Raw genomic sequence first — 57,671 nt, 5'->3', positions numbered from 1 at the left:
TTCTACGGCAACGGTAAGCAAGCTGAAGTAGTACAACTTGAGTCGGAGTGAAAGCCAGCATTTTGGTTGCCAAGAGCAACCAGCCCGCTTGAGCAGTTCAACTATATCCGCCTAATCGTCCCATCCTACCTCAACCAAACACGCTATGTTAGCAATGGAGTATCGGGGCCCCCGCCGGGTCCGTGCCGTGCAGAAACCCATGCCGGAAATCAAGCATCCACAGGATGCCATTGTGAAGGTGCTGCGCGCCTGCATCTGTGGTTCCGACCTACACCTCTATAATGGTAACGTGCCCGACACCCGCGTCGGCTCCACTTTCGGCCACGAATTTGTGGGCGAAGTCGTGGAAATAGGTAATGACGTCACCAAAGTAAAAGTAGGTGACCGGGTGATTGTGCCCTTCAATATTGCCTGTGGCGAGTGTCACTTCTGCCGTCAAGGTATGTTTGGCAACTGCCACGAGTCCAACACGGAAGCCACGGCTGTAGGTGCCATTTTCGGCTATTCGCACACCGCTGGCGGCTTTGATGGCGGCCAGGCCGAATACGCCCGCGTCCCTTACGCCAACGTAGGTCCTACCATCATTCCGGAAGGCATGGACCTCGACGACGCGGTACTGCTTACCGACGTGGTACCGACCGGCTACCAGGCAGCCGAAATGGCGGGTATTCAGAAAGATGATACCGTTGTAGTATTCGGAGCCGGTCCCATTGGCATCATGGCTGCTCGGTGCGCCTGGCTGTTTGGAGCAGGCCGCGTAATCATCATCGACCAGGAGGATTACCGCTTGGAATTTGCGCGCAACTACTCGTATTGCGAAGCTTACAACTTCCGCGAAATCGGTGACCCTGTGCTGTTTATCAAGAAGATTACCGACTGGTTAGGAGCTGACTGCGTGATTGACGCCGTGGGCGCTGAAGCGCAAGGCAATGCGCTGCAAACCATTACGGGCCGCAAGCTGCTGTTGCAGGCGGGATCAGCTACGGCACTGCATTGGGCTATTAACGCCGCGAAAAAGGGCGGTGTAATATCCGTAGTAGGCGTGTATGGCCCGACCGACAACCTGGTGCCGGTTGGCAACCTGATGAACAAAGGCTTAACGATGCGCGGCAACCAAACGTCGGTGAAGCGTCTGCTGCCGCGGCTGATTGAGCACGTACAGAATGGTACGCTCAACCCGAAAGGCCTCATCACGCACCGCTTGCCGCTAGAAGAAGTGGCCGACGGCTACCGCATGTTCTCCGGCAAAATGGATAACTGCATCAAAACCGTGCTGCTCCCCCCTACCGTTTCTCTCTAACGCCTCCTGCTCCATGGAAAACTCGAAAGTAAATACTCCCATCGACCCACGGCAGATCAAAGGCTGGGGTGTGGATGCCGACCCCGAAAACGACCCGACGTACCCCATGCGCAACCGCATGAACGCTACTCAGGATCCTATCCCCAAAAACCGTCCTGACAACCTTCAACCCGTAGATACGGAAGTACTGCGCTCAGTTGAGCGGCCGAACATATCGGCGGTGTATGGTACCCCGGAACCTCCAAAGGGCCTGAGCGGCATGATCCGGCGCTTTGCTTTCCGGTACACTGAAAACGAATACTTGCACTGGCTCCCACTAATCCTGGCTGACCGAGTGAACATGGTGGAAGGCTTGGTGGAAGATTTGGCCAAAGGCAAAGTCCCGAATATCTGGGCTGAGAAAGGCTACGATATGGACTGGAAATACAAGCGCGGCAGCTTGATCCTGAAGCTTTCCGTTTTGACTGCCATAACCGCTGGCGCTACTATCTGGCTGAGCTCAGGCTCCAAGAAGAGCAAGACTTACAAGCCAAAGTACAAGAACTAAGCTAGCTTCATCTAAACCTCAATGCTTCGACCAACTTAGCATGACGGTTTATTTTGCAGTTGATAGTATCACAAATCAACAAAAACGCCCACCCTATTGCAGGGCGGGCGTTTTTGTTAACTAAAAAACTCTACTACTTCTTGCCGCTGATGATTTCATTCACAATCTGCGGGTCGAGGAGCGTGGTCGTGTCGCCGAGGTTGGCGGTGTCGCCTTCCGCCACTTTACGCAGGATGCGGCGCATGATTTTGCCGGAGCGGGTTTTCGGCAGCCCCGATACCAACTGAATCTTGTCGGGCTTGGCAATGCGGCCGATTTCTGCCACAATGGTTTCGATGATGCTTTCTTCGATGCGCTTACGCTCGAAATCCCCTTCGGGCACGCCCTCTTTGAGAATTACGTAGGCATAAATGCCTTGCCCTTTCACGTCGTGCGGGTAGCCGACCACAGCGCTTTCCACTACGTAGTCGTTTTCGTTGATGGCGTTTTCGATTTCAGCCGTGCCGAAGCGGTGGCCGCTCACGTTTATCACGTCATCCACGCGGCCCATAATGCGGTAGAGGCCCTGCTCGTCGCGGCGGGCACCGTCACCGGTGAAGTAGTAGCCGGGGTACGGCGCGAAGTAGGTTTGGCGGGCGCGCTCATGGTCGCCGTAGGTGGTGCGGATAATGCCGGGCCAGCTTTGCTTGATGGCCAAGTAGCCTTCCTGGCCGTTGCCTTCCGCTTCGGAGCCGTCCTGGTTGAGCAGCACGGGTAGCACACCTGGCATGGGCAATCCGGCCCGCGCCGGTACGCTAGGCGTGATACCCGCCATTGCCGAAATCATAACGCCTGCTGTTTCAGTCTGCCACCAGGTATCTACAATGGGGCAGCGGCGCTTCCCGATGTGGTCGTTGTACCAGTGCCAGGCTTCCTCGTTAATCGGTTCGCCTACCGAGCCCAGCACCCGCAACGAATCCAGGGAGTACGCCCATACGTGGTCGAGCGGTGAGGCCATGAGGCTGCGGATGGCCGTGGGTGCCGTGTAGAATATGCTCACTGAGTGCTTGTCAATCACCTCCCAGAAACGGCCCGGCGATGGGAACGTGGGCACGCCTTCAAACATGAGGGTAGTAGCCCCGGCCAACAGCGGCCCGTACAGCAAGTAGGTGTGGCCCGTTACCCAACCGATGTCGGCGGTGCACCAGTACACGTCGTTTTCTTCGATTTGGAACACGTTGCGGAACGTGTAGTCGGTCCAGACCATGTAACCGGCCGTGCTGTGCACCACGCCTTTGGGCTTGCCCGTGCTGCCCGAGGTGTAGAGGATGAACAGCGGATCTTCGGCCTCCATTTCTTCGGCGGGGCAGGTTTTCTCCACGTCTGCCGCCTCTTCATGGTACCACACGTCGCGGCCTTCCTTCATGTTCACGGGCCAGCCCAGGTGCTCGGTTACGATTACGCGGCGCACCGATGGGCAGCTTTCCAAGGCCTCATCCACCACGCGCTTCACCGGAATCTGCTTAGCGCCGCGGTTCAGGCCGTCGGCGGTGAGCACCACGGAAGCCTGGGCATCGTTCACCCGGTCGGCAATGGCGTTGGCGGAGAAGCCGGCAAAAATAACGGAGTGTACCGCTCCAATTCGGGCGCAGGCCAGCACCGCAATGGCCAGCTGCGGAATCATGGGCATGTAGAGGCACACCCGGTCGCCTTTTTCCACGCCGTTGTTGTGCAGCACGTTAGCAAATTTGCATACCTCCTGGTGCAGTTCCCGGTAGGTCAGGCGGACGTGGCGGGTTTTGGGGTCGTTGGGCTCCCAGATGATGGCCAGCTTGTTGCCGCGGTTGGCCAGGTGGCGGTCCAGGCAGTTTTCGGTGATGTTGAGGCGGGCGCCCCCGAACCACTCGTTTGTACCGGCGGCCATGTCGGAGTTGACCACCCTATCCCACTTGCGGCGCCACGTAAACGGCTCAGCCACCTCGGCCCAGAATTGCTCGGGGTTTTCAAGGCTGCGGCGGTAGGCGTCGTGGTACTCTTCCAGCGTGCGGATACGGGCGTGTTTCGTGGGTGCGTCGGGCATTTTGTACGTGGTGAAATGGTGAGTAGTAAGTTGATGAGTGTCGTATTCAGGGGGTGAAGCACCCGCTACAGCCGGCGCCGCTTGAGGCCCGGTATCAAGGAGAAAACCCGAAGGAAATTAGCTGACGGATGGTTTTACGAGCAGTTCCTGCACTTTGGCCATGAGTTGGCGGGTGCTGAACGGCTTGGGAATATAGAGGTCGGCGCCGGCTTCGTAACCTTTCTGAATATCGGCCTCCTTGGTTTTGGCTGACAGAAACACGATGCGCGTACCGGCCCTATCGGGACGGGCCCGAATGTACCGGCATACTTGGTAGCCGTCAACGTCGGGCATCATAATATCAAGCAGCACCACATCCACCGGCGCACGGTCTACGGCTTCGATGGCCTCGGTGCCGTTGCGGGCAATGCTCACCGCGTAGCCGTTTTTGCGCATCAGGAATTCGAGCGACATCACGATATTAGGCTCATCATCAACGATTAGTATGTGTGCCATTTTTCAATTAGTAATTAAGAAGTAGAAATTAATAATTGATTCGACGCCGTTCTGATTGAGTGATTAAGGAGGCTTTGAAGGGCTGGGACATGCCATTATTCATTACTAATTATCAATTACTAATTAACCAACGGGTAGCTCCACCGAGAACCGGGCGCCTTGGTAGGGCTCACTTTCCACCCAGATGCGGCCGGCGTGCAGTTCCACTATTTTCTTGGTGATGGCCAAACCCAGACCCGAGCCTTCGGGCTTGCGCATGGTTTGGTTTTTGGCTTGGAAAAACTTGTCGAAAATGAGCGTGTGGAACGCCGCTTCGATGCCCTTGCCGTTGTCCTGCACCACAAGGCGCAACGTGGCCGGGGCACCAGCGGCGGGTTCGGGCAGTTCAGCGGCTACTCGAATCTGGCCGCTCCCATCGGCCCTACACGACTTGATGGCGTTGCTGAGCAGGTTCACTAGCACTTGCATCAGTCGGTCCCGGTCGGCGGAGAGCTGGGGCAAACCAGGCGGCACGGCCACATCCAGCTGAATCTGCTTGTCACGCAGCAACTGCCCCACCGATTCGATGGCGTCGTTGACAATTTCCACCGGGTCGAGGGGGCTCCGGTCGAGGGTAGCCTTGCCCGATTCGTACTTCTCCAGGTCCAGCACCAGCGTAATTAGCCGGCCCAACCGCTCGGACTCCTTGGTGATGGTGAGCAGGAACCGGTGCCGCTCCTCTTCGTCGAGGTCGGGATTATCGGTCAGGATTTCCGACAGCGCCCGGATGCTGGTCAGCGGGGTACGCAGTTCGTGGGTTACAGTGGCCAGAAATTCGTCTTTGTCGTGGTCGAGAACTTGGAGCTGGTCGTAGGCCACGCGTAACTCGTCGGTGAGGCGCTGGAGCTGCCGCTGCTGCTTTTGGAGCTGGCGGTTCACTTCCAGCAACTGCTGGCTTTCGCGCAGAATGCCCACCACGTTGTCGAAGCTGATGTCCTCCACCCCCACCGACGACGCCAGCAGCAACCGCGCCGACGCCGGTCCAATGCTACCGGCCAGCAGCTTCTCGGAATAGGCCAGCAGGCGCGGGTCGGCTTGGGGCGGGGTTACGTCGTCGGCGGGGTGCGCATCAGGAAACCGCTCAGAAAATGCCTTAAGGGCCTGTGCTGCCCGCTTTTTACCGAGGAAGCCAGTGAGTAGTTCGCGCACGTCGGGCAGCGGTGCGGCGCCTTGCCAGCCAGCCGGCCCCTCGAACACATTGCGGTAGTGAAACACGCCTACGAAGCTGTCGGCCTGCCGCTGTTCCAGCGCCGACGGGCCGCGCAATAGGGAGATGCCCACGTAGAAGCCGATGTTGAAAAACCAGCTCCAAAACAGGCCGTGCGACAGATAGTCCAGCCCTTCGAGCCCAAACAGCGCAAACGGCCGCAACCCGTGCAGTCCAAACAATCCATCAGACAGCAGCGTGATATCCAGCATACCCGGCCCCACCATAGTAGGCACCACCAGCGTGAAAAACCACACCACAAACCCCGCCAGAATACCCGCCGTGGCTCCCTGCCGGTTCCCGCCGCGCCAGTACAAGCCGCCCAGCACCACCGGCACAAATTGCGCCACCGCCGCAAACGACACCAGCCCGATATTCACCAGCGGCAGCAGATGCCCCACCGCCGTGTAGTAGCCGTAAGCTAGCAGCAGCACCAACACCACGGCCAGCCGGCGGCTATTCAGGGCCACTTGCCCTAGATAAGCAAACCAGCGCGGTCCTTCGGCGCGGGCTGTAGGAATACGCACCAGCAGCGGCATCAGCAGATGATTGCTCATCATTACGCTCAGGGCAATGGTTTCCACGATAATCATGGACGAAGCCGCCGACAGCCCCCCGATGTAGATAAACAACGCCAGCCACGGGTGCCCGGCCTGCAAGGGCAAGGCTAGCACAAACGTATCGGCATCGAAGCTAGCCCCAGTGAGCAGCCGGCCGCCGAAAGCCAGCGGCAGCACAAATAGGTTGATGATGATGAGATACAGTGGAAACAGCCACATGGCTTTGCGCAGGTGGTCTTCGTTCACGTTTTCCACCACCGACACCTGAAACTGCCGCGGCAGCAGCAGAATAGCGGCCATACTCAATATCAGCAACGTAAACCACTGTCCGCTGCTGGTGCCCGCGCCGTCCAGTGTAAACAGCCGGCTTAGGTCGGGCACGGCCGCGGCTTGGGTGAAGATGTCCTCGATGCCATCAAACAACCCGTAGGCCACGAACAGGCCGGCAGCCAGAAAGGCTACTAGCTTCACCAGGCTTTCCAAGGCCACAGCCAGCACCATGCCTTCGTGCCGCTCGGTGGCCTCAATGGAGCGTACTCCGAAGATGATGGTGAAAAACGCCAACGCCACGGTGGTGTACAGAGCCGTACTGGCCGCCGCACCTTCTAGCGGCAGTTCCAGGGCCGTGGTACCGCGGGTCATGATGTCGAAGGAGGCCGCAATAGCCTTGATTTGCAGTGAGATATACGGCACTACCCCCAGCACGCACACCACCGTAGCCAGAGCCCCCAGCGCAGCGCTTTTGCCATAACGGGCCGAAATGAAGTCGGCAATGGAGGTGAGGCGCTGCAATCGGCACACCCGAATCAGCTTGCGCAATACCAGCCACGCGGCCGGGGCCATCAGCGTGGGCCCCAGGTATATACCCACGAACTCCAGCCCGAAATGCGCCGCCCGCCCCACAGAACCGTAGTACGTCCAGGCGGTGCAGTACACGGCCATGCTCAGGGCGTACACGTACGGGTTGTTCACTAGGCTGCTCCGGCCCGAGTTTGCCCTGCGCTCCGCCGCGTACGCCACCCAAAAGAGCAGCGCCAGATAGCCGAACGAAAAGCAAACAACCAGCAGCTTGGACATGAAATGTGAAATTGTGAGGTGGTGAAATTGTGAGATAGTGAGTTTAACGTTTTAGCCGCGCAGTCTGCGCAAATGGGGCCAACGGAACGTAAAACTCACCATTTCACAATCTCACAATTTCACCAATCAGCTACTCTTCTGAACCAGCCGGGTGGTGAGTAGCACCAGGGCCACCCAAGTGAGCAGCACGTAGAGGTAGAGCACCGGGATACCCCCTACCCGGCCGTTGTGGTTGAAAACGGCTAGCAGCGGGAAATTCAGCAGTACTCCGAACAGCAGGGTCACAAACAAGAGCCGCTGCCCGCGGCGTTGCTCGGCCTGTTCCTGTGGCGACATGGGTAGCATGAGGTGGGGATTTTAAGGGTGGGAATTGGTTGTTGTAGGCTTGTCATTCCGACCCAGCACGAATCTGAGTGGAATCGTTAAATTATGGATAACTCAGATTCCTCCTGCGTCGGAATGACAACTGGGTTACCAACAGAAAAGTCCGCTGAGCCGGGGCCCAACGGACTTTTCTTGGTTGATGCAACTAGAAAAGTTGGCGGACGGCAAGCCTTTCCTTCGGTGCCAGCAACCGGTTAATGGGTGTCGCCGGAACCGTCTTCCAGCAGGCGCACGTTGCGCACGTCTTTCACGTAGATCATGCCGATAACGAAGCAGACAAAGGCGACAACTATCGGGTAAACCAGGCCAATAAGGCTGCTGTGCTCCTTCGAGAATGTACCTTCCGGCTGCGCAGCGGCCCATACCCCAATAGAGGTGGCTACCAGCGGCACGAAGCCCCCGAAAATGCCGTTGCCGATGTGGTATGGCACTGAGAGAGACGTGTAGCGCACTTTGGTTGGGAACAGTTCCACCAAGTAAGCTGCAATGGGGCCGTACACCATCGTCACGAATAACACTAGGCAGAACGTGAGGGCAATCATGGCGGGCAAGTTGGGTGTCAGGGCCTTCATAACGGCCGGTACGGCTTTGCCAGCGGCATCAATGGTGGCGGGGGTTATTTCGGTGAGCGGACCGGCAAACGCCTTGATGCCATAGAAAAGCGGCGCAGTGAACAAAGCCCCGCAAATCATGCCGGTCATGATGATGCGCTTGCGGCCAATCCGGTCCGAAAGCGAGCCGAAGTACACGAACAGCGGCGTAGCCAGTAGCATGGAAACCACCATAATCACGCTGGAATCAACGATGTCAAGCTTGAGCGTGGCGTTCATAAAGGTGAACACCTGAAACTGGCTGGTGTAGAAGATAACGCCCTGGCCCATGGTCACGCCGAACAGCGCAATCAGTACCAAGCGGCGGTTCACGGGGTTCACGAACGAGTCGCGCAGGGGGCTTTTGCTGGTGGTGCCTGTGGCTTTGGCCTTAGCAAACAGCGGCGACTCGTGCAGCTTGCGCCGGATGTAGTAGGAAGCAATAACCAAAAGGCCCGACAGCAAGAACGGAATGCGCCAGCCCCACTCTTTGAAGGCATCTTCGCCGAGGGCTTTGCGGGTAATCAGAATCACCGAAATGCTGAGGATGAGGCCGCCGGTGGCGGTAATCTGGATGAAGCTGGTGAAGTAGCCGCGCTTTTTATCGGGGGCATATTCGGCTACGTAAGTGGCTGCACCGCCGTATTCGCCGCCCAGGGCTAGGCCTTGCAACAGCCGTAGCACCACCACAATAAGCGGTGCGGCAATGCCAATGGAATCATAGCTCGGAATCAGGCCCGTCACGAACGTAGCGCCGCCCATAATCAGCAGCGTTACGAGAAACGTGTACTTGCGCCCAATCATGTCGCCGATGCGGCCGAAGAATACGGCCCCAAACGGGCGTACCACGAAACCAGCCCCGAAAATGGCCAGCGCACCCAACAGCGACTTGGTCAAATCCCCTTGTTGCCCGAACAGCACCGGCCCAATGATGGCCGCCAACGAACCGAAGATGTAGAAGTCATACCACTCGATAACGGTACCCACCGACGAGGCGGTGATTACCTGCCATATGGTGCTGGACGAAACGGCGTTGTTGTCGTGCTCCAGCGAGGCATCGGTAGCGCCAGCTAGAGGAGCCGCCCCGGAGTAGGCCCCGGAGTCACGGTTGGGGAGGTTTTGGTTCATGATAAGGAAGGGAGTTTTTGAAGGTGAGACGAGTTGGTGAAATAGCGAAGTGGTGAAATAGTGAGTTTGACGTTTTGCTGGCATCATTTGCGCAAGTGGTGCGGTTCAAGCGCCAAACTCATCATCTCACTAGTTCACATCTCACTTCTTAGAGGAATACCTGCGTTTGCAAGGTGATTTCGGGACGGTACTTCACGTCGTTGGGGACGGTGAAATCGGGGCGGGCACGGTAGTTGAGCGTTACTTTGGCATTGTGGCCATCGAGCAGCACGTTCACGCCGGCATCGTACACGTTCACGCCGGCCCGTTCGCCGTTGTCTTTGCGCAAGCCCTCATAGCTGCTGTGCAGGTAGGCGATGTAAGGTTGCAGCCGGGCTTTGGGGCCGAGGGTGTTCTGGGGTAGCAGAAACCCGGCATTCAGGTATTGGGAATTGCCCGTTCCCGACTGTGGTACGGCGTTGCCGCGAGTAGCCAGGGTGCCGTAGCCGGGGTTTTCGGCCCCTACGTAGCGCACGTAGTTCGGCCCGAAATTGTAGTTGTAGTACACGCCGTACACGGTCAGAGCTGTGCGCGAGGCCGTATCAATTGGCATGTCGAGGAACACATCGGCCCCGAACAGCTTGATATCGTGCTTCCGGGTTGGCACAGCGGTGTACAAATCGGAGCCGGGCGTTAGGCTGCTCAAGGGTACGCTGCTACTGGTCGGCCGCGAGTACATACCATCCTTGTTGTACATGAAGCCAGTTCCGAGACTCAGCACTTTCTTGGTTCCTAGATAAGTACCCTGGTAGTAAGGCAACAGGTTGGCTTCCGGCTCCCAGAGATTATAGCTGAAATACCCCTGATACACATGGCTGGTGTTCTGCGGGTTATACTGCGCCGTGTTAGTACCGACGTTGGTGGTAATAAGGGGTGGGTCCAGCGTAGTCCGGTTCACACCCAGGCCCAGCGGGTTGCCGGTTTGCACGCCGCCCACCACGTAATTGGCGTTGGTAGGCAGGTTGGTCAGGTACGGGTCGCTCATCGATACGCGGTAGTCGAACTTTCCGACGCGGCCCTTGGCAAACACGCCCAGCCACCGTGCAAACTGATCGAGGGCATCGATGGTGGGGAAGTTGGTGAGCGGGAAGTCCATGGCCAGCATGCTGGTAGTACTGGCGCTGCTCAGGCGCGAGATGCCATTGTAGTAATGCAGCCCCCCCCCTAGGTTGAGGTATTTGTTAACTTTGTACTCCGTTACGGCCTCATGAATGAACAGCTGCGGCTTCTTGCCGTCGGTAGCCGCATTCAGACCCCCACTTAAATTGTTCTGGTTGTTGATACCCAGGTGCGTGTAGATCAGGAAGCGCGGGTTGAGCTGCGCCAGAATCACCATCCGAGAGCGGCGAATACCGAAATCCACCTGGCTTTCCTTGGGCTTATTGGGCGCCCGCAGGGTGCCCGTGTTGTTTTCGTTGTAGCGGGTGTATATCTGCGACCAAAGCAGAAACCGCAGGTATTTAGAGCCGTCGGGCGAGATATTGACTTTCATGCCCGGCCCATACGGCACTGGCTTGGTGGGGGCCGGCGTGGCGGGCGGCGGGGCCGGAGCGGCAGGCGGCGGGGCCTGGCCAGCTGGCGGCGTAACTACCTGAGCCGAAGCGCCGGTAGCTGCTACCAATGCGCTCAGCGCAAGTGCGTAACGAGTGTTTCGCATGGGGATGGGGAAGTGATGCGTGGGAATTGGTAAATGCCCGAAGAAAAAGACAGCGCTATTACAGCCACCCTCCCCTTTCAGGCCAACCAAATAGCAAAACCTTCCTATAGAACCAGCACGCTGGCTATATTTTCGCTAAGTGCTATAGGCTTACGCCTGCCGGAACCGCTCCCACCGAATCATCATGTACTTATCTCCGAGCTCAGTTACCACCAAACCGGCATCTTTCAGGTTCTCAGGGTGCTGAAAATATTCGGCTAATTCCTTCTGATTGAGAATTTTATAGGTTGGGTGATACTCAGTCTGGCGAGGTGCCTTCATACCGTATTTCTTCACCCAGTTCATTACGCTCACGTGACTCACCCCTAGCAGCCGTTCAATCTCCCGGTAGCTCAATCCCTCCACATACAGCTGCAATGCCTTGATAACATAGTAGGAGTTAATTTCTTTACCCACCTTCGCTACCGAGAAGTGGTAGCCGCAGTTTCTGCACTTATAGCGCTGCCGCCCGCCTACAATGCCACTTTTAGTAGCCTCCTTTGATTCGCACTTCGGGCAAACAACCTGTTCCATACACCAGTGAGTAAACACTTACTTACAAACTATACCAAGTTAGTAAAGATATAGTATTTTAGCAAAAACAACATCGTATTTAATTATACACCTGACATCAGCTATATGAAACCTCGCCGCCGTAGCACTCACTACCGAACCGACAAGCGCAAAATTCGCGGCGGCAAGCGACATCTGAAACGGTTGCAGCGGGAAAGCCATTTGGCACCACTACTGCCCATTGCTACTCTTCAGAAAAACCACTATTACTACGAGAAGCTAGGGCTACATCTATGGCATTGGCACCACCGGCAGCCGCCACAACAAGTCCAACAGTTAGCCGTTCAGCATCTACTTACCACCTTTCTGGCGTGGCAACCGTCCCTCACGTCCTTACCAGAGCCTTACTATGCCGCCATCTGGCTGGTGGGGCCAGAGTTTGCGCACAGCTCACAAGTAGCAGTAAGCACTGGGAAACACTTGAATAACTACCAAGAAAGGTTTGGTGACTCCGACCCCACTGGCCCGGCCCTGCCTTTAGAATACCGGCAGTTGCCCGGCATTAATCAATTAGCGTGGCATACCTACCCTTGGGAAATTTTTGTGGATGCCTATGACTATCCGGACGGCTGGCCGGCTTGGACGCTACAGCGGCCAAACTACCTTTGGCAGTCTGAGGACGGCAGCCAATACTTGGTTGTGCAGACAGGTTGGGTATGGGTAGGACAGTTGAAAAAATCGTACTAGCTGATTAGTGGGCAGCGTCAGTGAAGTCCAGGTCATAGAGGATATTGAGCCGGACGCCGTTGTTAATTTCGAACACCGGGCGGCCGGAAACCGGGTCGGGGTCGGCGTGCTGGGTTACTTGGTTGAGGTAGTTCAGCTCGACCTTCGCGTGGTCAGTGAATCGGTAGCCTAGGCCGCCTGAAATTCGGTTTTGGTTGAACACGTTGTTGCCCACGTTGCGCCCGAAACCGATGAAGAGTTCGTCGAAAGCATTCAGGTACCACTCGCCGTTGTCGATGGTAGGGCCTTGCAGCGGAAAGCTGCCGCTGAGCTGGTACCGGATGCGGTGCTGATAATCCCAGTCTTGGACGGAACCAGCGCCTTCGTCGGACCGCGTACCGAGCCAGCGCTGCTCCAGCCGTAGACGTTGCGCGAGTTGCAGGCGGCCTAGCTCGTCGCTTAAGGTCACATCTTCATAGAGCCGGTGCTCCGGCTGGGGTCGGCCCATCACAGTGGGGTAGCGCCCGTACTCGTGGGTTTGAAAGTAGGTATAGCCACCGCTTACCGTTACGCGGTTGGTGAGCTGATGCCCCACTCCTAGCCGGGCCAAGTGCTGTTGCTGCGTCCCTAACAGCTGCACGCGCCGTAGTTGGTATTCGGTGTGCAAAAACCACTTCTCGCTCACTTGCAAGTCGCCGGAATACACCACCCATCCTAGCGTGTTGTGGTCGAGCAGGCGGGGAAGCGCTTGCCCGAAACCCGCCTTACTCAGCGCTAGTACTCCTACTACAACCAATAATCTTTTCATGGACCTTGCCAACGGCACCAGAAAAAGTTGGTGAGCGTGCGGCTCCCCTTACGTTACTTGGGGCGCACAGTTCAGGGATAGGCAGGTTTAGAGGTGCAGCACCGTGGCCAGCACGGCATCTACGGCCAAACCCAGGCGGTGCATGTCCAGCCGGTTGAGGGTGTCGGTGGGCTGGTGATAGTGCTGGTTGCGGTAGAAGGCGGTATCGGTGAGTAGCACCGCCGAAAACCCGAACTGCCAGTAATTGAGGTGGTCGGAGAAGTCGATGCCAGGCAGCCAGGCCGGCGCCTTAAACCGCTTTACGGGTAAGGCGGCGGTGGCCTTGTATTGCCGCGCAAACTGCCGCCCGAAGCGACCATTCCCGAATTTCTGCGCCACCGTTACGTAGTTGCCCCGGCTCCCGAAGATGAATTTCAACGGGCCAAACGGGTAGCGTTGGCTGTGCTTTCGGTCATCGTAGTAGCCCAGCATTTCCAGCGCCACCATACCGCGCACCGGCACGCCAGCCGTGTGCAAGGCCTGCGCATGCACATAGCTACCCATCTGTTGGGTCCGGAAGAATGGCGGCTCTTCCAGCGTGTAGGCCACCAAATCAATACGGTACGGCAGGCTAGGTTGCTGCCCGAGCAGTCGGGCCAGTTCCAGCAGCGCCGCCACGCCCGTTCCGTTGTCGTCGGCGCCGGGCTGCTCGCCGCACACATCATAGTGCGCCCCAATAATAAGGCGCGGACCGGTTTCGGGGCCGAAGCTGCCAATCAGGTTGCGGTAGGTTTGGCCCTGCACTGCGTAGGGCTGGTCGGTGCTGCGGGCGCCGGCTGCTTGCAATTCACGCCGAATGTAGTCGGCGGCTTGCGCTAGGCTAGCGGGGTGCTGGTAGTTGCGGGGTTGCGGCGTACCAATAAGGGCCAGCAAATGCTGGCGCAACCGGCTGGAGTCGGCCGTATTTGGTTTTTCAACACGCTGAGCATACGCCGGCTGAACGAGCAGCACAAGCAACAGAACGCAACTGAAACGGCAAAACATAGCAGGAGCTTGAACAGAGAGTTGGCAATATATAAGCAAGCTAAACACGGTTAGTGAGAACTTGTGCCGGATTTTCTCGATCAAACCAGTTGCATCCTACCAGGCAAGCCAGATTTTTACGACCAGGGTTTACCGGAAACTGTTCAGCTTTGAAAGCCGGTAATGCATAGCGTATTTCCTATTCGTACCTTTTCACATGATTTCACGATTACTCGCCGGGATTCTGCTTGTTTTACTGCTGCCCTTCAGTTGGGCAACGGCCCAGAGCCCGCAAACGGCAACCGTGCGGCAAGCCTTGGCGCAGGCCACTTCCGACACCAGCCGGGTGCTGCTGCTGGCCAACCTAAGTGCCACGTACCGCTATTCTCATTTCGATTCGGTGCGGTGGTACGCCAAGCAGGGCTTGCAGCTGGCTCGCCGCATCAGCTACGGCAAAGGCGAAGGCCGTTGCCTGTCCCGCTTGGCCATTCTGCTGTCGGAGCGGGGCAACCTGCCGGCCGCGTTACGGCTCAACCTCCGGGCTTTGCAGCTGTGTAAAGCCGCCCAGGATTACGAAGGCACCGCCCGCATCCTCAACCAAACCGGGCTGCTGTACTTCGCCCTCGACGATTTTCGTCCTTCACTAAGCTACTATTTCCGGGCTCAGGAAAACTACCGGCTAGGGCACATCACCGATGTTTCGCAGTTGACCAGTGTTCTGACTAACATCGGAGCCAGCTATGAAGGTTTGGGCAAACTCGATTCGGCAGCCTTTTATTTACATAAAGCCTTTGTTCTTACTCAGCCCCCGCCGGCCGCCGGCTGGAGTTGCTGGGGCAACCCCAGGCCTTATGTTCTGCGGGAACTAGGGCTGCTGCAAGCTGCCCTGGGCTACCAGGGCCAGGCATTACGCTACTATCACCGCAGCGCCCAGGCTGCCATGCCCGAAAACGACTTGCGCAGCCGCTGCCGGGCCTTTCAATACATGGCCGAGCTCTACCACAAGCGCCAGCAACCCGATTCCAGCATTCTCTACGCGCGGAAGGCCCTGACAGTGGGCCAGAGTCTGCCCTTTGTGGTGGCAGTACTGCGCACGAGCCGGCTGTTGGCCGATGCTTTCCAAGCCCGACAGCAAAACGACAGCACCCTCAAATACCTGCGCATCATGCTCACGGCCCAGGACAGCTTGCAAAACCCCAAACGTATCAAGCAACTCGATGCTATTGGCTTTGCCGAGCAGCAGCGTTTAGGACAGTTGGAAGAGGAAAGTGCTCAGTTTGCCGAAAAGGCCCGTACCTACGCACTATGGGCCGGGCTGGGAGCTTCGCTGCTAGTGGCCTTGGCCTTGTGGCGCTACACGTATCAGCAACGCAAAGCCAACCAGCGCCTACTCCTGCTCAACGACCGGGTGAACCAGCAGAAAATGGAGCTAACGCAGCAGCGCGACACCCTAGCCCGCATGGTGCAGGAGCTGCGTACCACCCAGAGCCAACTGGTACTCCGCGAAAAAATGGCCTCGTTGGGTGAACTGATGGCTGGCGTAGCGCACGAAATCAAGAACCCGATAAGCAGCGTGAAGAACTTTGCGGCCATCAGCGTGGGTCTGTGCCAAGAGCTGCGCGAAGAGCTAGCCAAGGTATTATTACCCATTGATGATCAACAGATTATCGATGAGATGTTTCAGAATTTGAGTCAGTATCAGTCGGATATTGTAAAGCACTGCCAGCGGGCCGAGGGTTACGTCAACAGCATGCTCGACTACTCCAGCACCGGCCCAGCCCAGCGCCAGCCCACCGACCTCAACCTGCTGACCAACGAGTACATGCGCCTCACTTACCACGACCTGCGCCTGAAAAACCGCCACTTTAACTCTGCTCTCTTCTCCCACCTTGATGATACGCTGCCGATGATGCCGGTGGTCCGGCAGGAACTCGGCCGAGTGATGGTGAGCTTGTTTACCAACGCCTTTTACGCCGTGCACAAGCGCCAGCAGCAAACCACCGAAGACGACTACGTACCGCAGATTACGCTGCAAACCCGCAACCTCGGCGAGCAGGTGGAAATCCGGGTGCGCGACAATGGCCTTGGCATCAACGAAGAAACGCAGTCGGCTATTTTTCAGCGCTTTTTCACCACCAAGCCCGATGGCGAAGGCGTAGGCCTGGGCTTGTGGGTGAGTTACGACATCATCACGCGCAGCCACGGCGGCACCATAGCAGTGGAGAGCCAGCCCGGCCAGTACAGCGAATTCATCATTACGCTCCCCCTGCAAGGCAAACCCACCGTGCCCACCGCCTGGACGAATTGATTTTTCGATTTGCTAATTGATGACGTGTTGATTGTTACTTGATCAACCGGAAGTAGCCGTGATTTACGGTTTATAATCCCTCCTATAACCTGGCAATTCTCCATTAGCATCAGGACATCACATACATGAGCACATCAGCACATCTACCTTCTTTTCGTACGATTACGCCAGGCACGTTGCCGGGGCCGGAGTGGCACCAGTTTCTGTTGAGTGCCGTAGCGCCGCGGCCGGTGGCCTTTGTCAGTACCATTTCGGCGGCGGGTGAAGTGAATCTGAGCCCGTACTCGTTTTTCAACGTGTTCAGTTCCAACCCGTCCACGCTTATCTTCTCGCCGGCCAACCGCGTCCGCGACAACACCCAGAAACACACGCTCTTCAACGTGCGCGAGGTGCCCGAGTGCGTGGTCAACATCTGCGACTACGCCGTGGTGGAGCAGATGTCGTTGGCCAGCACGGAGTATGGGCGGGGCGTGAATGAGTTCGTGAAAGCCGGCCTCACCGAGCTAGCCTCCGACAGAGTGCGCCCGCCGCGCGTGGCCGAGTGCCCGGTGTCGTTGGAGTGCGTGGTGGAACAGATTATTGCCATTGGAGATTCTAACGGCGGCGGCAACCTCGTAATTTGCCGCGTCGTGCAGGCCCATTTCCGCGAGAGTATCCTACTAGACTCCGGCCCTGGCATCGACCCGCATAAGTTCGATGCCGTCGCCCGCCTCGCCGGCGACTGGTACAGCCGCGTTACGCCCGAAAGTTTGTTCACGGTGCCCAAACCCAACCGCAACCTGGGCATCGGCATCGACCAGCTACCCGAACACATCCGGACCTCCGACATCCTCACCGGCAACAACCTGGGCCGCCTCGCCAACATCGAGCAAACCGCCATTCCCACCCCCGAGCAAGTTCAGGAGTTCAAGCACGACCCGTTGGTAAGCGTCCTACTCCAACAGCATTTCGGCAACCCCACCGAGCAGCGGCAGCAACTCATGCTACTCGGCAAGCAGTTGCTAGAGGAAGGGAAGTTGCTGGAAGCGTGGAAGGTGTTGCTGCTAGCGGCCAAATAGGCCATTAATTAGAATTACGAAGGCAGCAGTCGAAAGAACTTCGTCTTGAGCCGGCGCGAGAGGTACTGGGGCAGCGGGCCACCTTGGGCGTAAACATCCATCACGCGTTGATATTGTTGCGGCCCGAAACGACTGAGGCGGAAAATCCCGTAACCTGCCAGCAAACTACCAACCACTAAATCCTCGTTGGCTTCCTGCTGGAGGCCCCGGTAGTATTCCTTTTCTTCTCTCTTCAAACCGGAAGCGGCCAGTACTGTCTTTTTCACTACCCCCGAAGCCAGTATGCCCACGCCCGTTTCCAGCCAGTCGCGGGTAGCTTTGGAGCGCTGCATGAAAAGGTGCTGCACGGCCCGCAGCGTGTCCGCACGGTCGTAGCGGATAGCACTCAAGTCATTGCGGATTGAGGTAGTTTGGGCGCGAGCGGTAATTATGGTGGCTAGTAGACCAGTAGACAACAAGAGTATGTATCTAGGCATAAGCAGAACAGGTAAGTCGACCCGCGTTTGGGCACAATATTCGCGCCGGTTCTCTCAGCCTTAGGCGTATTATTCAACAATCTACGTTCTAATTCCGCACGGCAATCATCAGGCTTAGTTCCTTATAGCGCATATTGAAGCGCTTGGCGATGGTAGCGTTGGTGAGCGAGCCTTTATAGATATACACGCCGCTGCGGAAATGCTCGTTCGAGAACAGCACCTCGTTGATGCCGCCGTGCTGGCTGATTTCCTGCAAAATGGGCGTGAAGATGTTGCTCAGGGCGTTGGTAGCGGTGCGCGGCACGCGGCTGGCAATGTTGGGCACGCAGTAGTGAATAACGTCGTACTTGCGGAAGACCGGCTTGTTGTGGGTGGTCATTTCGCTGGTTTCGAAGCAGCCACCTTGGTCAATACTCACGTCGATTATCACCGAGCCGGGCGCCATGCTGGCCACCATGCTTTCGGGCACCATAAACGGCACGCGGCCCTCTTCGGAGTTCAGGGCCCCGATTACCACGTCGGCACGGCGGATTTGCTGGCTTAACGCGAAGGTGTCGAGAGTGCTGGTGTAGAGCTGGGTGCCCAGGTTTTGCTTGAGCCGGCGCAGCTTATAAATGTGATTGTCAAACACCTTCACTTCGGCGCCGAGGCCAGTAGCGGCGCGGGCGGCGTATTCGGCCACGGTGCCCGCCCCCAGAATCACCACCTGGGAAGGCGGCACACCGGTAATACCACCCAGGATAATACCCTTGCCTTCGTTGGAGCGGGCCAGGTATTCGGCAGCAATCAGCATGACGGTCGAGCCGGCAATTTCGCTCATGGCCCGCACCACCGGCCGCGCGCCGCTGGGGTCCTTAATCAGCTCGAAGCTGATGGCATTCACCTTCTTACGGGTGAGAGCCATAACGTACTCGGCGGTGAGCGTACCGAATTGCAGCGCTGAAATCAGGGTCTGGTTGGCTTTCAGAAACTCGATTTCGTCCTGAGTGGGCGGGGCCACTTTCAGGATGAGGTCGGCTTCGTACACTTCCTTCTGCGAATAGGCAATGGTGGCGCCGGCTTCGGAGTAGTCGTGGTCGGAGTACTTGCTGGGCTCCCCTGCCCCGCTTTCCATCACCACTTCGTGGCCTTCCTCTACCAAGTGCTTTACCGCCTCCGGCGTCAGGCAGATGCGGTTTTCCTGGAGCGACGTTTCCCGCGGCAGCCCGATAAACAGCTTACGCTTGCGCACCTCCACGGCCAGCATGGATTCTTGGGTGAAATAGGCGCGGCTAGCCGCCAACGACTCGAATCCGGGAGGTACTGCTTCGGGCATTTTTCAATTGAAAATTGAGAATCAAAAACTAAAAATTGGGAGGGCTGTCCGATGAACACCTTGGAAAGGGCGGTGGCACGAACAATCCTGATTTTTAATTCGTAATTTTTAATTCCCTCGACTCGTCGCCAGTAACGGTGAGCCGGATAAGTAGTCGGTTGGAAGGTAAGAGCGGCTCAATACGGCTGGGCCACTCTATCAGGCAAAGATAGCCAGAATCGAAGTACTCCAACGCGCCAATCCGTTCGGCTTCATCCGGACTGTCGAGGCGGTAGAAGTCGAAGTGGTAGATGGGATGGTTGCGGACGTCGCGGTACTCATTGACAAGGGCGAAGGTGGGGCTGCTGACGTCGGCGGCCAGCACGCCCATAGTTTCGCACAGCGCCTTGATAAACGTGGTTTTGCCCGCGCCCATCTCCCCCTCAAAGCACACGATAGTAGCCGATTGCCCCTCAATAACGTCGCGCACTCGGGAAGCGACGGCGGGCAAGGCGGCCAGGTTGGGCAGTTGAATCTCAAGCAACGGAGCAGACATATTGCGGCAGTTTTAGGGATACAAGTTTACGAAATGACGCAACAGCACGAGCTGTCATTCCGACGCCGGAAGAATCTGAGTGAAGAAGTTAAAGTAAATAATACCAGATTTTTCCTGCTTCGAAATGACAGTTTCGTATGAGCCTTAGGCTCTATATTTGGCCGACCAAAACACCTTTCCTCATGCAAGTTTCGCGAATGGCGGGTAGCCTGATTGGCTCCGAAATCATCAAAATAGGCAATGAAGTAAACGAGATGATCCGGAAGGGGGAGCAGATTTGCAACCTGACCATCGGCGACTTCGACCCGACCATCTTCCCCATTCCAACCGAGTTACAAACTGAAATCACTGCCGCCTACCAGGCCGGCAACACCAACTACCCACCCGCCAATGGTATGGCTGCACTGCGCGAAGCCGCTACCGCCTTCACCAAGCAGCGGCTGGGGTTGGAGTACTCCCCCAACGACGTGCTGGTAGCCGGCGGCTCCCGGCCGCTCATCTACGCTACCTACTTGGCCCTTATCGACCCCGGCGACCGGGTGGTGTTTCCGGTACCAAGTTGGAACAACAACCACTACTGCCACCTCTCTGGTGCCGAGGCGGTGATGGTGGAAACGCTGCCCGAAAACAACTTCATGCCTACCGCCGCCGAGCTAGCCCCGCACCTACCCGGCGCGACGCTGCTGGCGTTATGCTCCCCGCTCAACCCCACCGGCACCGTGTTTTCGCGGCAGAACCTGCTGGAAATCTGCGATTTGGTAGTAGCCGAAAACCTGCGCCGCCAGCCCGATGAGAAGCCACTGTATCTGCTTTACGACCAGATTTACTGGATGCTAACCTTCGGCGAAACCCAGCACTTCGACCCCGTAAACCTGCGCCCCGAACTGCGCGACTATACTATTTATATTGATGGCATCTCAAAGTGCTTGGCCGCTACCGGGGTGCGCGTGGGCTACGCATTTGGTCCGGCCACGGTCATCGACAAGATGAAGTCGATTCTGGGCCACGTGGGGGCCTGGGCGCCCAAGGCCGAGCAAGTAGCCACCGCCAAGTACCTACCACAGACCGAGGCGGTTGACCAGTTTACAACCGATTTTAAAGCCAACATCCAACGCAGCCTCGACACACTGCACAAGGGCTTGCAAGATCTGCAGCGCCAGGGCCTGCCTGTCGATTCGATGGTGCCAATGGGGGCTATTTACCTCACGGCTAAGCTGGACGTACTAGGCCGCACTACTCCGGCTGGCGAGGTGCTAGCTACCACTAAAGACCTTACGTTCTACCTGATTAAGGAAGCCCGGCTGGCCCTGGTACCTTTCAGTGCGTTTGGCACCTCCGATACGGCACCGTGGTTCCGTATGTCAGTAGGCGGCGCTTCCTTGGCGTCTATTGAGGCCGCTTTGCCCCGCTTGAAAGCTGCTTTGGAAGCATTACGCTAATAAGTGGGGCTATACTTGTAGCCCCACTTAATGCACATTACTCTTGGTTGCAGTAAAACCCTGACTAGTTGAGGTTTCCTGAATAATTCAGCACCTCTATGGTCGGGTTTTTTGCATTTTACTGTGCACCTTGCTTTTCGTAGAATGCTCTTTTTGTTAGTATTATTATCTGTCCCTACATTATTTAGCTCAATTATATAGTATCTTTCCTACGCGTATTCGACAGTTTATTCTTTGAATTCTACTAGTTGAGTGCGTAAACTGCTCTGCTATACTTTACCACGAAGCACTCCTTACAATATTATTTGCTTCGCTGGTCACACCTCTTGCACGCTCCGGTTTCTCACTCACGGATGGTGCCCATGTTTTTTGCCTTTGCCCAGCCTTCGGGTTGGTTTGTATGCTTGCTGGCCACACTGTTGCTGCCAGTTTTTCCGCTGGCGGCCCAAAACCTGGCGCCTGTCAGCGGCGTGGTGAATGTTCGGGATGGAGCAGCCGTAGAGGCGGCTACAGTCACGCTACATCGTGCCACCGACTCACTGACAGTCAAAACGGAATTCAGCGCCACTGATGGTCGCTTTACACTTGCTGCTCCCGAGCCAGGAAACTATCTGGTGTCGGTGGTGCAGTTGGGTTATGTGCGCGTCTGGGTGGGCCCGGTGGAAGTTTCAGCTGCGGCCTCGGCGCCGCTTGTTGTAGCGTTGGTGCCTACTACGGTGCAGCTTAAAGAAGTGACCGTAACGGGCCAGAAAACAGTATTCGAGCGTTTGCCAGACCGCACCATCATCAACGTGGAAAACAGCACCCTCGCCAGTGGTAACACGGCGCTTGATGTGCTAAGCCGAGCTCCTGGCGTAACCGTTGCCGGCAACGATAACTTAGCGCTACGGGGTAAACAGGGCTTGCTGGTACTCCTCGATGGCAAGCGGGTACCCGTCACGGGCACTGAGTTGGCGACGCTGCTTCGCTCGTTGCCAGCCGAGCAAGTCAGCACCATAGAGTTGATAACCAATCCACCCGCCAAGTACGACGCACAGGGCGGAGCCGGTATCATTGCCATAAACCTCAAGAGAGACCAGCGCCTGGGCACCAACGGCAGCGCCAACATCAGCTACGGCCGTGGGCGGTATGGCAAACTGAACACTGGCTTGTCGTTGAATCACCGCAACCGGACCTTCAACCTCTATGGATCCTACTCCTACACCGACCGTAACGGCTTTCAAAATTTAGCCTTCGACCGGAGCTACTTCCGGAACAAGCAGCTGACCTCCAGCAGTTCACAGTACAACGCGCGGCGCGTTGATGTGGAGTCGCACACCTGGAAAACTGGTCTTGATTACACCCTCAATCCTCGTACTACGCTGGGCGCGGTGGTAAGCGGCCTGGGTAGCAGTACCCCCGTGGATGGCAGCAACAGCTCAGCGTTTTACGACGGTACCGGGCAGCCTACGCTTGGGTATACTGCCCGCAACCTGAGCGTGGTCCACACGCCCAACGTAGCCGGTAACCTCACCTTACGCCACCTATTCCCTGCCGACTCAGTAGGCACGCCAGAACTAACCGCCGACGCCGATATAGCCCGCTACGGTACCAACCGAAATTTGTCGTTGGCTACCACCTACTTCTTCCCGTCGCGCGCGCCACGCCTACTCACCAGTGCGCAAGACGGCACGCTCACCATCCAGTCGGTTAAGGCTGATTACGTGCGCCCCCTGCGGGGCGGGCTGCGGCTGGAAGCAGGCCTAAAAGCCAGCTGGGTGCATTCCGACAACGATGTGGTGTTTTATACCACTGCCGGCGGTATAACCTTGCTAGACCCCAACCAGTCCAGCCGCTTTCAATACAGAGAGAACATCAACGCAGGCTACGTAAGTGTCGGCCATAGCACGCCGGAGCTTACTCTAACAGCTGGGCTACGCGCCGAGCAAACCAACGCCACCGGCCGGCAAACCCAGGCCAGTGGCAATTTCGACCGGCACTACTTCCAGCTGTTTCCTAACCTGAGCGTGCGCCATACGATTTCCAAAACCCACGAAATCGGCTTTTCACTTAGCCGCCGCCTCGACCGACCGACCTACAGCCAGCTCAATCCCCTGCGCTTTTACGTAGACCCCACCACGTACCGGGCCGGTAATCCGGCTTTGCAAGCTCAGCCAAGCTACAAAGCCGAGCTAACCTACACGCTGAACAAGCTCACCAGCAGTTTGAGCTACGCTTATACCACCCGGCCTATCGTGTCGGTGTATGGCCTCGAAAACGACACCTTGGTTCGCTCAACGTATGCGAATCTGGCGAATGAGCACTACTACGCTTTCACACTGACGGCCCCACTCAGCCCCGCCAAGTGGTGGCAGCTGTACGCCGACGCCGAGCTGTTTTACATTTATTTCAATGGCACCTTCGCTGGCTCGGCCACGCTGCCCGGTCAAATAGGCGCTATTCTGAGCGTTAATAACTCGTTTGAGTTGGGCAAAGGCTGGACCGCCGACGTGAATGGTAGCTACCACTCGCGCGAGCAGTATGCCTTTGAGTTGATTCGCTCGTTCGGGCAGCTGTCGGTGGGGATGCAGAAGAGCCTGCTGGCCGGGCGAGGCACTCTGCGCCTGAATGCCACCGACCTGCTTTACACCGCGCCAGTCCGCTCATCGGCGCGTTATGAGGTTATTAGGGCCAATCAGCGCAGCAGCCAGGATACCCGCGTGGTAACCGTTGCGTTTAGCTATAATTTTGGCAGCAAGGAAGTAGCCCCTACCCGCAAGCGTGCTACCGGCGCCGAAGATGAAAAGCGCCGCGCCGCCGGACAATAGGCAGGCAGCAAAACCGGGGCTTCAACGAATTTGCACTGACTTGTCGGGCCGGTGCAGCAGACAATCCTCCCCTATCTTCCCACAGTCCGGTGGCTAACTCGTATTTTCAGTTCAAGCAGTTTCGCATCGAGCAGAGCGAGTGCGCCATGAAGGTGAGCACCGATGCCTGTGTACTGGGTGCCGCAGCTGATATAGCCATGGCCCAGCGCATACTGGATATAGGTACGGGCACCGGCTTACTGGCTTTAATGGCTGCCCAACGCAACAAGGCCGCCACCATCGAAGCCGTGGAGCTAGACCCAGCCGCGGCAAGCCAAGCCACCGAAAACTTCCGAGCTAGTCCGTGGGCGCCGCGCCTCCGCCTGCATGCCCAGGCCCTAGCAGAATTTGCGGCTACTAGCCCAGATCCGTTCGACCACATCCTGTGCAACCCGCCGTTCTTCCGCCACTCCTTACGCCCCCCCGATGCCCAGCGCGCCACCGCCCGCCACACCGCTCCAGATACGCTGTCTTTTCTGGAGCTGGCGCAGTTTGCAGCTGATTTCCTTACCATGCAGGGCCTGCTGACCGTATTACTCCCGCCACCAGAAATGCAGCATTTCGAGCGGGACGCCACTCACGCCGGCTTGTTCCCACTCACGCGCCTGGTACTGCGGCACCGAATTGGCAGCAAGCCGCTACGCCACATTACAGCTTTCGGCAAACAGCCACAGCCTGTGCAGACGCAGGAGTTGTTGGTCACGGCAAACGACGAATATTCACCGGACTTTCAGGCGTTATTGGGGCCGTTTTACTTGGCCCTGTGATGAGCTAACAGTGCAACACGCACTGTGGCAATCAGCTTTCTGGTAGGAGTTTTCGCACCTGAGCTAGCTTGTCTTGGTAGAAACCGTCGAGCAAATCGGGTTGGACCTGGCTGAACTCGTGGGCCAGATAACGGCGGCGCACGGTGTGGTCGGCTAGTACCGTGAGTTCGTCGCACAGTTCAGTGAGGGAGCCCAGTAGGTGCGAGGTCAGCAGGATACCGGTGCCTTGTTGGCGCAGCCGCCGCAGAATTTCCATCAGCAACAGGTTGGTAGTAAGGTCGAGGCCGTTGAAGGGCTCGTCGAGAATAAGGTAGCGGAAAGGCTGCACTAGCAGGGCCAGCAACGCCAGTTTCTTCTTCATGCCCGCCGAATATTCTTCGGCGTACTGGTCGAGAGGTAGCTCTAGCAGCTGATTCCATGGTGCAAAATCAACCACGGACCGGCCGCGGGCTTGCAACGTAAATTCCAAATACTCACGGCCGGTAAGCCGGGGATAGAAGTACGGCTCATAAGGCAAAAGGCCCGTATTGGGCCGGATGGGCAGGCCTGTGGTTTCGCGCACTGTACCTTGGTAGTCGGCGTGCAGACCGTAGAGGCAGTGCAACAGCGTGGTTTTGCCAGCGCCGTTGGCTCCTACTAGGCCGTGCAGCGTACCGGGCCGCAACGTCAGGCCCACATCGTGCAGCACTTGCTGCGACCCGAATTGCTTGGAAAGCGCTACTATTTCAATCATGACGAAATGCGGATAATTGCCGGTTACTTTTCCAGATCAGCCCGAAAAAAGTTACCAGCAGCAATACCGGATACACTGGATGCCCGAACAGCAGGCACGCAACGGACACTACCGCCCCCTGCGTTAGGCGCACCAGCAAGGCATGCGGGTAGAAAGCATAGCGAACCAACACTACCATCACGAGTACAGCCACTCCCCACAGCAGCAACGCGGCAGCGCTACCCCACCCGGCAGAGGCTGTGCCCATCAGCCAAGTAAATGGCGCGGCCGTTAGCACGAAATACAGCAGCGCCAGTGCTACACGCCGTCGGAGCCAGTGGCTGGGTTGACGAAGCGCCGGCAGCAGCATCGAAGAAGGTTCGGGAGTGGCGTATAATGCGCTCAAAGTCAGAACCCACGCGCCTATGGCTAAGGCTGGGGCCAGCGGGTACTGATGCCACCAGCTAGCCGCCAGCACCAACCCACCCCACACCCAACCTGCTCTGGTTTGCCGGAAGCCACTCACCCACTCAAATGCTTCGCTACGGAACACACTGCGCCGGTGTTGGGTGCTGGTTTGGGGGCGGGCGGGCGGCACCCAGGCAGCCAACGGCACTAAGGCTACAGTCAGGGCCGCTACTTCAAGCCGCCCGAACGCCAATAGCACCAGTACTACCGGCACACTCCACAGAACATATTCAGCAGCTAGCCACTGCCGAAAATTAGGCGCGGCAAGGTGTAGAAAACCTAGGTCGGCGCGGCGGCGGTGCTGGCTTATCGTCAAGAAAAATAGAAGCAATGGCAGCAGCCACTGAGCTGTTTGGTGCTTAGACAGCACGACCAAGGCATTGCCAATTGCTGCTATCAGTACCGGGGCCAGTAGCAACGGCCGCCACCAGCCCATCTCAATTAGTTGCCGGCTGAGCACGCGCCATCGAAGCAGGAAGTAGGCTTTCACTTGAAACTAGTTAGCATAGGACATGCAACGCCGCCGTACCCGTAAACTTGTCTTTCCAGTGAGAAAAGCTCAACCCAGTTATCCTACTACTTCCTCTTCCACGAACCGGATACCGTAATCCGCCTCTAGTTCGGCCAGAATCGGTGCGTACAAATCAGCTTGGGTGGGAATGATTACGCCGCACTGCTTGATTTCGCCCCGCGCCAGCCGCCGCACTGCCATGGCTACGGGCAAGCCCACAGTTTTGGCCATAGCCGTATGCGTGGCATCATCGCCGAGTACTACCAGCGAAGACGTGCGGCGGTGATGCTGCCCACCCAGCTCGAACCCGAAAAGGTGCTGCATCACAATCATGTCGTGGTCGTGGGGTTGCAGCTGCCATTTCTCCGTTAGCAGGTACTCCAGCAACTGTGCGGGAGTGGCATCGGCGAGGACCACGGCTTTATCGGTAAACAAGCCTAGCCATTGCAGCCGCTGCATTTCGGGGCCCGTGAAAGGCAAGTCCAGGTAATCGGCAAACTGCATGGCCAAGTCTGTTTCCGTGGCTTTGCGCGGCACCGAAACCGGCAGGTAGGCTTCCAGCAATTCCCGCCATGTGAAAGTAGCGGCGTTGCCCAGCCGGCCGGAATCGTCGGTGAGGCCGAGGCGCACCAGTGCGTGCCAGGCGGCGCAATAGCCGGGCCGGCGCAGGGTGCCCCGCAGAATAGTAGGAATATTCTGCAGGCCATAAGGCGCACGGTAGCTGAGCGAGTCTCGGTTGGCGTAGCCTTCAAATGCGCCGTAGCCGGGCACTTCCAGCGGAGTAGCCGCAGCAAACAAACGCTGGTAGGGTATTAGGCGAGGGTGGCCGTTTTCCAGGTATTTGGCCGTACCCTGGCCCGCCAGCACTACGTTGCGAGGGTTCCAGGTGAACTTGTACTGCCACGGATTGTCACCTTCGGAGCCGGGTGCCAGCAAGCCGCCGCAGTACGAATGGAAAGATGTAATGTGCCCACCCCGCGTCCGAATGTCTTCAATTACCGCCATGGCCGACATATGGTCGAGGCCGGGGTCCAAGCCACATTCCATGAGAATCAGGCTGCCGGCCGCCTGTGCCTCTTCGTGCAAGCTTCTTATTTCCTCGCTCACGTAGCTGGCCGTCACCAAGTGCCGCCGATGCTGCACGCAGGTGCGTGCCACCACCCCATGAAACAGGGCCGGCAGCATCGATACTACAATGTCTGCATTGCGTACTAGCTCATCGAGTCGCGCCTCATCCTGAATGTCGAAAGGCACCGCACGGGCGTACTCGGTGTGGGCCGCCAGCACGGGCACCAGATGAGCCGGAGCCATGTCGGCCACAGTTAGAAACCAACTTTCGGTAGCCGCATGACGCAGCAAATACTGAATGAGGGAAGAAGAGGACCGGCCCGCACCGAGCAGCAACAAACGCGTCATTAGGAAAGGGTGAGTGGGTGAAGGGGTGAATGTAAGACAACAAATGTTGTCTGACTACGCAATCCACGAGCTATGCGCGTAAAGTTTTTCATTCGACGGTGCCCACAGCCGGCCATTCGCCTATTCCCTCATTGATAATTGTAGTACATTCACCGCCCCTTACGCTACCGGGGCCGCCAGTCGGAACCGGCACTTCTTTTATTCCCGCTCTTTCCATGGCCCAACCGCTCCGCCTCACTATTGATGTTGAGGTTCTCACCGAAGCTGACCTAACTCCCGCCGAAGCTACCACCTGGCAAGCGGCCCGCGCCGCCACCGACCACGCCTACGCTCCTTATTCGCACTTTCACGTAGGGTCGGCGCTGTTACTAGACGATGGCACCGTCTTTCGGGGTACCAACCAGGAAAACGCCGCCTTTCCTTCGGGCCTCTGCGCCGAGCGCACTGCACTGTTTGGCCTGGCCGCCACCCAACCCGACCGGCGCATTGTAGGCATGGCCGTAGCTGCCCGCCCCGCCAACGGCGACTTTGTAGCCGTAACCAGCTGCGGCGCATGCCGCCAGGTCATGGCCGAATATGAACACCGCCAACGCCAGGCTATTCCGCTGCTGCTACCTGGCCCTAACGGCACCATCTACCGGTTCCGTAGCCTCTCCGACCTGCTGCCGTTCGGCTTTACGCCCGATGATTTGCCGCGGCCAACGTCGAAGCAGTAAGGCCTAGGCACCGCACCAGTATTTCTCTACCATGCTTGCACACGAGCATCATCTGGTCGTTAGTCGTACGGCCCGGTACTTTCAACTAGGCGAGTTATCAAAACACACTCAGCAGGTGTGGGTAGTGTGCCACGGCTACGGGCAGCTGGCTGAGTACTTCATCCGTCACTTTGCAGCTCTTGTTGCCCCCGACCCAACGCTGGTGGTAGTGGCACCGGAAGGACTCTCCCGCTTCTACCTGGAAAATAATACCAACGGCCGGGGCCGAATCGGGGCTACCTGGATGACACGCGAAGACCGCCATGCTGAAATCGAGGACTATACAAATTACCTCAACCAACTGGCCAGCCATATTTTCGCTACTACTACCACTAACGTAGGCGTTACCGTGTTGGGCTTCTCGCAAGGAGCTGCCACGGTCAGCCGCTGGCTTACTCGCGCCCAATTCAAGCCGCGGCGGTTGGTGCTATGGGCCGGCGTTTTCCCACCCGATATGGAGCTACCTGTTGCGGCACATCTGTTACAGAACCTACCCGTTACGCTGGTAGCAGGCACCGAAGATCCATTTGTCGGTCCTGAGAAACTTGCCGCGCAACAGGAGTATCTTACGAGTCTAGGCGTTGGGTTGGACGTTTTGCGCTTCAATGGTAAGCACGCATTGCACGCAGATACACTTCGGCAGATTTATACTAACGATACTCGTACCGATAGCCTCGCCTAGCGAAGTACCCGCTTGGCGCTACAAGGCTAGTTGAAGCATCATGAAAAAGCCCCTTTGAATGGGGCTTTTTCTCTTTACCGTAGTTGGTTTCTATTCCTTATGAATAGTAGCGGCAGCACCTTGGGCAGCGGGAAATAAGAGTACCTCCGCAATATTCACGTGCGACGGACGGGTTACCATGAATTGTATAACGTCGGCTACATCCTCGGCCCGCAACGGCTCGAAACCTTTGTATACGGTTGCAGCGCGGTCAGTGTCGCCCTTGAAGCGCACCTGCGAAAACTCGGTTTCCACCGCGCCGGGATTCACCTCAGCCACTCGGATATGATGCGGCAGCAAATCCAGCCGCATTCCTTTAGTCAGGGCTGCTACGGCAGCTTTTGAGGCACAGTACACGTTGCCGTTGGCGTACGTCTCATGCCCAGCCACCGACCCGATGTTGATAATATGCCCACTTTGGCGGCGCATCATGGTTGGCAACAAGGCTTTGCTCACGTACAGCAAACCCTTCACGTTGCCGTCCAGCATGGCATCCCAGTCTGCAGGGTCACCATTCTGGATGGGGGCCAGTCCGTGGGCGTTACCGGCATTGTTAATCAACACATCCACTTCGGCAAATTCGGCGGGCAGGCTGGCAATAGCGGCTTCTGTGGCAGCTCGGTCGCGCACATCAAACGTGAGAATATGCACGGGCACCGTGGCTAGCACTTTCGCCAGCTCATCCAGCCGCTCCCGCCGCCGGCCAGTTACTACCAACCGAAAGCCCACCTTGCCCAATGCTACGGCTGTAGCCCGGCCAATACCCGACGAAGCGCCGGTAATAAACGCAGTTTTCATAGGTTGTTGAGTTGTTTAATTGCGAATAGCTGCATTGTTGTATGGGTGGCTACTCTGACATTCAGGGCAGAACGGCCAACCATACAACAATGCAGCTATCCGCAATTCATGTTCTATTCGAATGTGAGGTATAGCGTTACGGTATTGCTACGCAGGCTTTGCAAGCTGTTGCTATACACATTGTTGCTAGGCTCATAGAGGTTTTTTAGGCCGTGCGAGAAGCGCAATTCAGGCGCGAATTTGAAGTACGGATAAAACAAATCCAGCCCGATACCATATTCAATGGCCATGTCGGTATTGGCGGCCGTAATCTGATTACGGTCCGGGTCTTTGCGGCGGTTGCCTACGTTCACGCTAGGCTTCACCCCTCCCACCACGTACACTCTGGTGTTGCGGCGCCGCTCTGAATGAAACTTAAGCAGCAATGGAAAATCGGCTTGGGTAGCTCCTACTTCCTGCGTGATAATCTCAGTTGGGTCATTCATTCTCGCTGGGTCGGGCGTGTAGCCCAGCGGCTTAAACTCAATCTGGCGAGTAACGAAGCTCACGCCCGGCGCAAAACGCAAGTTGAAATAGTCCCCCAATCGTGCATCTCCCACAAACCCCACCGAAAAGCCTGCGCTACTGATGGCATTGGCTGTTACCCCACGGTTGGTGTTCAGGTTCTGAATATAAGCAGTTGACTGCTCAATTACGAATCGGGAACTGTGCGGCGCAATATAGAAACCCGGGTGAAACCACTTGTCGTCGTAGCCCGGCAGGTTATTTACGGTAATCGACTTCACCCGGCCACCTTTGCCACGGCTAGCACTGGAACTGCTTTTGCGCTGGGCCTGCGCCCCCAAGGAAGTGGCTAGCGCAAGGAATGATACCAGCGCAACGCGGCCTATTTGTGAGCGGTGTAAATGGAGCTGATGCCGAAGGTCAGGGGTTGCCATGCAGGAGTGTTAAAGCCCACTTCCCGGAGAATAGCCAGGAAGTCGGGGCCGTCGGGAAAGGCCTGCACCGACTCGGGCAGGTAGGTATAAGCGGAATTGTCTTTGGAAATCATCTTGCCAAAGACGGGCAGCACGCGCCGAAAATAGAAATTATAGGCTTGCTTGAGTGGAAATGCCGTAGGTTTTGAGAATTCCAGAATCACCAGCTTGCCACCCGGCCGCAGTACGCGCCGCATTTCAGTTAGTCCTTTGGTTAGGTTTTCAAAGTTACGCACCCCAAACGAGGCGGTTACGGCATCAAAGTGGTTGTCGGGATACGGCAAGTTTTCTGAGTCGCCGAGTTCCAGTTGAATGCGGTTAGACAACCCTTTTTCCTGGAGTTTACGGCGGCCTACTTCCAGCATGCCTTCCGAAATATCCACGCCCGTCACTTGCGCGTCGGTGGAGGCCGCGCGTAGCGTTTCAATTGCGAAATCAGCCGTGCCGGTAGCAATATCAAGGATGCGGGCCGGGCGTAGGGCTTTTAGCTCGCTTACCGCCTTGCGGCGCCAATAAATGTCGGTGCCAACACTCAGGAAGTGGTTCAGGAAGTCATACTTGCCCGCAATGCTATTAAACATGTGGGCTACCTGGGACTTCTTGCCAGCGGTGTCGTCTTTGTAGGGTACTACGGCCATGGTTCTGGGGCGAACAACGAGGATACGAACAGCAAAATTGCCCAATCATAACGTCTGTTCAGCCATTATGTTGAAAAAAAAGCGGGCCGGACAAATGCCCGGCCCGCCGTTCCTATCAAACTCGACAGCTTAGTCGTTGTCGGTCTTCACTTTGACCTTCTGTCCGCTGGCGTCTTTAGCCTTCGAGTCGATGGTGCCGTCCTTGGTTACAGTCTTGCTTTTCTCGTCGTTAGCACCTTTGGTTTTCACCTTCACTTTGTCGCTGTCTTCATCCACCTTGGTTTTCACCTTGGTGCCATCGGCCAGCTTCACTTTGCTTTTGCCGGGTTGCAGCGGCGCAGCGGTCTGAGGGGCTGGTGCGGGAGCCGGAGCGCCTGGCGTCAGCACCGGAGCAGCTTCGCCTTCCTTCACAATGGGACGGAACTCCACGCGGCGGTTGAGCTGCATGTTTTCCGGCGAATCGTTGGCAGCTGCCGGACGACGCTCACCGTAGCTCACCGTTACCATGCGCGTTTCAGCAATACCGGCTTTCTTCAGGTAGTTATAAGCGGCGTTAGAGCGGTTCTGGCCGAGTACCATGTTGTACTCGTCGGTGTTGCGCGAGTCGCAATGGCCTTCGATTGAAATGTTCACGCCAGGGTTGGCTTTCAGAATACCGCTGATGTTATTCAGTTCGGTAATCGACTCCGGCCGCAGCTTGAACTTATCGGTATCGAAGTAGATATTCTTGAACGCCACCTGCGAAGTGGTATCTACATATGGCACGTAGAAGTTCTTTTCGACAACCGTCGAGTCGTTGGTAGAAACCGGAATGGCAAATTCCTCCGTGGTGATGTTCTTACCATCTTTCGACAGAGCCACCTGATACGAGCGGCCCGACAGCACGTTCACCTGATAGTCGCCGGTGATTGGCTTGGTAATGTCGCGGTAGCTCAGTGCTGTTTTGTCGGCTTGGGTACCACTAAACACCAACTCCACACCCGGAATGACAGTGCTATCCTTTTGGCTTAACACTTTACCACGAATAGTGGCATTCTTGATATAGTTGATGGTGTAAATATCCTTCTCACCATAGCCTCCAATGCGGTACGACGACAGATAAGCGTAGCTGCCATCAGGGCTTAAGCGGTAATAGGTATCATCATCAGGCGTGTTGATAGGGTAGCCCATGTTTTCAGGGCGGCCCCACTTCTTGCCGATTGAGTCGTACTCCGACTTGAAAATATCGTAACCGCCCATCGTGTTGTGGCCGCGCGACGAGAAGTACAACGTCTTACCATCACGGCTCAAATACGGGCTGTCGTCATCGTACTTGGTATTGATGGCGCTACCCATCGATTTGGCAGCACCCCAGTCGCCACCGGCCTGGCGTGTGGCGTAGTAGATATCCAGCGTGCCATCCTCCGAGTATTTACCCGTTGAGAAGTAAATGGTCAATCCATCTGGCGTGATGTACGCATCTGACTCAAAGGCTTTCGAGTTGATGTTTTGATTGAGTTTTTTGGGCTGAGTCCAGTCGCCCCCCGATTTCTCGGAGTAGAAAATATCGCCATTTTCATCTTGGCGATACATCAGCAGCTTGCTATCGTTGTCGAAAAGCTGGGTGGAAGCATCATGGCCTTTGCCGTTCAGCACGCCGCTCAACGAGCGAGGTTTGTCCCAGTTTTCGTCGTCGATGCGTTTGGTCTCGAAGATATCTTCGTAGTACTCACCATCAGTAGCAATGTTACCGCCCTTCTTGCCATCTGTATTGCCGGCGCCCGTTACGTTCTCACCACGCGAAGTGAAAAGTAGCATCTTGTCATCCGATGAAATAACCGGACTATGCTCAGCATACGGCGTGTTCACCGTAGGCCCCAGGTTTTTCACGAAAATATCCTTGGGGCTGTTGAACTGCACCTTAGCGTTTTTCGAGTGCTGAATCAGCTGCGCCAATTCGGCTTTCCGCGTGTCCTTTGCTTTCAGCGTGGTGTTATAGGCCTGAAAGTGGGAAATAGCTTCGTCGAAATTGTAGTTCAAGTGGTCAACCCGCCCCAACCAGTACTCCACATCCTTCGACACCTTCGGCTTCAGCTTCTGGGCCTTATAGATGTAGTCACTGGCTTTCTCCTTATCAAACGACATGTAAGAAATACCGGCCCGAAACAGTGCGAGCGGGTTATTCGGCTCCTTGGCCAACACTTGTTCGTAGAAAGGGATAGAGGCCCGGTAGTTCTCTTGTTCGAAGAACTTATTTGCAGTCTTGAGCTGCTTGCGCGTGCTCTGAGCCAGCGCGGGCTGGGCCACGGCAGCGGCAAGAGCGAAGGCGCAAGAGGCTTTCAATAACCTTCTGACTAAGTTGTCCATTGTTGGAGGGGGTTTGAAGAATAAGGAGTTGCGGAGGAATGGGGAAGATAAAACCGCGGCAGCAGCGTGTGCCAGTAGTGTTTCTTGTAGGTTGCCCCGTTATACTGAAAACCCGTTCCAGGGTTAAGTAAAAAAGTATTTTTTGGTGGTAAAATGCCCGAAAAAGAACTCTTTTTGTGCAATTGACCTTATCAGCTATTTGTGCGTGGTAAGGCAATCTGCGGGCAAAGATAGAAACTTTATAATACGGCCTTAGCCTCATCCAATTACTAGTGGATTACCCTTGAATTTCACTTTATGCGGACGCCGGGTTTGAATATATCATTTCGATATCTATCTGAAACTGCGCAAATATAGACGTGCTTCGCAAATCACAATGATTTTAGCTGAAAATTTATATTAATCAACGACGGCTACTGAACTGCTTACCTTTGTACGTAAACTAGTTTCCTTTTCCGATGCAAATCCGTGACGCTGAATTCCTGATGAGCAACACGCGCGTAGATCAGTGCCCCGCTCCTACGCTACCCGAGTATGCTTTTATTGGCCGTTCCAACGTAGGCAAGTCGTCGTTGATCAACATGCTAGTGGAGCGGCGCGGCCTAGCCAAAACGTCTTCACTGCCCGGTAAAACCCAATTAATCAACCACTTCATAATTAATAAGCAGTGGTACCTAGTGGATTTGCCAGGTTATGGCTATGCCAAAACCAGTAAAACCAATCGGGAAGCTTGGGGCCGCATGATCAATTACTACCTGCGTAAGCGCGAAAACCTGAGTTGCGTGTTTGTGCTGATTGATTCGCGCCACCCTGCCCAAGCCGTTGATCTGGAGTTTATGGAAATGCTAGGTACTGAAGGCATTCCGTTCGTCATGGTATTTACCAAGGCCGATAAACAGTCGCATAGCCGCACCAGCCAGCAGGTAAGCGCTTATATGAAGAAGATGAGCGAAAATTGGGAAGAAGTGCCGCAGCACTTCGTTACGTCGGCCGAGGAGAAAACCGGCCGCGACGAAGTGTTGAGCTTCATTGAGAATGTAAACCGGCAACTGGCCGAAACCCAACAGAATGCATAAATTGGCCTTGTAATTGCCTATAGGCCGCGCGAGGTATTCCTGCCTTGCGTTACTTTTTACCACCCAGTTTCAACTTCATGAAAAAACTTACTGTCGCGCTGGCTCTGGGCCTATGTGCGGGCGCAGCCCCCGCATTTGCGCAAACTACCAAGCCCGCCGCTCCTGCCCCCGAAACAGCCCCTGTTACCACTGCTCCGCAGCATCAGGCCGGTGGTGTAACCAAAGCCATTCCGGTAGCCGAGTACTATGAAGGCGGCCAAGATGCCATGTATGCTTTCATCGAGAAAGAGAAGAAATATCCGATTCTGGCCAAGCGCAACCGGATTCAGGGCACCTGTGTGGTGAGCTTCACCCTAACGACGAGTGGTACACTGGAAGGTGTAAAGTTGGTGAAACAAGTAGGTGGCGGCTGCGGTGAGGAAGCCCTGCGTGTAGTGAAGCTGCTGCAATTCAAAAAGCCCGACTACGCCATCCTGACCAGCCTGCCCATCGTATTTAAACTGCCCGCGCCCGGCCAAGCCGCCGCAACTGAGTAACTTTGCGTTTTTCAATAACTGTTCTGTACTTATGCCCTACGACCTCAAGGAAATTGCCGCCATCAGCGGAATGCCCGGTCTGTACCGCCTCGTGAAACCTACCCGCGCTGGCGTCATCATCGAAAGCCTGGATGCGCGGGCCACCCGCTCGGTAGCTTCGGCTCGCAATAAAGTGTCATTGCTCCAGGAAATTTCCATTTACACCCAGGACTACGACCAGACCGTTCCGCTTACGGAGGTATTCGACCGGGTGCACCAGAAATACGGCGCTGACCTCGCCGTAACCCACAAGTCGGACGACCGGGACCTAACGGCCTTCATGGGCGAGATTATCCCTGATTACGACCGGGACCGGGTGTACATGTCGGATATCAAGAAGTTGGTGCAGTGGTACCACGCCGTAAGCAGTACCCTGCCTTACCAGGCCCCCGCCACCGAAGATGAAGCCACCACCACTGAGGCAGATGCTCCAACCGCCGAAACCAACGAGGTGGCAGCCGATGAACCCGTAGCGAAGAAGGTGAAAGCAAAGAAAAAGGAAGCGGAAACCGACGAGGCAGAAGCCACCGAGAAGCCCGCTAAGAAAGCAGCCAAAAGCAAAGAGTAGCTTTTAATAAAGTCCTAGCAATAAAAAAGGCCCGCCGGATAATTTCCGGCGGGCCTTTTTTATTGCAATATGTAGTTGCTTTTTAGCTTTCTATTACCTCTTCCTGAGCCAGGAATTCTTCAGCCTTTTCTACCAATTCCTTCGAGCCAATGAATAATGGGCAACGAGCGTGCATGTCCTCGGGGCGCAGTTCCATGGTGCGGGTGCGGCCGTTGCTGGACTTGCCACCGGCTTGCTCAACAATAAAAGCCAGCGGGTTGCACTCATACATCAAGCGCAGCTTGCCGTTCGGCGACTTGCTGGTGGGCGGGTAAATGTAGATGCCACCTTTCAGCAGGTTACGGTGGAAATCGGCTACCAACGAACCAATGTAGCGGGCCGAGTAATTCGCCTCTTTGCAGTGGTTGATGAAGCCAGTCATGCCGGCCGAGAAAGAGGCCGAGCTGCCTTCGTTCACTGAGTACACAGCGCCCGTCTGGGGTGTTACAATCTGGGGGTGCGACAGGAAAAACTCGCCCAACGACGGCTCGTAGGTGAAGCCGTTCACGCCGTTGCCGGTGGTGTACACCATCATGGTGCTAGAGCCGTAGATAACGTAGCCGGCCGCCACCTGATTGGTGCCGGTTTGGAGGCAGTCAGCCATGGTACCTTCAGTGCCCGTCGGCGATACGCGGCGGTAGATACTGAAAATAGTACCGATGCTCACATTTACATCAATGTTTGAGGAGCCATCGAGCGGGTCGATAGCCACGATGTACTTGCCCTGCGTGTTACCGGTCTGGATAACTTCTTCGTCTTCCTCACTGATAATGGTGCAAACCTCTCCCCCATTGCGAAGCGCCCGGATAAAGCGGATGTTGGCAATAACATCGAGCTTCTGCTGGTCTTCGCCCTGTACGTTGCGGTTGCCGTAGGCCCCGGCAATATCAATTAGGCCGGAGCGGTTGATTTCGCGGTTCACGATTTTGGCGGCCAAAGCAATGTCGCGCAGTAGCTGCGACAATTCTCCGGTGGCATAGGGAAAGTCTTCCTGCTTGCGCATGATGAAACGGTCCAGGGTAGTGCCAACGGGCAGCGCCAGTTTGTCGTGTTGATTCATAAAGAATTGAAAAATGGAGTCGGTAGGTGCTCAAAATTAAACCCTTTTTCGGCGCTGAAAAAGCGAAATTTCGCTACGCTTAGGTTCGGCCTTTCCGCAAACCATTGTGTTGCGTATTGCCGTCTCAAAACTTTCAGGCCAAGCTTCATTTCCTACATTTGGGGCCATGCAAAATTCGCACTCCCTGAAAGCATATAAGTTCGGCGGCGCCTCCGTGAAAGATGCCGCCGCTATCCGCAACCTCGTTCGAGTGGTGCAAGAGCAAGGGGCTGGCAGTTCCTTGCTGATTGTGGTGTCGGCTATGGGCAAGACGACCAATGCGCTAGAGGAGATTTTTCAGTTAGCCTACGCCGGCCAAGACTATACCACTCACGTAACTCAGCTAACTGACTTTCACCGAGGTGTGGCGCGGGAGCTACTGCCCGAGCAAACTGGCAATGTACTTGGCCACACGCCCAACGAGCCCAGCCTCAATCAATTGCTAGAGCAACTCAGTGACCGGCTGGCAACGCTTACGTCCGGCGACTTCGACAAGCAGTACGACCAAGTGGTGAGCTTCGGGGAGTTGCTGGCAACGCGCATTGTGGCTAGCGCGCTAAAGGCGCAGTGGCTGGATTGCCGCCACCTTATCCGCACCGACCACGCTTGGCGCGAAGGCCGCGTCGATTGGCCGACCACAGAGCGTATCATTGCCACCACACTTCCACCACTGTTGACCCAAGGCCCTATTGTAACACAAGGCTTCATCGGCGGGACGGCTAGCGGGCTTACTACCACACTTGGCCGGGAGGGCTCCGACTATACTGCCGCCATTCTGGCCTACTGCCTACAGGCCGAGTCGGTGACGATTTGGAAGGACGTGGCGGGTTTGCTCAACGCTGACCCCAAGATTTTCCAGAACACGGTGCGTTACCCGGAAATCAGCTACCAGGAAACCATCGAAATGGCGTACTACGGGGCTTCGGTCATTCATCCCAAAACCATCAAGCCGCTGGCCGTACGCCAGATTCCGCTGTACGTGAAGTCATTTTTGGACCCCACGGCCGAGGGCACCAAGATTCATGACTGCCAGCACGGCTTGCTGGCACCGGCGTTTATCCGCAAAGTGAATCAGTGCCTGGTTTCGTTCGAGTCCCGGGACTTTGCCTTTATTTCCGAGGAAAACCTGGAGGTGATATTCGGGGCGCTGGCGCAGGCACGCCTGAAAATCAACCTGATGCAAAACTCAGCCATTAGCTTTTCTATCTGCGCCGATTTTTCAGAGCACCGCCTTGAAAAGCTACTGGAAGCGTTGCGCGACCAGTTTACCATTCACTACAACACCGGCCTGGAACTGTACACCATCAAAAACTACGATGCGGCCAGTATTCAGCAGCTCACCAGCAGCCGGGAACTACTACTCGAACAGCGCACCCGCCAGACGTTTCAGTTTGTGTGCCGGGGTTGATGAGTTACTATGCTGAATTCTGACTGTTGAGCTGACAGGTTGAAGGGCGGATGAGTGGCACTTCAACTTTGTTGTCATCCCTACGTTAGGGCAAGAAGGAAATCTGCGCATTTGAAAGCACCTGACGCAGCTACTCTTTCCCATCAACACACCCATAATCAGCACCCCAAAATGGCCGTCCTCGTAGGTAAGCGCGCTCCTTCTTTCAAAACCACTGCTATTGTCAACGGCGAATTCGAGGCCGACTTTTCGCTTGACCGCTACTTAGGCAAAAAGCACGTGCTGTTCTACTTTTACCCAGCCGATTTCGCGTTTGTCTGCCCTACCGAAATCCTGGCATTTCAGGAGCGTTTAGCCGAATTTGAAGCTAAAAATGTAGCTGTGGTAGCCTGCTCCACTGACACGCGCTACTCGCACATGGCGTGGCTACAAACCCCGCGCGAAAAAGGTGGTATCGAAGGCGTTACGTACCCATTGGTAGCCGATGCCAGCAAAACAATTGCCGCTAACTACGACGTGCTAGGCGGGCGCTATGACTACAACGAAGCCGGCGAAATGGTGTTTGTTGGGTCGCCGGTGGCCTACCGTGGCTTGTTTCTAATTGACAAAGATGGCATCGTACGGCACCAAGTAGTAAACGATGGGCACCTTGGCCGCAACGTAGACGAAGCCCTACGCATGATTGACGCCCTACAGCACTACGAGACGTCGGGCGAGGCTTGTCCTGTGAACTGGAAGCCCGGCCAGGAAGCTATAACCAACACCAAGGAAGGATTGGCCAAGTTTTTTGGTGCGCGCCACTCGTAGTGCGTAACGGGGTTACGTGTGGGGGCAGCAGCCAACTACCGGTAGTTAGCTGTACTTTTGCCCTTCTTTTCAGCTGCCGAGGTCAGGCTTTGCTTGGCATTGGCAGCTGAAAATCTGCCACCTGCAACCCGAATCCGCATTTGCTTTTCCTATATACTTTAGCGCTACGCCTATATGCGCTGCTTCTGCAACTAGCAGCCCCCTTTGTGCCCAAAGCGGCGCAATGGATACAGGGCCGCCGCAATTTGTTGCCGCACATTCAGCAGACTCTACGCAATGAAACAGCCCCGTTGGCTTGGTTTCACTGTGCTTCTTTGGGCGAGTTTGAACAGGGGCGGCCGCTGATAGAGGCTTACAGCCAACAGCATCCCAACCACAAAATTGTGCTGACGTTCTTCTCGCCCTCGGGCTACGAGGTGCGTAAAAACTGGCCGGGCGCCGCCCATGTGTTCTATCTGCCGCTTGATACGGCCGCCAACGCGCTCACTTTCCTGGAAGCGGTGCGCCCTCGGCTGGCCGTGTTTGTGAAGTATGAGTTCTGGCACTACTTTTTGGTTGAGCTAAAACGGCGTCAGGTGCCAACCATTTGTGTTTCGGCCATCTTCCGGCCCGAACAGGTGTTTTTCCAACCCTGGGGCGGGTTTTACCGCCGGATGCTGCGCAACTTCACGCACATCTTCACGCAGAATCAAGCATCGGTAGAGTTGCTGCGCACGGCCAGCGTACCCAACGCCAGCGTGGCCGGCGACACCCGCTTCGATACGGTGGTGCGCACGGCAGCAGCACCGCCCCGGCCATTGCCGCTTGTTGATGCTTTCGTACAAGACCGGACTCCCGTGTTTATCATTGGCAGCAGTTGGCCCGAGGACTTACCCGCGCTAACGCCCCTGCTCGAGCAGTACCAAAACCAGCTTCGGTTCATTGTAGCGCCCCACGAAATCAGTGAAACTAACCTGAAGCTGGTGGAAGCGGCGCTACCGGGCCGCGTATTACGCTACTCCCAGGCTCAGCCCGACACTATTGGCAGCACACGGGTACTGCTCATGGACAATGTGGGGTTACTGAGTCAGCTATACCGGTTCGGGCAATATGCTTACATCGGCGGCGCGTTTGGCAAGGGCTTGCACAACACACTGGAAGCGGCAGCTTTCGGACTGCCTCTGTTTTTTGGGCCGACTTACCATAAGTTTCAGGAGGCGCAAGATTTGGTGGCTCTTGGTTGTGCCTTTCCGGTGGCTTCGGCCGCAGAGTTGCACCAAGCCTTCACGCCCTTGTTTCATAATGAAGCTGCCCGGCTGCGCTTGCAGGACATTAGCCTCGATTATGTATTCCAAAGCAGCGGCGCTACCAGCAAAATTATGCAGTGGCTTGATGGTGAGGTGGTGAACTTGTGAGATGGTGAGATGATGTTCTAATTGCGTCATTTGCACGGACTGCGCTGCCAAAATATCAACTCACTATCTCACAAGTTCACCACCTCACCATCAGCCCACTTCACAAACTCACCACTTCACTATCTCACCATTTCACTGAATGACCGGAACAATCGTTAAATCTACGGGCTCGTGGTACGTGGTGCGCGAGGTGGGCACGGGGCAATTGCATCGGTGCCGGCTGCGGGGCAAGTTCAAGATGAAAGGCCTGAAGGTGAGCAATCCGTTGGCCGTAGGCGACCAGGTGGAATTCACGGTGGAAGAGCAAACTGAGGGCGCCGGCGTGATTCACCACATCGAGCCGCGCCGTAATTACATCATCCGCCGTTCGGTGCACAAAACCGAGCACGCCCACATCGTAGCCGCCAACCTCGACTTGGCCATGCTGGTCGTGACGCTGGCCTCCCCGGCTACCTCGTTCGGGTTTATCGACCGGTTTCTGGTGACGGCCGAGGCGTATAGCATTCCGGTAACCCTGATTTTCAACAAAACCGACCTCTACGACGACGACCTAAACGACTATCAAGGTCAGATTCAGGCCATGTATGAGCGAATTGGCTACCCTGGCCTGCGCTGCTCGGCCCACACCGGCGAAGGTGTGGCCGCTATTGATGCCCTACTCGATGGACGTACCACGCTACTGTCGGGGCATTCGGGAGTGGGCAAAAGCACTCTTATTAATACTCTGGTGCCCGACCTCGACATCAAAACGGCTGAAATCAGCGAGTTTTCCGATAAAGGCGTGCACACCACCACGTTTGCTGAAATGCTGGAAGTACGGCCCGGCACCTTCATCATCGATACGCCCGGTATCAAGGAACTGGGCCTCGTGGACATGAAGCCGGGCGAGCTGGCCCACTTTTTCCCGGAAATGCGCGCCCTGCTCAACCAGTGCCGCTACCACAACTGCCAGCACACTCACGAACCCGGTTGCGCTGTGCGCGAAGCCGTAGACCAGGGCCAAATTGCCCTGCCCCGCTACGACAGCTACGTGAGCATGCTCGAAGGCAGCGACAACCGGCGCTGAGGCGAGGTGGCGAACTGGTGAAATTGTGAGTTTGATGTTCTCATGGTGCCAACTGCACGTATTGCGCAGTGACGCCATTAGAACGTCAAACTCACCACTTCACTATCTCACCAGTTCACCTTCTTATGAACATTGCATTTCTTGGCTTGGGCAATATGGGTGTGGCTATGGCTACCAACCTGTTAAAAGCCGGCCACCCGCTTACCGTTTATAACCGCACGGCCAGCAAAGCCGACCCGCTCAAGGAGCTAGGCGCCACCGTAGCCGCCACTCCAGCCGAAGCCGTTAAAGACGCCGCCATTGTTTTCTCGATGGTTACTGACGACGCGGCTTTAGAGGAATTATGTACTGGCCCCAGCGGCCTGCTGTCGGCTTTGCCTCAAGGGGCCGTGCACGCCTCGTGCAGCACCGTAGCGCCCGACACCAACCGCCGCCTAGCCGGGGCCCACAAGCGCCAGGGCGCCCATCTGGTGGCTACTCCCGTGTTCGGCAAGCCCGATGCTGCCGCGGCGGCCAAGTTGTGGCTGATTATGGCCGGCGACGATGAAGCCAAGCAGAAGCTTCGGCCGGTGCTCGAAGTGTTGGGCCAGGGCACCGCCCAGGATTTCGGTACCGACCCCGGCGCCGCCAACACCATGAAGCTGTGTGGCAATTTCATGCTGGGCGCCGCCATTGAAGCTATGGCCGAAGCCTTCACGCTGGCCCAGAAAAGTGGCCTCAACCGGCAGCAGGTCTACGAGTTCTTCACTAGCACGCTCTTCAACCTGCCCATCTATAAAGGCTACGGCAAGCTGGTAGCCGAGCGCCACTACCAGCCTATTGGCGCGGCCCCAGCCATCATCCGTAAAGACTTGCGTTTGGTGCTGGATGAGTCTCGCACCCATACCGTGCCTATGCCCTTTGCCAACATCATCTTCGATAACCTGTCTACCACCGTGGCGAAAAAGGAGGATGTAGACTGGGCTGGCTTTGCAGAACGCGTGGCAGAGAATGCCGGGCTGTAGGGTGCGGGGCTTGCCCCCGCCCGCCGTTGCCCGATGTCGTTGCCTCGCCTGCCGTTGCCCGATATCGTTGTACTGGCACAGGCGGCGGGCGGGGACAAGCCCCGCACCCAACGCGCATCAATCACACAAAGAGGGCCCGGCTGCAACAGCCGGGCCCTCTTTGTTCTTTATTAAATCCGTTGGCTACTCGGCTTTCGGCAGCACTACACCGTCGATTACGTGGGTTACGCCGTTGCTGGAAATAACGTCCGGGATTTGCACGGTAGCGGGAGCATCGGTGCCGTTGCTCACCATCACTTTGCCGTCTTTCACGGTTACTTTCAGTTTCTGACCGTTCACAGTGGTCAGTTCCTGACCATCTTTCAGGTCCTGGGCTAATAAGCGGCCAGCAATAACGTGGTAGGTGAGCACACCTTTCAGTTTGTCCTTGCTTTCCGGCTTCAGCAAGCCAGCCAGCGCACCCTTGGGCAGCTTATCGAAGGCGGCATTGGTGGGCGCGAATACGGTGAATGGGCCGGTACCGCTCAGAGTGCCGTCGAGGCCGGCGGCTTGCACGGCCTTCACCAGCGTAGTTACGCTGCTGGCTTGCACAGCGTTCTGCACGATGGTTTTATCGGGTGTCATAGCCACGCCATCCACCATCACACCATCGGGCTTAGCCATACGCGCCGAATCCGTCATCATAGCCGCCGAGTCAACGGTGGTTTCGGTAGGAACCTCCGAAGTAGAGGTTTCGGCCGTTTTGTTGTCGCCGCAGCTGCTGAGGGCCAGGGCAAATACACTGGCCGAAAGCAAACTCAGCGACGCAGTACGGAAGGTCTTTTTCATACACTTAAAAAGAGAAAGAATTGGTTGGGAGGTGAGATGAAGCGCACGGTATAGCGTGCGCCGCGGCTGCTATGTTACGAAACTCGACAGCAACCCGGATGTTTCGGGCCTCGCAAATTGGCTACCTTTGTGCCCCGCCGGCACCCAATAGGGTGTGCCTGCGTATATCGTTTTCATTCCATCTATCCTCTCTCAACCATGAAAACTGCCGAAATCCACACCAACCGCGGTGTAATGAAAGTGGAGTTCTACGAGCAAGACGCTCCGAACACCGTGAAAAACTTCACCGACCTCGCCAAAAAAGGCTTCTACGACGGCCTCAAGTTTCACCGCGTCATCCCGAACTTCGTGATTCAGGGTGGTTGCCCCAACTCGCGCGACGGCGCCAAAGGACAGCCCGGCACCGGCGGCCCCGGCTACAAAATCGACTGTGAGCTAACCGGCGAGCATCAGTACCACGAGCGGGGCGCCCTGAGCATGGCCCACGCCGGCCGCAACACCGGTGGCAGCCAGTTCTTCATCGTGCACGACCGCCAGAACACTGCCCACCTCGACCGCAACCACACAGTGTTCGGCAAAGTGGTAGAAGGCATCGACATCGTGGACGAAATCAAGCCGAACGACGAGATTCAGAAGATTGTCGTTTCGGAAAACTAAGCGCCGAAAGCACCTTCTGGGTTGCTATCAAGCCCCCTGTTTCCACGCGAAGCAGGGGGCTTTTTTGTTGGGCGGGCCAGAGACGCTACTTCAGCCCAGCCGGCCGGGCCGGCAGCAGCGCCAATGGGTTTAGGCGTAGCAGTATCTTGCTTGTAAGGCTGCGGCGCCCGGCTTCGATATCGGCCACGTAGGGCCGGCTGATGCGTAAGTAGTCGGCCAGCTCCTGCTGGTCCAGGCCGTAATACTTACGCACTTGCGCTAACAGAGTAGTGGAGGGAATGGACCGGCGGGGCATAACGAGGTGGCTTTTTGCAGCATATTTTTCAAAAATTAAAAAATATGCTGCAAAATCCGTTGGGTGCGGGGCTTGCCCCCGCCCGTCGTTGCCCGATGTCGTTGCCCGATGTCGGTGCGCCGGTACGGACGATACCGGTACATCGGCGTGGGCGACGGGCGGGGGCAAGCCCCGCTCCCTACACAAAACCCCACGTACCGGCTGGCACGCGGGGTTTTGTGTTATGCTCGAACTGGAAATTCTACCGACGGCGGCCGCGCTGGGGCTTCTCGTCTTCGTCGTCCTCGTCGTCTTCATCCTCGCCGAAGCTGGGCATGGTGAACATGCTGCTCAGCAAATCTTTGAACTGGGCGCCGGCGGTGAGGCGGTTGCGCGAAATCAGGCTATACTCGGCGAGGCCGTGCAACAGGAATTCCATCAGGAAGTAAGTGGCTTCCTGGTCTTCGTTGGGATGCAGTTCCTTCACGATGTCGCGCAGGCCGGGCACTTTGTCGAGGGCCGCGTGATAGTCGTTGTCGGAAGCATCGTGCAACACGTCTACGGTGTTGCCGCTGCCAAACCATTCCTGCACCGTTTTGTAAGGGCTAGGGCGGCCTTTCAGCTTCTTGGCTTTGTCGGGGTCGGGGAAGTAGTTCAGGAACAGCGTACGGATGGCTTTACCCATCAGCTTCTCGGCCACAATGCCGGCTCCCTCCTGCTCGCCTTCATACACCAGCTCCACTTTACCCGTCACGGCGGGAACCGCCGAAATAAAGTCGCCGACGCGCACGTAGGTTTTCTTCTCGCCGTTGATGAGCGCGCGCCGTTCGGCCCCGGCTACCACCTGCTCGAAAGCCGAAATGGTGAGGCGGGCTGATACGCCGCTTTTAGCGTCCACAAACTCAGAGGCGCGGGCTTCTACGGCCACTTGCTCCACTAGGTCGTGAATGATTTCGTTGGTGGTCACCAAGCCGCGCTGCTCATCCTTGATGCGGGCTTCCTGCTTGGTGATGTTCTTCCCGATTTCAATGGATTTCGGGTAGTGGGTGATGATCTGGGCGTCAATCCGGTCTTTGAGCGGCGTTACAATCGAGCCCCGGTTGGTATAATCCTCGGGGTTGGCCGTGAAGACGAACTGCAAATCCAGGGGCAGACGCACCTTGAAGCCGCGAATCTGGATGTCGCCTTCCTGCAGGATATTAAACAACGACACCTGAATGCGGGGCTGCAAGTCAGGCAACTCGTTGATAACAAAAATGCCCCGGTGCGCCCGCGGAATCAGGCCAAAGTGAATCACTCGCTCGTCGGAATACGGCAGCTTGAGGGTAGCAGCTTTGATGGGGTCGGCATCACCAATCAAGTCGGCTACCGATACATCGGGGGTGGCCAGCTTCTCGGTGTATCGGTCGTCGCGGTGCATCCAGGCAACGGGTGTGTTGTCGCCGTGCTCGGCAATGAGGTTTTTGGCGTACACCGACAGCGGCTGCAAGGGGTCGTCGTTCAGCTCGGCGCCTTCCACCACCGGAATGTACTCATCGAGCAAGCCTACCAGCAGGCGGGCAATGCGGGTTTTGGCCTGCCCACGCAAGCCGAGTAGGTTGATGTGGTGCCCAGCCAGAATAGCGCGCTGCAGATCGGGAATTACGGTTTCGTTGTAGCCATAGATGCCCGGAAATACTTCTTCTTTGCTTTGGAGCTTGGCAATCAGGTTGTCGCGCAGCTCTTGTTTAACGGAACGCGGCTGATACCCGCTGGCGCGAAGCTGACCCAGCGTACGAATTGCTTCTTGTTTCATCAGGAATTAGAGGAGGGAGAGTGTGGCCCCAGGCTAGTTAACTATGTAGGGGCGGTAGAGGTTCAGGTCGGCCAGTAAGGCCGATTGAAGTGAGAACTAGTACAGGTAGAGTATCCGAGCAGCGCGCCACACAAAACATAAGTAAGGCATGACGTGCTGCTGAACTGCACTTTGTTACAACGACTTGCGGCGGTTGCGCTTGTAGTCCTCGAAAATCATGTGGCCGAGGCCTTTCAACGAAGAATAATAGGCCTTACCCTGGTTCACTTCCGTGAATTCATTCACGAACTGCTTCAGATACGGATCGGAGGCAATCATGAACGTGGTGATGGGCACTTTGAGGCGGCGGGCAGCAGCAGCCAGGTTCAGCGTCTTGTTTACCACCTTACGGTCGAGCCCAAAGCTGTTTTTGTAGTAGCCCCCGGCGGGTTCCTTCAAGCAGGTTGGCTTGCCATCGGTAATCATGAAAATCTGCTTGTTGGGCGTTTTGCGCTTACGCAGCAAATCCAAGGCTAACTCCAAGCCAGCCACCGTGTTGGTGTGGTAAGGTCCTACTTGCAGGTAGGGCAAATCCTTCACCTCAATCTGCCAAGCATCATTACCGAACACCAGCACGTCGAGCGTATCCTTTGGGTACTTTTGCTTCACCAACTCAGCCAGCGCCATAGCCACTTTCTTGGCCGGCGTAATGCGGTCCTCGCCGTACAGAATCATGGAGTGCGAGATGTCAATCATGAGCACCGTGCTGGTCTGGCTTTTGTGCTCGTTTTCGCGCACTTCCAGGTCGCCCTCGGTCAGCATGAACTCGCCGGTACCCAGGCCGTGGTTGAGCTGGGCGTTGCGGATGGATTCGGTCATGGAAATCTGGTCGAGCGAGTCACCAAACCGGAATTCGCGCATATCGGTGCTCTGCTCGTCGCCTTGGCCGGTGTGCGGCGTGCGGTGGTTACCCTGTCCCGATTTTTTCAGCTTGCCGAAAATTTCTTCGAGTGAGCTTTTACGAATTTGCTGCTCACTTTTGGCCGTGATATTGAACGCGCCTTTCTCTTGCGGATCCTCATCGATATAGCCTTTTTTCTTGAGGTCTTCAATAAAGTTGCCCATCCCGTAATCATCATCGGTGAGGCCATACTGCTTGTCTAGCTCGTTGAGCCACGACAAGGTTTCGCCCACATCACCCGATGTGATGGTAATGAGTTGCATGAATATCTTGAGCAGCGAGTCGAAGCCTTTCTCAGACGACTCCTCGGGCACGAAATCTTGGAAACGGAAGCCTGCGGACATAGGAAGGAAATTGAGTTATCAGAACAACAAGCAGGCAGAGTTGGTTTACGGTTGCTGCTTTTTGGTTTCCCAGCGTGGCGCGCTGCCCTTACTTTCACGAAGTCCCCAAGACCTTAACCTTCCAATTCCTAGTTATGAAAGCCATCTGGAACAACACTGTAGTAGCGGAAAGCAACGATACAGTGGTGGTAGAAAACAACCACTACTTCCCCGCCGACGCCATCAAGAAAGAGTTTTTCGAGGACAGTATTGCGCATACCACGTGCCCCTGGAAAGGCCGGGCCAGCTATTACTCGCTGCGCGTGAATGGTGAGTTGAACAAAGATGCCGCCTGGTATTACCCCGAGCCCAAAGACGCCGCCCAGCAGATCCAGGGGCGCGTGGCTTTCTGGAAAGGCGTGCAGGTGGTAGACTAGGCTTATCAACTTTGTTGTAACCCGGCGCCGAACAGAACGGTAAATACAGGATGCTGCTCCGCATAGTAGGGAGCAGCATCCTGTATTTCTATGAAAAAGCCTTTCCTCCTTCTTCTTGGCATTTCACTGCTAGCCGCCTGTGATGCGCCCCGGGCCACTACCGAAGCGTCGGACCCCAGTGCCTTGCGCAGCACCGCCGCCCCAATTGCCGCTGCTACGCCCGTCAGCTTTCGGAAAGAGCTCAACGAAGGCGACCACCGGTTTGTGCTGCAAACCACCGGCGAAGGCACCCAGCGCCAGTTGGAAATGCGCGTGGAAAAAGCGGGCAAAGAACTGGCCACCAGCACCCAAGCTATAGAAGGCACCGTGTCGGATGCCGTGACTACCAACCTCAACGACGACAAGTTTCCGGAACTGCTGGTGTTCGTAACCGACGCAGGTAGTGGCTCTTACGGACAACTAATAGGTTATGAATTTCTGAACCAAGGCCGCCGCACTCTCACCCTTCCCGAGTTGAGCGGCCCCGCGGCCCAGGGCTACCAGGGACACGACACGTTCAAGGTGGAAGGCCAGCAAGTGGTGCGCTCTTTTCCTATCTACCTCGACGCCGACCCGAATTGCTGCCCTAGCGGCGGCCAACGCATCGTGCACTACAAACTACCCGTTGGTAGCAGCGCATTCCAGCAGGCAGACTATAAAAGTCAGGCCCGCTAATGGTGCAGTGAAATGATTTAACATAGAAAGCGAAGCTCGACAAATAAGGTATTTGCGAGTCGGAAAAGCAATTTTCCAGCCTGCAAAGGCTGCTTGCTACCAGGAATTTATGTATCTTAAATTTGTATTGCATATAGAACACAATACCTTGCAGGGGTATTCCGTTGCGCCGCATTCGGCGATATGGAGTTAACGTTGGCCGAAGCATTGGTTTCGCAGCGTTGGTTTTACGGCCTTCGTACTGGTTCTGATTTTCAGTTAGGTACTCTATCCAGCTTTCCACACTACACTCTCCCCAAAATCATATTCATATGAAAGTACAAGCTTTAGTGTTACTTGGCAGCACCTTCGTGGTTGCCACTGCCTGCGACTCTTCGCGGGGTGTTGTTGAAGATACCTCGACTGCCGCTTCCACGGTGGAAAATACGCTGGCTACTGAGCCTGTAAGTTTCACCAAGGAACTGACGCAGGGTAACGCCCGCTTTGAAATCAAAACCACTGGCTCGGAGGCAATGCGGCAACTCACCATCCGCTCGTACCGGGGCGCGGCCCTTACCGCCGACCCCGTCCGCCTCGACATCACCGGAGCCGTGCGCGACGCCGTAACAGCCGACCTGAACGGCAATGGCAAGCCAGAAGTGTACATTTTCACGGATGCGGCTTCCGCCAACGGTGGCTTCTATGGCTACGAGTTTGCTGAACGTGGCTATACGCCCATCAACGGCCCCGGCTCTATTTCGGGCACGGCCGGCGTAGGCTACGGCGGCAAAGACACCTACACGCTGGCCAATAACATGTTGAGCCGCACTTTCCCTGTAAGCAGCGGCACCGCTTCGGCCACGGCCACCGAGCCCGCTGCCGCTGGTTCGCGCACCATTACCTATACCCTCGACCCAACCGGTAAGTGGGTGATGGGCCAAGTAATGGAAGGCCAGCCGTAAGCAGCAGTACATATTTCAAATAAAAAGCCCCGTAGCTGCTACTACGGGGCTTTTTTAATATGAATTAAAAGGGCTATTCAATCCACTTGAACTTGTATTCCAGTTTAGGCACCGGCATTCGGTCGGCTACACGGCGCAGGCGGTTGGGTAGCTTCATAATGTAGTCACGGGCTTTTTCAGCGCTACCGTTGAGGCCGGTTATCTGGTCGATTTTCCAGGTGGTGATAAGACCCTCTAGGATGTCGGTATAGTCTTGGCTAGTGTATACGCCTAAGCGCTGAGCGGCATCAGTGAAGTGGCCGAAAGTTTTGCCCATTTCCACTCCTAGCTCGCGCATGTAGTGAGCCGGCATCACAATCTTTTTGCGCATCATGTCCTCGAAAGCCAGCATCATTTCCGATGGGTCTACCTCGAAAATCTTCTCCACAAACGTCTGGTACACCCGTGCATGGCGCGATTCGTCGCCGGCAATCATGCCGCAGAGCTTGGACAACGACGCATCACCGGCTTTGCGGGCCAGCGTACCTACGCGGCGGTGCGAGAGGTTGGTGGCCGCTTCCTGGTAACTGGTATACACAAAAGCCCGGTACGGGTCGTGGGCCGTGCCCAGATCGAAACCATCAGCAATGAGGTGCTGAGTGCTGGCCTCGAATTCACGCATGTTTACGCGGCCCGACAGGTAGAGGTAGCGGTTGAGCAAGTCGCCATGGCGGTTCTCCTCGGCCGTCCAGCCCCGAATCCACTGCGCCCAGCCGTTGTCCCGGTCACGGTTCAGGTGGTCTAGCTCATGAAACCATGCCTCGTAGTTGGGCAGCGCCTCTTCGGTAATGGTGTCGCCAATCAGCACAGCCAACAAGTCATAGCTTAACTCACCGGCCCGTTCACGCAACAGCTTCACCTCATCGAAAAAATTATCCTGCCGCGAATCGGGCAAGAAGTCGGAAGGCTGCCAACTGTCCTCAACACTTTTAAGAAAAGTACCCAGGTTGGCGCGCAAGAACGGTTCGATATGTTCCAAGACCTCGCTGCGAGAAATGGATGTGGAGGTGGATATCATGGCAGTGTGAAGAAAGATTGCGGGAGAAGGGAGAGGCAAAGGTATCTAATCAGAAGCCCCAAATACACGGATTAAATTCAATCTATGCCCTATAAAATTTTGTCTTTCCTGGTTACTTCCTCGTTTCCAGAACTGGTTGATAGTACCAAATGGTATCGGCGGGCTGAGTGGCTGCCCGGAATTTGGGAGCCGGTGCAAACCGCATTTGGCTGCCAGCCGGGAGCAAGTGTAATTGCTGATTGAGGATAGCCGCTACCCTTGGCGTAAGCAGCCACTGCACCGCAGAACCTTGTTGTGCCAGTTGCCGCATGCCCGCCCCAAAGTTGCGGGTACCCGTTAGCTGCTGCCGCCAAGAAACCTGCGAGGGGTCGGCGGTAGTCCAGCCCGTTAGCATCAGCATTTTGGCAGGCACTACATCGGGGTTACGAAACGGGCTTGCCGATTTGTAAGTAGCAGGTAGCACGTCGGTTACAAGCAAGACCGCAGGAGGCAAAGCCGCTGTAAGTTGTTGCCGAAGTTGCTGATTGTGCTGGCGCTCAACTTGCAAAATGCTTCGGCGGTGCAAGGTTTTGTAGGCGTAGGGCACAGCAACTATTGCCAGCACCACCAAGATGGTAGCCAAGCGCCGGTCGGGGGCTTGGCCACCGACACGTAGCACGTACAATAAGTTGCCAAGCACCCAGAAATCGAACACTGGCAGCCCGATGCGGGGCGGCAATTTCAGGACCACGCCTAGCGCTAGCACCAAACCCATATACCCAAGCTGCACCAACCAAAACCAGCGCCGTCCCGGCGCGTCGCTAGCCCCCCCCACCCACCCCCACAGCACTAGTTGCAGCAGCAGTAGCGGAAAATAGTCGCGCAGCACTAGGTTCAGCAGTACTTGCAGCTTGAGGGGGGCGGTGTGGCGCAGAAAGTATGCGGGCTCAAGGCGAGTGGCCCGCCGGAAAAAGTTTTCGTTGAGCAGTGTAGAGTCAGCCATCATCCAGGCACGTACCGCGCGTATTCCCAAGCTGTCGGTGGCAGTGCGGGGCACAGCGCGCAGCAATTGATAGTCGTTGAGGTTGGCTTTAGGCACATCGACGGTACGCAGGGCAGCGGCCTGCGGACTGCGCACCACATTCAATACGCCAGCCCCAACAGCTGCCCACAGCACGGCCGCCGCCAGCACTGGCGCAGCGCGGCGGCCACTCAGCCAGCACGCCCCCGGCACAACCAACAGCAGCCCCAGCACAGCTATACTGGGCCGAATCAGCCAACTTATCCCAAACGCCACTACACCTACCACCAACGCCGCACGGCTCTGGGGACGTTGCGCGGCGAATAGCACGCCCGCCCCGGCCAAAAGCACCGGCACCCGCACGTAGTTGAACCACAAGCCGTGTTCCAGCCAGGCCGTCAGGAAAAACAGCACTAGCAGAGCTGTAATCCAACTCGCTGGCACCCTGCCGGCTAGTAGCCGGTCTAGTACACTAAACACTAGAACGGTAGCCACATATAGCAGCCCGTACAGCACCAGCCCATACCAGGGCAGCGCCGGCCAGGTGTGGTACAAAGCTGCCAGCATGTTGCTGAACCCATGAAAATACAAGTGCAAATTGCTGACCGGAGCTGCCGCCGTAGTGCCACGCAGCATCAGGATAATAGCCGGGTCGTCGTTGGTTTCAAAGTAGCAACCCAAGCCCCAGCCAGCCGCCAGCAGCAGCAGTGCAGGCAGCAGCACCCGCCGAAAAAGAGTGAAGAAGTGAATGGGTGAAGAAGGAAGTACGTGCATGGCTGCCGGTAGCTGCTAGAGATAAACCGGAATCTGCGTGCCGGACGCGAGTAAGTCAACCAGAGGTGAGATGAGCCGCAAGAATGCTACGCTGGCCAGAACCGCATTTCCAGTGAAATACGCGTAGCATCCGGGTTCAGATTGACGGCGCCGCCGTGTAACAAATACGGCGAGAATAATAGCACTTCCTTGTCGGCAGGATTGGGGCGAATCAACTGCAATACCTCGGCGGCACCTTTCACGCCGGGCACGTTGTAGGCGGCCCCGTTGTAGCATGCCCCCCGCAAAGTTCGTTCGGTCTGGTTTTCGGGCCACCAATGGCTGCCTGGAATAAGGGTCAGCGAGGAATTAGGGGTGCTGCCGGCCACGGGCACGTAGATATTGATGCAGTTGGCGTAGTTGGGCAACCACACGTCGCGGTGCAGCGGGTTGTTGTCGGAGCGGCCGGGGCGCACGATGCGCAGGTGAAAAACCCGAGCGCTGTCGTAGGGGTTTAGCGACTGTACGGGCCGGCCGCAGAGTGCCCCTACCCGCGCTTCCAGCAAGGCCACTGGCACTGGCAATTGGTCTTGGGTGTACTGCTTAGTGATGTTGATTACCGCCAGATGCTGGTCGGTATCGTCGCCGATTAGCTCATGGTAGCAACTCACCGGGAAGTCGTCGGCAACGGGCTGGCCGACTTCGCGCAGGGCTTCCCGTACTAACTCCGCCAAACCAGCTTGCAACAGTTGCTGCTCGGCGACGGGCAGAAAATCGGCCACAGTGTACCCAGCCGCCGCCCAGGCAGCATCCGCCGTCAGGTCGATATCGGAGGCCAGCAGTACTCGGTTGTCGGGCGGGCTGCTTTCTCCTTCTACCTGGTAGTTGACGGATTGGTGGTTGATAATGGCCTTCATTTCTGCGTTACTATGGTACTCCAGTGCCCGAAAGATACTTCAATCCAACATGAATGCCGGTTTTCGGCGCCGACCCCGTAATGATAATGTGGCCATTGCGCATCAGCCGCGCCGAATTTTATGTCCAACCAAACTACTGCCAGCACCTGCCGCATACTGCTGCCGAACCGTTGTGGCTAGCCTCTGAGCTTTAAATACAGGCCAATACTCCGGTCCAGCCAACTTGCGTGCCCAATGCCGTGCAGCAAAGCGTAGAACTGTTGGGCGGCGCTTAGGTTGCCCCAGCGGGCAGCCTGGCGCAGCTCCCAGCGAAGGCGCACGGCCAGGGCGTCCCACTCGGCGGGCGTACGGCATAGCGCCGCGGCTTTGCGGCAAATGTGCACGGTGGAGGTTACCAGCGGGTCGTGGGGGCGGTAGCTCTGGGCGGATTTGGAACGAGGGTGTAGGCGCTTCTTCGTCAGCACTTCATCCTGATAATGAAACTGCCAGCTGCGCGAGGCCCGTACCCAAAAGTCGAAGTCTTCGTAGGCCAGCGTTTCATCATAGCCGCCTAGGGCTTCCAGCGTCGCGCGGCGCATCATCATGGAAGGGGCGCTGATGAAGAAACGGCGCAGCACTTGCTCAAACACCCAGCCCGACGCCGGCGTGGGTTGCAGCTCATTCACCGCCGTACGAGTATAGAAAAGCCGCTGGAACTGACCGGCCTCATCAATAAGCTTTACATTGGAATACACCATGCCGTAATCAGCGGGCAATTGCTCAAACACCGCTACCTGCCGTACCACGCGCTCCGGCAGCAGCACATCATCGGTGGCAAAGTCGATGATGTACTGGCCGTGGGTATGCGCCAGCGCCAGGTTGAAAGCGGCGCAATTGCCCACGTTCTGCTTTATAAGCAGTATCTGCCATTCGGGGTGCGCGGCGGCGTACTCGCGCAGTACAACCACGCTTTCGTCGGTGCTGGCATCATCAACCAGTATCACCTCCAGGTTGGGGTAGGTTTGGGCTTGGATAGAATCCAAGGCCGGGCGCAGGAACCGGGCGTGGTTGTGGCACAGCGCCACAATGGTAACAAGCGGCAAAACGGCGGCGGCGGACATGCAGTAATTAGCTTCGTGTGGGCGTGATTATTCTCATTGGAAGCCGTTTGAAAAAAAGCCCTGGTCGGTTTTGAAATTGAAGTGAAGCTGGCCTCTACCTCAGTTTCTGTACCTTATTTTCAGAAAAATCAAACATAAGGTACAAAAGCCAAGCGCGGTGCTCGTTCTGCTACCTTCCCCTTTTTAGCAACGCCTTTGTTATCCGGAAGCATGTTATAAAACTGGACCGAGCTTTTTGGTTTGGCCGGGTTTCAGGGCCAGCTCTACCACCTTGCTGCCGTAACGCACCTTGGCCGTTGTGCCCGACACGCTACGAATAGTAGCGGCAACCAGTTTGCCGCTCTGCCAGGTGATGTCCACCTCAAAGCCGCCCCGCGCCCGTAACCCCGTAACACTGCCCGCAGGCCAAGCGTCGGGCAGGGCGGGTAGCAGATGCAGGGTGCCGTCTTGGCTTTGCAGCAGCATTTCCCCGATGCCGGCAATGCCCCCGAAGTTGCCATCAATCTGGAACGGTGGGTGGGCGCAGAATAAGTTGGGGTAGGTGCCGCCACCTTTGTTGTACGGGGTGTTTTCGAGGCCGGTGAGGTGCAGCAGGTTGCGGAGCAGCTTGTAGGCGTGGTTGCCGTCGTGGAGGCGGGCCCAGAAGTTGATTTTCCAGGCGATGCTCCAGCCGGTGCCTTCGTCGCCGCGGAGCTCCAGGGTACGGCGGGCCGCAGCGGCCAAGTCGGGCGTGGTGAGCGGCGAAATCTGCCGGCCGGGGTGCAGCCCAAACAGGTGCGACACGTGCCGGTGCTGGGGCTCAGCGTCTTCCCAATCCTTATACCACTCCTGCAAGTTGCCTTTGCGCCCCACCTGAAAAGGAAACAGCTGGGCCTGCTTTCTCACCAACAGCTTTCGAAAATCGGCATCTACTCCCAGCGTAGTGGAAGCTTCAATGACGTTGGTGAACAGGTCCCGGATGATGGACATATCCATCGTGGAAGCCACCGAAATACTACCCTTCTCGCCTTTTTCAGTGATGAACACGTTTTCCGGCGACGACGACGGCGCCGTTACCAGCCGCCCGTTCTGGTCGGGTATCAGGTAGTCCAGGCAAAATAGGGCCGCCTCTTTCATCAGCGGGTACGCTGTGTTGCGCAGGTAGTTGGTGTCGGTGGTGAAGCGGTAATGCTCGTAGAGGTGCTGGCTTAGCCAGGGGCTGCCCATGTTCCAGTTGGCCCAAGTAGGCGCGCCTTTGCCCAGGTCCCCCACCGGGTTGGACGTGGCCCAGATATCGGAGTTGTGGTGTACGGCCCAGCCTTTGGCATTGTAGTAGTTGTTGGCGGTTTCGCGGCCGGTTACAGCGGTGTTCTTAATCAGCTCGATAAATGGTTCGTGCAACTCCGAGAGGTTGGCAGCCTCGGCCGGCCAGTAGTTCATCTGGGCGTTGATGTTGGTGGTGTAGTTGCTACTCCACGGTGGCCGCACGCTGTTGTTCCAGATGCCTTGCAGGTTGGCCGGCAGCCCCCCAGGCCGCGAACTGGAAATCAGCAGGTAGCGCCCAAACTGATAGTACAGCGCCTCCAGCGCCGGATCAGGGCCGCCATCAGCGTACAGCTTCAGCCGCTCCAGCGTGGATAGTTTGGGCTCGGGGCTTTCAGTCAGGCTCAGCTTCACTCGGTTGAAATACTGCTGATAATCCTGCACGTGGCTTCGGCGCAGAGTAGCAAAGCTTTTGGCCACAGCCTGCCGTAAGTAGCTGGCCGCTAATTGGTGTTCGTCTTTGCCATTCTGGTCGGGGCACTGGTTGTAGCCGTTGAAGCTGGTGGCCGCCGACACATACAGCACGGCCTCGGTAGCATTGCGCACGTGCAGCCCCGCGGCATCGGTACTGATGGTGCCATCCATGCTGCTGGCTTTCAAACGCAGCTCGAAGCGCATACCTCGGCAAGAGCCAGCTGCCTCGTATATCACCGGCTGGGCGTTGTAGCGCACATAGTTGGGGTCGGCGTGCGAAGGCGCTTTTCCCCGCATCACCAGTTCCGAGGCGCCATCGGCCGCAGTGGTGAATTGCAACTGGCTCTTGGCCACCACATCAAACGTGAGGTTGCCCTTCTTGCTGCTTTTCAGGTGCACGACAATCACTTGGTCGGGAGCCGAAACAAACACTTCGCGGCTGTACTTAGTGCTGCCCACAGTGAACTGCGTGCGGGTGGTAGCCTCGGAAATGTTCAGGTCGCGGTGGTAGTTGGCGGGGGTGCCGGTTAGGGCTTGCTTGATGGCCAAGTCGCCGAGCGGCATGTAGGCCTCGGTGTACAAGCCCTGAAACTTGTGGCACAGTTCCTCAGCCTTTTTGTAGTCTTCCTGCAACAGCGCCTGCTGAATCTGGGGCAGGTAGCTGGCGGCCGTGGGGTTGGGGTTGAGATTGGCGGGCCCACCCGACCAGAGGCTGCTTTCATTGAGTTGGAGCAGTTCCTCATTGACCCGCCCGAACACCATAGCACCCAGCCGGCCGTTGCCTACCGGCAGCGCCTCGGTCCAGGTGGCAGCGGGTTCCTTGTACCATAGCGTCAAGTTCTGTTGCGCCTGACTTACCGATGACAACAAGCTCATAATTAATCCACCAGCCAGCCACAGAATTTTAACTCGACGCATGAGGACAAG

At 56.5% G+C, this 57,671-nt stretch carries 50 protein-coding genes and 1 pseudogene; 22 read left to right on the top strand and 29 right to left on the bottom strand.

Annotated features, from left to right (window positions below):
- Window positions 1-145: 145 nt before the first annotated feature.
- Window positions 146-1,300: a zinc-dependent alcohol dehydrogenase gene (locus G536_RS0107375; RefSeq protein WP_026879939.1), complete on the top strand. Its 1,155-nt coding sequence runs from the start codon at window positions 146-148 to the stop codon at window positions 1,298-1,300.
- A 13-nt stretch (window positions 1,301-1,313) separates the two neighbouring features.
- On the top strand, window positions 1,314-1,847 hold the full coding sequence (locus tag G536_RS0107370) for a hypothetical protein (protein WP_022822943.1): 534 nt from the start codon (window positions 1,314-1,316) through the stop codon (window positions 1,845-1,847).
- 133 nt (window positions 1,848-1,980) lie between these two features.
- Here G536_RS0107370 and acs read toward each other — a convergent pair.
- From acs to G536_RS0107335, 7 genes and pseudogenes are all read right to left on the bottom strand, one after another.
- Window positions 1,981-3,915, bottom strand: a pseudogene (acs, locus tag G536_RS0107365) (acetate--CoA ligase); the annotation flags it as partial.
- A gap of 108 nt (window positions 3,916-4,023) precedes the next feature.
- On the bottom strand, window positions 4,024-4,401 hold the full coding sequence (locus G536_RS0107360) for a response regulator transcription factor (RefSeq protein ID WP_022822941.1): 378 nt from the start codon (window positions 4,399-4,401) through the stop codon (window positions 4,024-4,026).
- 123 nt (window positions 4,402-4,524) lie between these two features.
- Window positions 4,525-7,284, bottom strand: a complete 2,760-nt coding sequence (locus G536_RS0107355) for a sensor histidine kinase (protein ID WP_022822940.1) — start codon at window positions 7,282-7,284, stop codon at window positions 4,525-4,527.
- A gap of 126 nt (window positions 7,285-7,410) precedes the next feature.
- Complete coding sequence (locus tag G536_RS26755) at window positions 7,411-7,620, bottom strand: hypothetical protein (RefSeq protein WP_022822939.1); 210 nt, start codon at window positions 7,618-7,620, stop codon at window positions 7,411-7,413.
- 242 nt (window positions 7,621-7,862) lie between these two features.
- On the bottom strand, window positions 7,863-9,386 hold the full coding sequence (locus G536_RS0107345; RefSeq protein WP_022822938.1) for an MFS transporter: 1,524 nt from the start codon (window positions 9,384-9,386) through the stop codon (window positions 7,863-7,865).
- Window positions 9,387-9,534: 148 nt separating this feature from the next.
- Window positions 9,535-11,082 (bottom strand): hypothetical protein, encoded by a 1,548-nt coding sequence (locus tag G536_RS0107340; RefSeq protein WP_033369747.1) that lies wholly within the window; start codon window positions 11,080-11,082, stop codon window positions 9,535-9,537.
- A gap of 150 nt (window positions 11,083-11,232) precedes the next feature.
- Window positions 11,233-11,655: an IS1/IS1595 family N-terminal zinc-binding domain-containing protein gene (locus G536_RS0107335; protein WP_022822936.1), complete on the bottom strand. Its 423-nt coding sequence runs from the start codon at window positions 11,653-11,655 to the stop codon at window positions 11,233-11,235.
- A gap of 105 nt (window positions 11,656-11,760) precedes the next feature.
- Between G536_RS0107335 and G536_RS0107330 the strand changes: the two genes are divergently transcribed.
- A complete protein-coding gene (locus tag G536_RS0107330) occupies window positions 11,761-12,381 on the top strand; it encodes a hypothetical protein (RefSeq protein WP_022822935.1) in 621 nt (206 codons plus the stop codon).
- Between the two features lie 4 nt (window positions 12,382-12,385).
- On the opposite strand, the gene G536_RS0107325 is transcribed toward G536_RS0107330, so the two are convergent.
- Together G536_RS0107325 and G536_RS0107320 are read right to left on the bottom strand one after the other, a co-directional pair.
- Entirely contained in the window at window positions 12,386-13,168 is a 783-nt protein-coding gene (locus tag G536_RS0107325; RefSeq protein WP_022822934.1) for a DUF2490 domain-containing protein, read from the bottom strand.
- An 87-nt stretch (window positions 13,169-13,255) separates the two neighbouring features.
- Window positions 13,256-14,158, bottom strand: a complete 903-nt coding sequence (locus tag G536_RS0107320) for a M28 family peptidase (protein WP_245575772.1) — start codon at window positions 14,156-14,158, stop codon at window positions 13,256-13,258.
- 229 nt (window positions 14,159-14,387) lie between these two features.
- Here G536_RS0107320 and G536_RS30450 point away from each other — a divergent pair, with 229 nt between their 5' ends.
- Together G536_RS30450 and G536_RS0107310 are read left to right on the top strand one after the other, a co-directional pair.
- Window positions 14,388-16,478 carry a tetratricopeptide repeat-containing sensor histidine kinase gene (locus G536_RS30450; protein WP_022822932.1) on the top strand — a complete coding sequence of 697 codons (2,091 nt, stop codon included), beginning with the start codon at window positions 14,388-14,390 and terminating at the stop codon, window positions 16,476-16,478.
- Window positions 16,479-16,603: 125 nt separating this feature from the next.
- On the top strand, window positions 16,604-17,536 hold the full coding sequence (locus G536_RS0107310) for a flavin reductase family protein (RefSeq protein WP_022822931.1): 933 nt from the start codon (window positions 16,604-16,606) through the stop codon (window positions 17,534-17,536).
- A 14-nt stretch (window positions 17,537-17,550) separates the two neighbouring features.
- Here the strand turns inward: G536_RS0107310 and G536_RS0107305 are convergent, their stop codons facing one another.
- From G536_RS0107305 to tsaE, 3 genes are all read right to left on the bottom strand, one after another.
- Window positions 17,551-18,012: a hypothetical protein gene (locus G536_RS0107305; protein ID WP_157530473.1), complete on the bottom strand. Its 462-nt coding sequence runs from the start codon at window positions 18,010-18,012 to the stop codon at window positions 17,551-17,553.
- Window positions 18,013-18,100: 88 nt separating this feature from the next.
- A complete protein-coding gene (locus G536_RS0107300) occupies window positions 18,101-19,327 on the bottom strand; it encodes an alanine dehydrogenase (protein ID WP_022822929.1) in 1,227 nt (408 codons plus the stop codon).
- A 94-nt stretch (window positions 19,328-19,421) separates the two neighbouring features.
- Window positions 19,422-19,862: a tRNA (adenosine(37)-N6)-threonylcarbamoyltransferase complex ATPase subunit type 1 TsaE gene (tsaE, locus tag G536_RS0107295; RefSeq protein ID WP_071837678.1), complete on the bottom strand. Its 441-nt coding sequence runs from the start codon at window positions 19,860-19,862 to the stop codon at window positions 19,422-19,424.
- Between the two features lie 182 nt (window positions 19,863-20,044).
- On the opposite strand from tsaE, the gene G536_RS0107290 reads away from it, so the two are divergent.
- The 3 genes from G536_RS0107290 (at window position 20,045) to G536_RS0107280 (ending at window position 24,914) form a co-directional block, all read left to right on the top strand.
- Window positions 20,045-21,301, top strand: coding sequence for a pyridoxal phosphate-dependent aminotransferase (locus tag G536_RS0107290; protein WP_026879932.1), 1,257 nt, complete (start codon window positions 20,045-20,047; stop codon window positions 21,299-21,301).
- A gap of 362 nt (window positions 21,302-21,663) precedes the next feature.
- Window positions 21,664-24,108, top strand: a complete 2,445-nt coding sequence (locus G536_RS0107285) for an outer membrane beta-barrel protein (RefSeq protein WP_051166911.1) — start codon at window positions 21,664-21,666, stop codon at window positions 24,106-24,108.
- 89 nt (window positions 24,109-24,197) lie between these two features.
- Window positions 24,198-24,914, top strand: a complete 717-nt coding sequence (locus G536_RS0107280) for a tRNA1(Val) (adenine(37)-N6)-methyltransferase (RefSeq protein ID WP_022822925.1) — start codon at window positions 24,198-24,200, stop codon at window positions 24,912-24,914.
- Window positions 24,915-24,945: 31 nt separating this feature from the next.
- On the opposite strand, the gene G536_RS26745 is transcribed toward G536_RS0107280, so the two are convergent.
- The 3 genes from G536_RS26745 to G536_RS0107265 form a co-directional block, all read right to left on the bottom strand.
- Entirely contained in the window at window positions 24,946-25,647 is a 702-nt protein-coding gene (locus G536_RS26745) for an ATP-binding cassette domain-containing protein (RefSeq protein WP_022822924.1), read from the bottom strand.
- Window positions 25,640-26,584, bottom strand: coding sequence for a hypothetical protein (locus tag G536_RS0107270; RefSeq protein WP_022822923.1), 945 nt, complete (start codon window positions 26,582-26,584; stop codon window positions 25,640-25,642). Before G536_RS0107270 ends, G536_RS26745 begins: the two co-directional genes overlap by 8 nt.
- A 78-nt stretch (window positions 26,585-26,662) precedes the next feature.
- The gene (locus G536_RS0107265; RefSeq protein WP_022822922.1) at window positions 26,663-28,021 is read right to left on the bottom strand and encodes a saccharopine dehydrogenase C-terminal domain-containing protein; all 1,359 of its coding nucleotides are present in this window, start codon (window positions 28,019-28,021) and stop codon (window positions 26,663-26,665) included.
- Window positions 28,022-28,236: 215 nt separating this feature from the next.
- On the opposite strand from G536_RS0107265, the gene cdd reads away from it, so the two are divergent.
- Window positions 28,237-28,737 carry a cytidine deaminase gene (gene cdd, locus G536_RS26740; RefSeq protein ID WP_022822921.1) on the top strand — a complete coding sequence of 167 codons (501 nt, stop codon included), beginning with the start codon at window positions 28,237-28,239 and terminating at the stop codon, window positions 28,735-28,737.
- A gap of 31 nt (window positions 28,738-28,768) precedes the next feature.
- The gene (locus G536_RS0107250; protein WP_022822920.1) at window positions 28,769-29,458 is read left to right on the top strand and encodes an alpha/beta hydrolase; all 690 of its coding nucleotides are present in this window, start codon (window positions 28,769-28,771) and stop codon (window positions 29,456-29,458) included.
- A gap of 90 nt (window positions 29,459-29,548) precedes the next feature.
- Here G536_RS0107250 and G536_RS0107245 read toward each other — a convergent pair whose 3' ends face one another.
- The 4 genes from G536_RS0107245 to G536_RS0107230 form a co-directional block, all read right to left on the bottom strand.
- Window positions 29,549-30,295: an SDR family NAD(P)-dependent oxidoreductase gene (locus G536_RS0107245; RefSeq protein ID WP_022822919.1), complete on the bottom strand. Its 747-nt coding sequence runs from the start codon at window positions 30,293-30,295 to the stop codon at window positions 29,549-29,551.
- 113 nt (window positions 30,296-30,408) lie between these two features.
- On the bottom strand, window positions 30,409-31,233 hold the full coding sequence (gene porT / locus G536_RS26735) for a type IX secretion/gliding motility protein PorT/SprT (protein ID WP_084708520.1): 825 nt from the start codon (window positions 31,231-31,233) through the stop codon (window positions 30,409-30,411).
- A complete protein-coding gene (ubiE, locus tag G536_RS0107235) occupies window positions 31,182-31,910 on the bottom strand; it encodes a bifunctional demethylmenaquinone methyltransferase/2-methoxy-6-polyprenyl-1,4-benzoquinol methylase UbiE (protein ID WP_022822917.1) in 729 nt (242 codons plus the stop codon). The genes porT and ubiE overlap by 52 nt, the downstream gene beginning before the upstream one ends.
- Window positions 31,911-32,039: 129 nt before the next feature.
- Window positions 32,040-34,232, bottom strand: a complete 2,193-nt coding sequence (locus tag G536_RS0107230) for an OmpA family protein (RefSeq protein WP_022822916.1) — start codon at window positions 34,230-34,232, stop codon at window positions 32,040-32,042.
- 482 nt (window positions 34,233-34,714) lie between these two features.
- Here G536_RS0107230 and yihA point away from each other — a divergent pair, with 482 nt between their 5' ends.
- From yihA to G536_RS0107215, 3 genes are all read left to right on the top strand, one after another.
- On the top strand, window positions 34,715-35,332 hold the full coding sequence (yihA, locus tag G536_RS0107225; protein WP_022822915.1) for a ribosome biogenesis GTP-binding protein YihA/YsxC: 618 nt from the start codon (window positions 34,715-34,717) through the stop codon (window positions 35,330-35,332).
- 77 nt (window positions 35,333-35,409) lie between these two features.
- Window positions 35,410-35,868, top strand: a complete 459-nt coding sequence (locus G536_RS0107220) for an energy transducer TonB (RefSeq protein ID WP_022822914.1) — start codon at window positions 35,410-35,412, stop codon at window positions 35,866-35,868.
- Between the two features lie 31 nt (window positions 35,869-35,899).
- The gene (locus tag G536_RS0107215) at window positions 35,900-36,475 is read left to right on the top strand and encodes a DUF5606 family protein (protein WP_022822913.1); all 576 of its coding nucleotides are present in this window, start codon (window positions 35,900-35,902) and stop codon (window positions 36,473-36,475) included.
- Window positions 36,476-36,557: 82 nt separating this feature from the next.
- Here the strand turns inward: G536_RS0107215 and fbp are convergent, their stop codons facing one another.
- Entirely contained in the window at window positions 36,558-37,574 is a 1,017-nt protein-coding gene (gene fbp, locus G536_RS0107210) for a class 1 fructose-bisphosphatase (protein ID WP_022822912.1), read from the bottom strand.
- Window positions 37,575-37,740: 166 nt separating this feature from the next.
- Between fbp and G536_RS0107205 the strand changes: the two genes are divergently transcribed.
- The 5 genes from G536_RS0107205 (at window position 37,741) to G536_RS0107185 (ending at window position 43,292) form a co-directional block, all read left to right on the top strand.
- Window positions 37,741-39,021 (top strand): aspartate kinase, encoded by a 1,281-nt coding sequence (locus G536_RS0107205; RefSeq protein WP_022822911.1) that lies wholly within the window; start codon window positions 37,741-37,743, stop codon window positions 39,019-39,021.
- A 171-nt stretch (window positions 39,022-39,192) separates the two neighbouring features.
- A complete protein-coding gene (locus G536_RS0107200) occupies window positions 39,193-39,828 on the top strand; it encodes a peroxiredoxin (protein ID WP_022822910.1) in 636 nt (211 codons plus the stop codon).
- Between the two features lie 140 nt (window positions 39,829-39,968).
- Entirely contained in the window at window positions 39,969-41,222 is a 1,254-nt protein-coding gene (locus G536_RS0107195; protein WP_022822909.1) for a 3-deoxy-D-manno-octulosonic acid transferase, read from the top strand.
- Between the two features lie 139 nt (window positions 41,223-41,361).
- The gene (rsgA, locus tag G536_RS0107190; RefSeq protein ID WP_022822908.1) at window positions 41,362-42,288 is read left to right on the top strand and encodes a ribosome small subunit-dependent GTPase A; all 927 of its coding nucleotides are present in this window, start codon (window positions 41,362-41,364) and stop codon (window positions 42,286-42,288) included.
- Between the two features lie 125 nt (window positions 42,289-42,413).
- A complete protein-coding gene (locus G536_RS0107185) occupies window positions 42,414-43,292 on the top strand; it encodes an NAD(P)-dependent oxidoreductase (RefSeq protein WP_022822907.1) in 879 nt (292 codons plus the stop codon).
- 183 nt (window positions 43,293-43,475) lie between these two features.
- Here the strand turns inward: G536_RS0107185 and G536_RS0107180 are convergent, their stop codons facing one another.
- Window positions 43,476-44,120, bottom strand: a complete 645-nt coding sequence (locus tag G536_RS0107180) for a fasciclin domain-containing protein (protein WP_022822906.1) — start codon at window positions 44,118-44,120, stop codon at window positions 43,476-43,478.
- Between the two features lie 198 nt (window positions 44,121-44,318).
- On the opposite strand from G536_RS0107180, the gene G536_RS0107175 reads away from it, so the two are divergent.
- Window positions 44,319-44,777, top strand: a complete 459-nt coding sequence (locus G536_RS0107175; RefSeq protein WP_022822905.1) for a peptidylprolyl isomerase — start codon at window positions 44,319-44,321, stop codon at window positions 44,775-44,777.
- An 85-nt stretch (window positions 44,778-44,862) separates the two neighbouring features.
- Here the strand turns inward: G536_RS0107175 and G536_RS32480 are convergent, their stop codons facing one another.
- From G536_RS32480 to G536_RS0107160, 3 genes are all read right to left on the bottom strand, one after another.
- Window positions 44,863-45,072, bottom strand: a complete 210-nt coding sequence (locus G536_RS32480) for a helix-turn-helix transcriptional regulator (protein ID WP_022822904.1) — start codon at window positions 45,070-45,072, stop codon at window positions 44,863-44,865.
- Window positions 45,073-45,313: 241 nt separating this feature from the next.
- Window positions 45,314-46,846 (bottom strand): sigma 54-interacting transcriptional regulator, encoded by a 1,533-nt coding sequence (locus tag G536_RS0107165; RefSeq protein WP_022822903.1) that lies wholly within the window; start codon window positions 46,844-46,846, stop codon window positions 45,314-45,316.
- A gap of 174 nt (window positions 46,847-47,020) precedes the next feature.
- A complete protein-coding gene (locus G536_RS0107160; RefSeq protein ID WP_022822902.1) occupies window positions 47,021-48,130 on the bottom strand; it encodes a vWA domain-containing protein in 1,110 nt (369 codons plus the stop codon).
- Between the two features lie 134 nt (window positions 48,131-48,264).
- Between G536_RS0107160 and G536_RS0107155 the strand changes: the two genes are divergently transcribed.
- From G536_RS0107155 to G536_RS0107145, 3 genes are all read left to right on the top strand, one after another.
- Complete coding sequence (locus G536_RS0107155; protein ID WP_022822901.1) at window positions 48,265-48,546, top strand: DUF427 domain-containing protein; 282 nt, start codon at window positions 48,265-48,267, stop codon at window positions 48,544-48,546.
- A gap of 90 nt (window positions 48,547-48,636) precedes the next feature.
- On the top strand, window positions 48,637-49,260 hold the full coding sequence (locus tag G536_RS0107150) for a hypothetical protein (RefSeq protein ID WP_022822900.1): 624 nt from the start codon (window positions 48,637-48,639) through the stop codon (window positions 49,258-49,260).
- Window positions 49,261-49,571: 311 nt separating this feature from the next.
- The gene (locus G536_RS0107145) at window positions 49,572-50,201 is read left to right on the top strand and encodes a hypothetical protein (RefSeq protein WP_022822899.1); all 630 of its coding nucleotides are present in this window, start codon (window positions 49,572-49,574) and stop codon (window positions 50,199-50,201) included.
- A gap of 73 nt (window positions 50,202-50,274) precedes the next feature.
- Here the strand turns inward: G536_RS0107145 and G536_RS0107140 are convergent, their stop codons facing one another.
- The 5 genes from G536_RS0107140 to G536_RS26720 form a co-directional block, all read right to left on the bottom strand.
- On the bottom strand, window positions 50,275-51,258 hold the full coding sequence (locus tag G536_RS0107140; protein ID WP_022822898.1) for an acyl-ACP desaturase: 984 nt from the start codon (window positions 51,256-51,258) through the stop codon (window positions 50,275-50,277).
- A 112-nt stretch (window positions 51,259-51,370) separates the two neighbouring features.
- On the bottom strand, window positions 51,371-53,032 hold the full coding sequence (locus G536_RS32475; protein WP_022822897.1) for a hypothetical protein: 1,662 nt from the start codon (window positions 53,030-53,032) through the stop codon (window positions 51,371-51,373).
- An 86-nt stretch (window positions 53,033-53,118) separates the two neighbouring features.
- Window positions 53,119-53,928, bottom strand: coding sequence for a phytanoyl-CoA dioxygenase family protein (locus G536_RS0107130; protein ID WP_022822896.1), 810 nt, complete (start codon window positions 53,926-53,928; stop codon window positions 53,119-53,121).
- Between the two features lie 176 nt (window positions 53,929-54,104).
- Window positions 54,105-55,028: a glycosyltransferase family 2 protein gene (locus tag G536_RS26725; RefSeq protein ID WP_022822895.1), complete on the bottom strand. Its 924-nt coding sequence runs from the start codon at window positions 55,026-55,028 to the stop codon at window positions 54,105-54,107.
- Window positions 55,029-55,241: 213 nt separating this feature from the next.
- On the bottom strand, window positions 55,242-57,662 hold the full coding sequence (locus G536_RS26720) for a glycoside hydrolase family 95 protein (protein WP_022822894.1): 2,421 nt from the start codon (window positions 57,660-57,662) through the stop codon (window positions 55,242-55,244).
- Between the last annotated feature and the right edge of the window lie 9 nt (window positions 57,663-57,671).

Origin of the sequence: Hymenobacter norwichensis DSM 15439 (assembly GCF_000420705.1) — a bacterium.
Taxonomy (GTDB): Bacteria; Bacteroidota; Bacteroidia; order Cytophagales; family Hymenobacteraceae; genus Hymenobacter; species Hymenobacter norwichensis.
This window is presented reverse-complemented; position numbering and strand designations above follow the sequence as displayed.

Excerpts from the sequence above, each read along its gene's own strand:
- G536_RS0107305 (WP_157530473.1), bottom strand. The coding sequence starts at position 18,012 with ATGCCTAGATACATACTCTTGTTGTCTACTGGTCTACTAGCCACCATA.
- G536_RS0107340 (WP_033369747.1), bottom strand. The coding sequence starts at position 11,082 with ATGCGAAACACTCGTTACGCACTTGCGCTGAGCGCATTGGTAGCAGCT.
- G536_RS30450 (WP_022822932.1), top strand. The coding sequence starts at position 14,388 with ATGATTTCACGATTACTCGCCGGGATTCTGCTTGTTTTACTGCTGCCC.
- G536_RS0107360 (WP_022822941.1), bottom strand. The coding sequence starts at position 4,401 with ATGGCACACATACTAATCGTTGATGATGAGCCTAATATCGTGATGTCG.
- G536_RS32480 (WP_022822904.1), bottom strand. The coding sequence starts at position 45,072 with ATGCCCCGCCGGTCCATTCCCTCCACTACTCTGTTAGCGCAAGTGCGT.
- yihA (WP_022822915.1), top strand. The coding sequence starts at position 34,715 with ATGCAAATCCGTGACGCTGAATTCCTGATGAGCAACACGCGCGTAGAT.
- G536_RS0107310 (WP_022822931.1), top strand. The coding sequence starts at position 16,604 with ATGAGCACATCAGCACATCTACCTTCTTTTCGTACGATTACGCCAGGC.
- G536_RS0107265 (WP_022822922.1), bottom strand. The coding sequence starts at position 28,021 with ATGACGCGTTTGTTGCTGCTCGGTGCGGGCCGGTCCTCTTCTTCCCTC.
- G536_RS26720 (WP_022822894.1), bottom strand. The coding sequence starts at position 57,662 with ATGCGTCGAGTTAAAATTCTGTGGCTGGCTGGTGGATTAATTATGAGC.
- porT (WP_084708520.1), bottom strand. The coding sequence starts at position 31,233 with ATGGCAACCCCTGACCTTCGGCATCAGCTCCATTTACACCGCTCACAA.
- G536_RS0107245 (WP_022822919.1), bottom strand. The coding sequence starts at position 30,295 with ATGAAAACTGCGTTTATTACCGGCGCTTCGTCGGGTATTGGCCGGGCT.
- G536_RS32475 (WP_022822897.1), bottom strand. The coding sequence starts at position 53,032 with ATGCACGTACTTCCTTCTTCACCCATTCACTTCTTCACTCTTTTTCGG.
- tsaE (WP_071837678.1), bottom strand. The coding sequence starts at position 19,862 with ATGTCTGCTCCGTTGCTTGAGATTCAACTGCCCAACCTGGCCGCCTTG.
- G536_RS0107175 (WP_022822905.1), top strand. The coding sequence starts at position 44,319 with ATGAAAACTGCCGAAATCCACACCAACCGCGGTGTAATGAAAGTGGAG.
- G536_RS0107150 (WP_022822900.1), top strand. The coding sequence starts at position 48,637 with ATGAAAAAGCCTTTCCTCCTTCTTCTTGGCATTTCACTGCTAGCCGCC.
- G536_RS26755 (WP_022822939.1), bottom strand. The coding sequence starts at position 7,620 with ATGTCGCCACAGGAACAGGCCGAGCAACGCCGCGGGCAGCGGCTCTTG.
- cdd (WP_022822921.1), top strand. The coding sequence starts at position 28,237 with ATGGCCCAACCGCTCCGCCTCACTATTGATGTTGAGGTTCTCACCGAA.
- G536_RS0107165 (WP_022822903.1), bottom strand. The coding sequence starts at position 46,846 with ATGAAACAAGAAGCAATTCGTACGCTGGGTCAGCTTCGCGCCAGCGGG.
- G536_RS0107220 (WP_022822914.1), top strand. The coding sequence starts at position 35,410 with ATGAAAAAACTTACTGTCGCGCTGGCTCTGGGCCTATGTGCGGGCGCA.
- G536_RS0107160 (WP_022822902.1), bottom strand. The coding sequence starts at position 48,130 with ATGTCCGCAGGCTTCCGTTTCCAAGATTTCGTGCCCGAGGAGTCGTCT.
- G536_RS0107215 (WP_022822913.1), top strand. The coding sequence starts at position 35,900 with ATGCCCTACGACCTCAAGGAAATTGCCGCCATCAGCGGAATGCCCGGT.
- G536_RS0107185 (WP_022822907.1), top strand. The coding sequence starts at position 42,414 with ATGAACATTGCATTTCTTGGCTTGGGCAATATGGGTGTGGCTATGGCT.
- G536_RS0107335 (WP_022822936.1), bottom strand. The coding sequence starts at position 11,655 with ATGGAACAGGTTGTTTGCCCGAAGTGCGAATCAAAGGAGGCTACTAAA.
- G536_RS0107345 (WP_022822938.1), bottom strand. The coding sequence starts at position 9,386 with ATGAACCAAAACCTCCCCAACCGTGACTCCGGGGCCTACTCCGGGGCG.
- G536_RS0107205 (WP_022822911.1), top strand. The coding sequence starts at position 37,741 with ATGCAAAATTCGCACTCCCTGAAAGCATATAAGTTCGGCGGCGCCTCC.
- G536_RS0107180 (WP_022822906.1), bottom strand. The coding sequence starts at position 44,120 with ATGAAAAAGACCTTCCGTACTGCGTCGCTGAGTTTGCTTTCGGCCAGT.
- G536_RS0107155 (WP_022822901.1), top strand. The coding sequence starts at position 48,265 with ATGAAAGCCATCTGGAACAACACTGTAGTAGCGGAAAGCAACGATACA.
- ubiE (WP_022822917.1), bottom strand. The coding sequence starts at position 31,910 with ATGGCCGTAGTACCCTACAAAGACGACACCGCTGGCAAGAAGTCCCAG.
- G536_RS0107250 (WP_022822920.1), top strand. The coding sequence starts at position 28,769 with ATGCTTGCACACGAGCATCATCTGGTCGTTAGTCGTACGGCCCGGTAC.
- G536_RS0107375 (WP_026879939.1), top strand. The coding sequence starts at position 146 with ATGTTAGCAATGGAGTATCGGGGCCCCCGCCGGGTCCGTGCCGTGCAG.
- G536_RS26725 (WP_022822895.1), bottom strand. The coding sequence starts at position 55,028 with ATGTCCGCCGCCGCCGTTTTGCCGCTTGTTACCATTGTGGCGCTGTGC.
- G536_RS0107330 (WP_022822935.1), top strand. The coding sequence starts at position 11,761 with ATGAAACCTCGCCGCCGTAGCACTCACTACCGAACCGACAAGCGCAAA.
- fbp (WP_022822912.1), bottom strand. The coding sequence starts at position 37,574 with ATGAATCAACACGACAAACTGGCGCTGCCCGTTGGCACTACCCTGGAC.
- G536_RS0107200 (WP_022822910.1), top strand. The coding sequence starts at position 39,193 with ATGGCCGTCCTCGTAGGTAAGCGCGCTCCTTCTTTCAAAACCACTGCT.
- rsgA (WP_022822908.1), top strand. The coding sequence starts at position 41,362 with ATGACCGGAACAATCGTTAAATCTACGGGCTCGTGGTACGTGGTGCGC.
- G536_RS0107145 (WP_022822899.1), top strand. The coding sequence starts at position 49,572 with ATGAAAGTACAAGCTTTAGTGTTACTTGGCAGCACCTTCGTGGTTGCC.
- G536_RS0107130 (WP_022822896.1), bottom strand. The coding sequence starts at position 53,928 with ATGAAGGCCATTATCAACCACCAATCCGTCAACTACCAGGTAGAAGGA.
- G536_RS0107355 (WP_022822940.1), bottom strand. The coding sequence starts at position 7,284 with ATGTCCAAGCTGCTGGTTGTTTGCTTTTCGTTCGGCTATCTGGCGCTG.
- G536_RS0107290 (WP_026879932.1), top strand. The coding sequence starts at position 20,045 with ATGCAAGTTTCGCGAATGGCGGGTAGCCTGATTGGCTCCGAAATCATC.
- G536_RS0107370 (WP_022822943.1), top strand. The coding sequence starts at position 1,314 with ATGGAAAACTCGAAAGTAAATACTCCCATCGACCCACGGCAGATCAAA.
- G536_RS0107285 (WP_051166911.1), top strand. The coding sequence starts at position 21,664 with ATGTTTTTTGCCTTTGCCCAGCCTTCGGGTTGGTTTGTATGCTTGCTG.
- G536_RS0107325 (WP_022822934.1), bottom strand. The coding sequence starts at position 13,168 with ATGAAAAGATTATTGGTTGTAGTAGGAGTACTAGCGCTGAGTAAGGCG.
- G536_RS26745 (WP_022822924.1), bottom strand. The coding sequence starts at position 25,647 with ATGATTGAAATAGTAGCGCTTTCCAAGCAATTCGGGTCGCAGCAAGTG.
- G536_RS0107140 (WP_022822898.1), bottom strand. The coding sequence starts at position 51,258 with ATGATATCCACCTCCACATCCATTTCTCGCAGCGAGGTCTTGGAACAT.
- G536_RS0107300 (WP_022822929.1), bottom strand. The coding sequence starts at position 19,327 with ATGCCCGAAGCAGTACCTCCCGGATTCGAGTCGTTGGCGGCTAGCCGC.